Source organism: Paenibacillus ehimensis NBRC 15659, assembly GCF_004000785.1.
Classification (GTDB): domain Bacteria; phylum Bacillota; class Bacilli; order Paenibacillales; family NBRC-103111; genus Paenibacillus_G; species Paenibacillus_G ehimensis.
Genome location: NZ_BILX01000044.1, coordinates 1 through 52458, shown reverse-complemented (window position 1 = coordinate 52458; position 52458 = coordinate 1). Strand labels below are relative to the sequence as shown.

Here is a 52458-nt window from a genome sequence, read left to right as displayed (position 1 = left end):
AACCGGAACGGGGCTTTTCGCCGATCTCACGCCGCAGCGGGCTCTTCGGGCTCGTTCGCTTTGTTGCGGAACGCCAGGATAATGATCAGACACGGAATCAGGCAGAACAAGCCGCAAAGGAAGAATGCGCCGTTAGCCCCGTAATGATCGGCCGCATAGCCGGCGAACAGGTTGCCGACCGGCGTCGAGCCGGCGAAGACGAGCGAATACACGCTCATGACCCGGGCCCGGTACTCGTCCTTCGAGTGAATTTGCAGGGACGAGTTGCAGTTGGTCGCGAACAGGATGTTGCAGAAGCCCTGCAGCGCCAGCAGCAGCCCGAACATGTACACCGAGCCGGTCATCCCGTTCAACAGCAGGAATACGGAGATAAGGATGCAGCAAGCGATGATCAAGGACAGCCGGGGGCCTTTTTTGCTGCGGAACGACATCGTCAGCGCTCCGATCAGCGACCCGACACCGAGGCAGGACATCATCAGCCCGTATGTTTTCTCCTGCATATGCAGCACGTCTTTCGTGAAGACGGGGATCAGCACGCTGAAGTTATAGGCCATCGTCCCGACGACGGTAACGAGCAGCAGTGTGCGCGCCAGCAGCCGGTCCTTGGAGATGTATACGATGCCGTCCTTAATCTCCTTGAGCAGCCCGATGTCTTTTTTCTTCTCGCGGACGTAAGGCGTCGTACGGATTTGCAGCAGCCCGTAGATGACGGCCACGAAGCTGAGCCCGTTCAGCAGAAAGCACCACCCGGCCCCGAGGTAAGCCATCATGCCGGCGCCGATCGCCGGTCCCACAATACGGGCCAGATTGAAGGTCGTCGAATTGAGCGCAATCGCGTTCATTAAGTCTTCCTTGCCGACGATCTCGATATTGAACGCCTGCCGAGTCGGCATGTCGAACGTGTTCGTTAGCCCGAGCAGGAAGGCGAGGACCAGAATGTAGCCGTACTTGACGGTGCCCGTAAAAACGAGCGCGGACAGGATCAGGGCCAGCAGCATCGACACCGTCTGGGTTACAATCAGTATATTCCGTTTCGGAAACTTGTCGATGAGCGCTCCCGCGAATAACGAAAAGCAGGTTATCGGCAAAAATTGGATTGTCCCTACCAGCCCCAGCAGAAGGGGCGAGCCTGTCAGCGTCAGCACCAGCCAGGATTGGCCGATGTTTTGCATCCAGGTGCCGATCAGGGAAACGCATTGTCCAAACCAAAAGTAACGGTAGTTTTTATGGGTCAGGGCATGAAAGTTATTATTGACGACCCTCATCCCCGCATGCCTTAGATTCACAAGCGTTCACCTGCCTTCAAAATGAATTTTTGCTGCCTAAGCTTTCGGCGTCCTGTCGTTTTCCCCGATAAACCGGGCCGCATTGCCGCCCATCTTCTCCAGCAGCTCCAGGGCGAGCCGCTGCTCCTCCTCCGTCAAGCCGTCGGACAGAATGTGCCTCCAGTCGGTGAGCACCCCGCGCACCTCGTCCTTGATCCGCCAAGCCTTTTCCGTCAAAAAGACGCGGTAAGAACGCTTGTCCTCCTCCCGCACCTGCCGCAGCACATAGCCTTGCGCTTCCAGCTTTTTCAGCGCTTTGGCCGTCGTTCCTTTATCGATTTTCAAATAGCTCGACAGCTCCTCTTGGCTGAGGCCGTCTTCTTTATACAGCGCGTTCAGGAAAATATGCTGGCCTTTGCCGATGCCATGCGCTTTGAGCCGCTCGCCGATGTACATTTGTCCGTAGCGGTACAGGAGCGATACCCACCTTGTAATCGTATTGCGCTGATCGATCATTCGGCTTCCTCCCGCTCTCAAAATAGTTGCATATGCCACTAATTACAGTATAGGAATATCTCGCCGGATTGACAAACCGGACAAACGCCGGATTTTACCCTTTTGAGCGAACAGGCCCCGATTTATCGAAGGATTTAGCCGTCTCCCTTAGACCCGTCCGGTTGGATAAAATATTTCCAGCCAGGGAAGAAGTCGCTCGAAAGCCGCATCCGGGCCGGCGCAGCTTGCCGTCTTCTTTTCCGGCCCCATCGGTAAGCTGCTGGTGTTCGGTGATCATAAAGGAATAGACCGGGACTCCTTGTCTATAGGCCGTCCTGGTCTATTGCTAATCTATCGTAATTGATTTGGGTAAAGGGATCATACATTTCGCGATGTACTAGAGTGTGTTAATATGCGGTCTAATACTTTTTCAGTTAATGGCATAAAGTAATTAAGTAGTAATCCCCCTAAACAAACGGTTAATAAAGTTCCAATGCCAATGGGTCCATTTAAAATCATTGCCATGATCAAGAATACGAGGTAAATGAACGTTCTCGAAACAAATAGATTTGTTCTGGTTAATTCCTGTAGGATTAATGTTAACCGGTCAACTGGAATCGGTGCAAAATTTGTGTGCAAATAGGTTGCAGTTCCTAACCCTATAACAACTAGGCCGATTCCAAAACAAACAGCTTTGCTGTACCATTGTTCGGGCGTTATCAAATTGTGCAACAAAAAAAGCCACATATCAATCCCAATGCCCGTTATAAATGCCGTTAACAACCCCAAAACTTCCGGTCTTTGTCTTTTTAAAAATGAATTGCAGCAGATCAATAGTAAAGCTATTATGATTTCCCAGCTTCCCACAGTAAGCCCCACATTTATGGACAGTCCTACCAAAAGTGCATCAAAAGGGGAAGTTCCAAGGTCTGATTGGATCGTGAAAGAAATACCAAGGGTTAATATTAAAATTCCTAATACATAAAAAACATATTTCACTTTAATCGGCCTCTTTATCGTTTTTTTATTGCAAATACAACAAAATTAGGTTACATTTAATGTATACCGTTTTTGTCGCATTTGCAACAAAAAGATGTGCTAAGGAGTTCATTATGAAGGAAATTCTTCGTGAAATCGGAATGATCGCAAGGGCATTAGATTCGATAAGTAATATCGAATTTAAAGAATATGACCTTACCAAAGGGCAGTATTTGTACCTTGTGCGAATATGTGAAAACCCGGGAATCATCCAAGAAAAGTTAGCCGAGATGATAAAAGTGGATCGAACAACAGCAGCTCGTGCTATACAAAAACTTGAAATGAACGGCTTTATTGAAAAGAAAGAAGATAAACATAACAAAAAAATTAAAAAACTGTTTCCAACAGAGAAAGGGGAAAAGGTTTATCCATTTATAAAAAGAGAACATGATTATTCCAATATCGTTGCACTAGAGGGATTTTCCGAAAGAGAAGCAGAAACCATGTTCAATCTTCTTCAAAGAGTAAGAAAAAATATAGAAAAAGACTGGGAATTTGTAAAAAAGGGAAACAAGAGAAATTATTGATTATCTAAAGGAGCGGCATATGACTATAAATATAAAAAAGTGTACCCTTGAAGATTTACGCCAACTTCAAGAAATTAGTTATGAAACGTTTAACGAGACATTTAAGCATCAGAATTCGCCCGAAAATATGAATGCCTACTTGGAAAGGGCATTTAACTTAGAACAATTAGAAAAAGAATTATCCAATATTTCTTCGCAATTCTTTTTTGTTTATTTTCATCATGAAGTCGCCGGATATTTAAAGCTTAATACCAATGATGCCCAGTCCGAAGAAATGGGGGATGAATCCCTGGAAATCGAGAGGATTTATATAAAGAACAAATTTCAAAAACATGGGTTAGGTAAATATTTGCTAAATAAAGCTATGGAAATTGCGATGGAACAGAATAAAACGAAAATCTGGCTAGGCGTGTGGGAAAAAAATGAAAATGCGATTGCTTTTTATAAGAAAATGGGGTTTGTTCAAACTGGAGCCCACTCTTTTTATATGGGGGATGAAGAGCAATTGGACTTTATTATGACCAAAATAGTCAGCTGATGAAGAACGATAGCGCGGCGGCGGAAACGATCCATGAAAAGCGTCAAGCTATAGAGAGTTAGAATACGAAAGCTCAAGCCGATGCAGGCGTGGGCTTTTTTCTTCTGGCCGTATCGGTGGCCCAACTTACAAGCATTTCGCTTTTCTATCGCATAAGGTGTAATCATGAAAGGAGTGGGTGGATTGACGAAAATCACAATCGCCGCAGTCGGGGATTTGTTGATGAAAAAGAAGATGATCGCCTCGGCCGCACGGGAAGGCGGATTCGCCCCTATTTTCGCCAAAGTGAAACCTTATCTGCGGAAATCCGATTTAACGATAGGCAATCTGGAGACGACCTTCTCCGGCAATAAATTTCGCGGAGAGCCCGGAAAACTGTTGTTCAACTCCCCGGACGAATTCGCTGCCGCGCTCCGGAACTTGGGCTTCGATGTATTAGGCACAGCCAATAACCATTGCATGGACGGAAAACTATCCGGTTTGAAGCGAACATTAAACGTCCTCGATCGACACGGTCTGCGGCATACGGGCACATATCGCTCCGCCCGGGAAGCCCGCCGGAAACTGATTGTTAACGTAAAGGGAATAAAAATCGGAATATTGGCTTATACGAAAGGAACGAACGGGATCCCGGTGCCGAAGCCGTGGTACGTCAACAGGCTCAACCGGAAAAAAATAATAGCGGACGTGCGCAGCTTGAAGGGCAGAACAGATTTTATCATTGCTTGCCTGCATTTCGGGAAAGAATTTCGAACGTATCCCGACCGCAACCAAATCCGGCTCATGCAGCTGCTGTTTAAACAGGGTGTGAATGTAGTGCTGGGAGCGCATCCTCATGTGCTGCATCCGATAAGGATGTTTAAGGCGAAGGACATCGACGGGCACATTAGAAATCGGGTAGCGGCGTCTTCTCTAGGAAATTTCGTATCCACCGAACTTCCCCGGCATACCGCCAGACTGCGAGGAGCCATCTTGATGTTAACCTTAACGAAAAATGCAAAAGGGATAACGGATGTGTTGAAAATGTCATGTGTGCCAACCCGCATTTTGCAAAATATAGGGAAGAAAAAGGTTTATCGGGTTGTGCCGGATAGATAGGACGGATATCGAGAGAACAGTTGCTTAGCCGGAAGGTCTCCGACAAGGAGATCTTTTTTTGTATATTGAGTAGGGATATATTTATAATAATTAACAAAAAAACTAAAAAAGTAATATTTTATTCAAAAAGTAATTTACAACCATGTCCACATGGTGTATATTATGTTTCAAGAACTCCACAATCGAAAATCTTAATTAAGAGACTCGACAACAGGCAGACGAATTTATAGGAACTCCCCTCGTCGCTTTTTTTAAATTCCCAAATGGAAGCGATTACATTTTCGTTCGCAACGACGCGCCGAATTGATTTGGATTGTACCAAGGAGGGGGATCTATGAAGCTGCTGATCGGAGCAAGCGCCTCTTCGGCGATTATCGAATTGCCGTATTATATACGGATTTTTCAGGAAAAGCTGCAAGCCGAAATAAGGGTCGTCGTTTCGGAAAATGTTTCCAACTTCATCAACCCGCAATTCTTGGGCGCACATATCGAAGGGAAAGTCTATCAAAAAATGCTCGACCCTGCGTATGACGTCGCCGTGCCTCACTCTTTTCTAGCCTCTTGGGCGGACATGTTCGTCGTGCTGCCCTGCACCGCCAACACGTTAGCCAAAGCTGCCAACGGAATCACCGATAATCTCCTTACGATGCTCATCCTTTGTTTTCCAAGACCCGTCTTGTTTTTCCCTACGATGAATATGAACATGTACAACACGGCGGTCGTACAAGCCAATGTGCAAAAGCTGCTCGATCTGGGCCACCGCGTCGCCATTCCGGATGGAAATGTAACCGTTACCGCGACGGGAGAAAAAATGTCGGGGGGCCATCCGCCCAATCCTTATACCTGCGCGAAATACATACACAACATGTATGAACTTTATTGTATGACCACATGATGCTCCATCTTTTTCTTCAATGAAAGGAGGTGATATCATATGAAAATGGAAAATGCCGTAATTTTTCATGGCGTAGACGTATTGGACGAGGCTGTGGATTTGGCGGAATTGTCTTCGATTATTGATGACAAAGAAAGCGATGCAAATGACAACTGTAACGGTTGCTAGTAACGACGGAGCTGGAAACATTCGTTTCCAGCTCTTCTAACTCGTAAAATAGGGCGGTGAATGAATTGGAGCCATTTACAGTACTTCCGAAGCGTGAAAATTCCACCAAAAGTACTCGTTATCGCGCCTCTCGTTATAACATCAAGGCGGTGGAGCCGGATGGAAGCATGTACATCACGAATACGATGTCGGGCGCTTTTATGCATATCTCGGACGAGCAGGTTCCCTATGTCGATCAACTGCTCAAGCATGGAGCGGATGAACCGTTGGATGGGCTGGCTGCCGTCCTCAAGAAGCAAGGCTTTATCGTCCGCGAGGACATCAACGAGTTTTTTCGCGCCCGCATGCTGCATGAAATGGTCGGAAGAAGCGAGCAGAAGCTCAGACTCATCTTTTTGACGACCGAGCAGTGCAACTTCCGATGCAAATATTGTTATGAAAAATTTGAAAAAGGCAAGCTGCAGCCGGAGGTCATTCAAGGAGTCAAAACATTTCTCCAGCACAAGGTTCGTTTTCTCAACCGGTTGCACATGAGCTGGTTTGGAGGCGAGCCCCTCCTTGCGCTTGACGCTATAGAAGAAATATCGCAGTACGTTATCCCCCTGTGCGAACAAAATGGAGTTCAATACCGGTCAAACATGACCACAAATGCATACCTGTTGACGAAGAAAAATATCGAGCGGCTGTTTGCCTGTCGCGTATTTGCTTTCCAAATTACGTTGGACGGCGATGCCGAGCAGCATAACGCCAACCGGTATTTGCAGAACGGCGCTCCCACGTTCGAAACGATTTTTCAAAACCTGCTGCACCTCAAGGAACGCCCCGAACCGTTCCGCTGTAAAATACGCATTAACTTTGACCAGACGAATGTGCATCAGATTCCGAGCTTTATCCAAAAGCTCCGTGCGCATTTCGGAGAGGACCCACGGTTCCGCATCGATTATTTCCCCATCGGCAAATGGGGGGGAGACAACGATGAGAATCTGGAAGTGCTGTCGCTCAAGGAATCGGTGAAGCATCAATTGGATTTGTGCACGATGGGATTGGAAGAAGGGCTTAACAATGACCTGGAAGACATTTTGAAACCGGGTGGCTACGTTTGCTATGCGGCCAAATCCAACTCCTTTGTGATTGGCTCGGACGGCATCGTCTACAAATGCACCGTCGCTTTGTACAACGAAAACAATCAAATCGGGCGCATTACGCCGGACGGACAAATGCGGCTCGACGCCGATAAGCACGCGCTGTGGATTATGAACGACGAGTCGGAGGATTCGGGCTGTAAATCCTGCTTCCTGCGTCCCTCCTGTCAAGGCGCGTCCTGTCCGCTCGTGCGGATCGAGAAGGGGGTAGCCCCCTGTCCCCCGTTAAAGTCCAAAATTAAAGACGTGATCCGCATCGTCGGCAAGGAAAAACGCAAAATGGCGGTGCAGAAGCAGGCCACTTCCGCAAACGCTTAGGATGCATGAGAAAGGGAAGCAACCCATGCTCAACAAAAATTTCTTTGCTTTTGTCGCATGTGGAATGGTAAGCAGCATCGGGGACTTGCTTTACTTTTTTGTTTTTTCCTGGTATATCGCATCGGCGACACAGTCCGTTCAATATATGGGGACGATTATGCTGGTCAGCGGGATCACCCAATTTGCCGCCAGCATATTTTGCGGGGCCTGGGTCGATGTGTGGGGAGCCAAAAAAATCATCGCCGGCTCCAATGTCATACGCGCGCTCCTGATGATCGGATTGATGCTTGTGAGCATGACCCAGGCCCCGTCCTTGTATGTGCTTCTGCTGATCGCTATCGCTTTTGCCATCACGGATGCCAGCTTTTATCCCGCGGTGGAGACGATTAAGCCCCAGCTTGTGTCCGAGGACCACTTAAGCCGAATGAACGGCGTATGGTACACCCTTGCCCGCATCTTGTCCCTGATTGCCCCTTCCATTAGCGCATTATGCATGAATCTGCTCGGCATTCAAGCTTCCTTCCTTTGTATGGCCGGATGCTATACGGCATCGGCATTACTTCTCTTATTCGTTCGTATCCAAAAGACGCAAACCGAACCTAAAGCGGAATCAGGCAAATGGAAGCATTACAAGCAAAGCCTTACGGAGGGCTGGATCTTTATTCGGAACAGCCGACTGATGATGACGCTCCTGTGGCTTATTTTTTGTGTAAATATCGGGGCGAACAGCAACGGCTTATTGCTTCCGTTTTTAATGAAAAGCATGAACTGGGATGCGCAGCATATGTCGTATATTTATACTTGGCAGGCCGCCGCCGGGATCGTCTGCGGCAGTTTATTGTCGGTAAAAAGCGTAAAGCAGCCGTCCTTTCTTTATGTGCTTCTCGGATTTTTGGGGCAGGGAGTGGCGATTTTAACGGTCTGCTTTTCTTCGACTCTTGTATTTTTATGTCTAAACTTCGCTTGGCTGAGCGTCTGTACGGCGTTGGTCAACATTTTTATCCGCACGATGATGCAAAAAGAAGTGCCTAACCGCTACATGGCGCGGGTCGGCAGTCTGTTTGCGGCGATTAGCATGACTTCTACACCGTTGTCCCGCTTTTTTACCGGCTTTCTGACCGACCGTCTCGGGGTCCGGCAGATGTACTTTTGGGCAGGCGCGTTCGAGGTTGTCGTGGTCGTTATTTTTTTCATGCTCTATAAGCAAATTACGGTGCAGCCCGGCGTTAAATCGCAAACGGAGGTTAGCGGGTAATGCCGAAAGGCCGAACGCTTACGGCACTTTGACCGAAGAGGGACACTCCGGCCAGGGTGTTGAGAAAGTGGTCGTTTACAAAAATAGAGATGCATGCGGAGGTGGGGGATCCACTGGAGAAGCGATAGCGGCCGCCTTGGTCTTCGGGAAATGTCCGCCATTCAGCGGCTTTACCCGAGGACCCGGGGGCCCCGCAAAGTACTCGGACTAAGCTTCCCTGATTCAACTTCACTTTGCGGGGTGGAGTAGCGGTCGAAAGTGGATACCCCCCCATCGTAACCCTCTATTATCTCATCTGACCACTTTCTCAACATTACCCGGAGAGGACTTCTCCGGCTTTTTTTTGCGCCGTTAATGATGTACAGAATCAACGGTAAGAGGCGTTAAAGAATGGAATATGCGGAAAGCCCGCCAAACCTGTTATACTATAACTTAGCGATGTCAGACGAAAAGAAGAGGAACAACATGATCGGAGCATACTGCAGCTTGTACAAATCGTGCAAACGCTGCGGACAAAGCAAATATTACCGCCAGTTCCCGCCCCGGGGCGGCCGGAAAGCAAGCGGAGCATCCCGCAAAAGCGTATGCCGCAAATGCGAGCGGCGCAAGCCGGCCGTGCAAGCCCCGCAAGCACCCCCGGTGCCGCGTGCGGCGAAGCTGCTGAGACAAGACAGACAGGGCATGATTCGCATGAAGGGGAAGAGCAACAACGGCAGGCCATGGATGCAAGAGATCGAATGGAGCCTTGCGGTGCTGTTAGTGGAGGAACAAGCGGCCGTCGTTGTTACGCCATACATGATTCGCCGGCTGTACAGCAACGACGATTTCCGGAATATGATTATGACCCGGGACCGTTATACGTGCCGCTATTGCGGCGGATACGGCGATACGATCGACCATATCGTCCCGAAATCCAAGGGAGGCCATACGACGCCGGTGAACTGCGTATGCTCCTGTTATGCATGCAATCAGAGCAAGGCCGACCAAGATGCCGCCGGGTTTATGGAAAAGCAGCGTTCTCCCATCTGATTCCCGCAAAGCGCCGGGCGTGGTGCGGGAGACAAGCCGGGGTCCGGTTCCGCCGCCCTTGATTCATCCAGAGTCCTTTACGGTTAAGTAACTATCCAAGCATAACTTTCCAAGCTACATCTTGACGGGCAGCAGAAGGAGGAAGGAGTTATGGCGAGAACCGTAGAGCCTGGGGATCGAAAGGGCGCTTCGTTCCGCGGGACGCGAATCGACAACGCTTCGCAGCCGTCCTTCGGCCCGAGATACGCGAAGCGGCGGATGGGCCTCGCGGCCTTTTTGCAGCAGCTGTACTGCCGCTTTCAAGACGACGAGGTGCCCGCATTGGGGGCGCAGCTTACTTACTATTTGATTTTAGCTTTCTTTCCGTTTCTTATTTTCGTCATTTCGCTTCTTAGCTTCACCGACATTTCGGCATCCGAGGTCATCGACAGCATGGCCCGAATGATGCCGGATTTGTCGAGCCGGGCGGTGGCGGATGCGTTCGGGGAAATTCAAAGGTCGCGCAGCGGCTCCGTGCTTTCCATCGGATTGCTTGCCGCTTTGTGGTCGGCCTCCAACGGCATCAGTGCCGTAATGAAGGCGCTGAATAAGGCGTATGACGTGGAAGAGAGCCGTCCGCTCTGGAAGGCTAAAGGAATCTCCGTTCTGTTTACCCTTGTTCTGGCGATTGTCGTTTTGTTTACGTTCGTATTGCTAATCTTCGGCAAGATCGTCGGGGCCTCGGTTTACAAATTTGTGCATTTCCCGGGAAATTTCGATTTGCTATGGGGGCTCATCCAATATGCGATACCGCTCGTGACTATCGCTGTCGTATTTGTCCTCCTATACCGCTATACGCCGAATTTGCGGCTAACGTTCAGCGAAGTGCTGCCCGGCGGATTGTTCGCCACGGCCGGATGGGTCGCCGCTTCGCTGTTGTTCTCCTATTATGTCAATCATTTCGGCAGCTACACGAAAACGTATGGCAGTATCGGCGGCATTATCGTGCTTTTGACGTGGCTGTATTTGTCGAGCATCGTGATGATTTTGGGTGGTGAAATCAACGCCACGCTTCATTTTAACCGTCACGGCAAACGAAAGCCGTCCTGCAAGCCGTTCGGCTTTACGCTGCCTTTGCGGAATCATCGTCAGAAAACGGCCCGGGAAGCCGGCCGGGAAAGCGGGGCGCCTGCGGATTCCCCTCAGCGCGGGAAAGCGGGGCAGTAGTCTTTATTCAAATAAACCAGCATGCGCTGCAATTGGCGGTTGACCTGTTCCATCCGGCCCGCCTTTAGGTCGCCGAGCACGTCGTCCACCTGATAGCACGCGAAAGCCCTGCGCACAACAATCAAGTCGTTCAGCACGCTCCGTTCCCGCGTGTTCAGAGGACGGCTCCGCTCGTAGCCTGACAGCAGCGCATTCAGATACCGGTCTCCCAGCTCTTCCGGAGTCTCCGCTCCTTCCTCCTTATCCGCCGCGTAAGCCAAAAACGACGCTTCTCCCGCCAAATGACCGACAAAAACGTCGGTTCCCGCCAGATGAAAGTCAATCACGCCGCACAGACGTCCGTTTTCATCCACAAGCAGATTGTTTAAAGAAAAATCTCCCTGCACCGGACCGCCCGGTAGCTCGGGCCAACATGCCCGGAGCTTGGAGCGTTTTTGACGGTACAGGGCGAAAACCTCGCCTACCAGCAAGGGCTCTGCGGCGCTAGCCCGAAGCGCGTTTTCCAAGGCTTGGGCATCCTGATCCAGCTCGTCCTCCGGGCCGAACAGGCTCCACGGACTCCCGGAGGTAAAAGGGACCGGCGTCGGTGCCTGACCGGCAAGCCGGTGCATGGCTCCAAGCCATTCTCCGGCTTGTTCCGCGAGCGCGATCGTCAAGCTTTCCGGTTCTTTTCCCGGCAGCCAGGTTTCCACGGTCGCCCAAACCTCGCGCCCGTTCCACGACAAAGTCAGATAAGGGCGTCCGTCGCTTCCGTACAAGCGTGAAGGGACGTTCAGTCCGCCGCCGGAAAGCAGTCCGCAGAGGGAGGCTTGCCCGGCAAGGTCCTCCAAGGTCGAATAGGGGTTGGACATCATCCGCACGGCATAGCTCCGTCCGTCGGCTGTCGTTGCTTTATAGACGATGCGCAGGTCGTCCGGGTCCTCTTCGTGCTGCACCCGGTTCAACCCGGCGAACACCGGCAATTGAAAATGGTCCCGAATTTTCTTCAATAAAGCATCATCATCGAACACGGCTCTTCAAACCTCGATCCTCAATAGATATACTCCTCTTACGGAAAAGCCCGGCCATTTGTTGCAGTGTCGAACGAAAAAAGGAAGACCCCGCTTCCGATGGCGGAAAGTCTTCCCTTTTCATGCGGGATATCGGCTTACGCTTCTTCGTCCTGCACAAGCGACGATACTTGTACGACGTAAGCTTTCACCGTCTTGCCTCCTTGCTTCAGATCCTCGGTGGAAGTATACGTACCCGTGACGACCGCCGGACCGGTGCTGAACCTGAATTTGCCGGTCAGCACGATGTAAAGATCGTCGAACTTGACGATGGCCCGGTTGTCCGCAACCGATTGGATGTCGCATTGGAACACGACCTTCGCGTTTTTGTTCTTCGGCAGCTCATTGGCCGTAATGCTTTTGACTTCCTTCGCATCCTTCGCGCCTTCTTTGGCATCCCTAGCCGTCCCGTCCTTCGGATCTTTTTTATCCGCTTCCTGCTTCACGTCGCCATTCACGTCCCTGCCGGCGTTGTCCCCGTTTTCGGTGAAATCCTTGTCGGACTTGACGAAGACATACCGCCCGCTGCGGTATTCGTAGACCGCTTTCGCTCCGGCTTGGGATCCCGGGGCTTCCGTCCCGTTCTTGTCCTGACTGTTCTTGTCCGCACCGTTCTTTTCCGTCCGCTCGGGTACCGGATTATCGGCGCTTACGACGCCGGAACGTACCGATTCCAGCTTATCGGCTTCCAGATCGAGAATCGGCTTAAGCTCGGACCCGTGCGCTTCGAAAGCGACATAACGGGCCTTCCGCTTTTTGGAAGCCGCTTCGAGCAGCAGCACGGGCTGTCCTTCCGGGCTGAGCTCGTCGGCAGGACGAATCGCTTTGACGGCGGTCAGGTCGCTTGGCACGGCACCTTCTGCGACCTCGATGCGCTGGTCCGCGAACAGGCGGGCGAGCACGAGCTTTTTCTTGTCCGTAATGGCGGCCGCCGCCGTTTGCGCGCCGTTCGTCCCTTTCAGACTCGTGGCGGCGGAAAGGGCGCCCTCGATGCCGGCCTTTTGAAGCAGCACAGCCGGGTCGCTTTCCAATCGGCGCTGATCGAGCGCCTGCAGCTCCTTGGACGTGTCGCGGTACGCGCCGAGCGTTTTGTACAGCTCGTCCGCTTCCGCATACTTTTTCGCGGCAATCAGCTGCTCCGCCCGGGCCAGACGGCCGTTCACCACCGATTGGATATACCCGTTCAGCTTGCTGCTGTTGCCGAAGAGCTCCTTGTAGGACTGCACGGTTTTGGCAGCGGCCAGAAAGCCGCCCAGATCGTTTTTCTCCAGCTTGGCCAGCGTGTCCTGAGCCGCCTTCTCAAGTTTTGCTGCGACCCAGGGTGCCTCCCAGCCCCGATCCTTATAAAATTTTTGCAGCCCTTCGCCTTCCTTCAGCACTTCATCCAACGATTTGGATTTGACGAGTGCGTCCAAGCGGCCTTGGTCGTATTTTTGCAGCAGCGGGTTCAACGCTTTCCGCTTCGCCGCTTCGTCCTTATAGTAGGCGGCGGGAATCTGCAGCAGGAAGCCGACAGCGGTGTCGGCGTCGAATTTTTTCTTGGCGATGGCGCCTTCAACGCTTTGAATCAGCGTCGTCTTGACCGAGCCGAACGCTTCCGCGAAGCGCTCGTCGATATTGTAGGACGCCGCGGTTTCCGCGAACCGCTTCTGCGAGCCTTCGTCCAGCTTGGAAACCTGCGACTTTGCGGATTGGTACGACTCGTACGCTTTCACCAAGCTTCCGGCATCGTTTACGGCAACGGCCGAAGCAATCTGGTCGGTCAGGGACGAGAACAGCCGTTTCGCTTGCGTAACGGGCTGAAGAGCGCTGAGCGCCTGCGCCGTTTCCGCCTCTTTATAATCGACGAAGCCGATGTTCTGCGCCTTGAGGAACAGCTCTTCGGCTTCCACGGCATTGCCTGCGGCAAGCTGCGCCGCCGCCTGCTGGTAAAGCTCCGCTTTTTGCCACCAGGCGTAGACTTTGAAGCCCGCCGCCAAAAGCAGGAGGACAAGGACGGCAATCGCGGTGTTTCTGTAACGGATGGACCGTTTATACGTAGAGATAGACATAGGCAGCCTCCTTTCGTTTCTACAGGATGCCTTGGAATTCCGGGTCGAAGTCGTATTTCAGCTTCACGGCATCGCGCGCTTTCTGGGTCAGCTCGGGGTCGGCGTCCGGCTGCTCGGCAAGCAGCCGGCACAGCCGCAGCAGCCGGTCCTTCGGCAGCTCCTGGGCGTGGTCCAGCAGCAGGCTGCGGTACGCGTGCAGATTGGACTTCACGCGCAGCGCGGCTCCGGCCGCCGCCGTCAGAACGTCTCTTCCCTCGGGAAGCCTTTCGATCATGCCCCGGTATTTCATGACGTAGTCGAGCGCTTCGCGGTTGATCAGCTGCGGACGCACCTTGCCGATTTCATGCATGTATTCGATGACGTCTTTGTCGAAACGGTTCGGCAGAAGGGAGCTGAGCTCGAGGTCCATATCGCTGCGCAAAATAAATTTGTTCAGGCAGTATACCTTTAAGATTTTGATCGAGTCGTCTTGAATGAAATAACCGATCTCGCGGAACTTTTCATAAGCGGTTTTAAAGTCTTCCGCCCGAAGATCCGCTTCCGCATCGTCGATGTCGAGCAGCAGGCCTTCGCGAATTTTTTGCTGATCGCGAAGGAGTAAACGGCTTAACGTACGTCTATATAAAATAGGCTCGTAGCGCTTATGCAAAAAAACGAACAGCGCGAGCAGCAGAGCGGCGCCGACGAAAGACAAAATCATCTGCTCCGCGTTGCGGGCGAGCAGGAAGGCGAGGGCGCCGATCGCGCCGACGGCCAGCATCCCGGTCTGCTTGCGGTGCTTCAGAACCGCCCCGGCCTGCTCGGGAACGGCGCTGCGGCTTTGCTCGGCTTCGCACGAGAGGCAGCGGTCGTCCCACAGGCAGGAATACCGGCTGCAGCGCCGGCACTGCTTCAAGCGGTCGAACAAATGCGAGGTGGCCTGCGTTTTGCGGAATTGAACGGCGTTTTTAGTTGTCATGGCCGTCACCCTGTTCACCTTGATTTAACCTTGCGGCGAATGCGGTATCGATGTCCGCAAGCGGGACGTCTTGCTTCCGGCAATAAGAGCAATACATAAAAAATGCTAGAAGAAACAGGGCTCCAAGAGCCAACACAGCTACGGTCAGCATAATTCTCTCCCCGGTATTTTCGAATTTAACAGGCAATAACTTAAGAATTCCGTAAGGTTTCGTTAGTGGAATTTTACTTTGTGACCAGTTAATATGTAGATTAGTAGACGACATGCAGTTCCATTGTACTACCCTCTACGGCAATTTACTACACTATACCATATTGGTTCGGGATGGTTCGACATCGGGCCGTCCATAGGTTTGGAGGAATGAACCCCGTGAAAATCATCAAAGTGCTGCTCCGACCCGTCGCCGCTCTGCTGCTCGCCGTCCTGATGCCGCTTCAGGCCGCGGCAGCCCCGGCGGGCGCCGTCGATATGAAGATGGATGCCGTTCTGTCGGTGGACGTCAGCACGTCCATGAACGAGAGCGACGTCAACAAAGTCAGCAACGAAGCGATGAAAATGTTCGTCGACATGGCCTCCGTGCAGGGCGACAAAATCGGCATCGTCGCCTATACCGATCAAGTGATGCGCGAGAAGGCGCTGCTCACCATCAACTCCGCCGCGGATAAGCAGGACTTGAAATCGTTCATCGACAAGCTGTCGAAGGGGCCTTACACCGACATCGCCGTCGGCGTAAGCGAAGCGGTGAAGGTGCTCGAATCCGGCACGGAGCAGGGACACGTTCCGCTCATCGTGCTGATGACCGACGGCAACAACTCGCTGAACGCCGGCCGCACGCAGCAGCAGTCGGATCAAGAGCTCGCCGATGCGATCAAGAAAGCGCAGGACAAAGGCATCCCGATCTACACGATCGGGCTCAATGCCGACGGAAAGCTGAACAAGGCGGTGCTGGAGCGCATCTCCCACGAAACGAAGGGCAAATCGTTCATCACGAGCACGGCGGACAATCTGCCGCAAATTTTGAGCGAAATTTACGCGAACCATTTCAAGCTGAAGGTTGTGCCGCTCACCGGCTTCGTGGCGAACGGGCAGTTTCAGGATGTGACCGTCTCGATCCCGAACGCCAGCGTGCAGGAAGCCAACATCTCAATCATGTCTTCGAAGCCGGTGGAGGTCAAGCTGTTCGATCCGTCCGGCAAAGAGCAGAAAGTTCCGTCGGACCGCGTCGTCTATACGGCTTCGAGCGCCTACTCTTTATTGAAAGTATTGACCCCGGCGCAAGGCGACTGGAAGCTGCAGGTCAAAGGCGTGCAGAAGGAAAAAATTAACATTAATCTCGTTTACAATTACGATCTCCAGCTCGTGATGGAGCCCTTGGCATCGACGACGCTGAAGCCGGGCGACGAAGTACAGGTCAAAGCGTATTTGCAGACCGCCGGACAAAAGACGGCCGATGCGGATTTGTACAAGGGCTTGAAGGCGTCGGCGGTCTTGACGGACCTGGATACGAAGAAGACCGAGGAGAAGCCGCTGACGATCGGCGCACAGGGCATCGCGGGCAGCTTCAAGGTCGCGGACGCGCACGACTACGAGCTTAAGATCAAGGCGGAAGGCGCGAACTTCCTGCGCGAGACGCCGCCCGTGAAGCTCACGGCCAAATCTGGCGGAGCGGCATCCAAGCCTGCGCCCGAGCCGGCGAAGGAGACTGCGGAAGGCTCGCTCAGCCCGACTGTATGGGCGGCGATCATCGCCGGCGTGCTTGTGCTTGCGGGAGCCGTCCTGTACGCGCTGTCGGCTTACCGCAAGGCGAACAAAGGGTTCGTCGGGCAGCTCGTGATCGAGGTCAAGGACGAGGACACGGGCGAGCGGACGAATCCGCAGTACCGCAAGCTGAACGCGTTCAAGGGCAAGGTGACGCTGCATCAGCTGCTCCAGCTTGCGCCGGAGTTTGCGGAAACGAAGGATATCGTTTTCCGGCCCGGTCCGAACGATACGGTGCTGCTGCACAATGCGACGCCCTGCGTCGTCGAAAAAGGCGGACGGGTGTTCGATGCCGCCAAAGGAAAAGAAATTCGTGCAAACGACCGCATCAAAATCGCGCTTCAAAACGTCAATAAGTCGATAAGCGTCGAATACTTGAAATAAATATCCCATTTGGCCTTGGTAACAGGAGGAGTCCGGACATGAAAGCAGTAGTCAGAGAGCATATACAGCAGTTGGACGTATCCTTGGGCGGCGGCATCGTCAGCGAGAAAATCCGCGTCGACACGATCGACAACCCGATGCTGGTCATCGGTCTCGGCGGAACCGGCATCGATGCGCTGCTGCGGCTCAAGTATCAGGTGAACCGGCGGTTCAAGCTGCCGGAGGACCCGTTCACGAAGAAAAAGCGCGAGAAGCCCGACAACATCGAGTTTCTCGCGTTCGAGACGAACGAGCACGATCGCAACAAGCGGTACAAGGGCATCGGCCTCGATCCGATGACCGAATTCGTGCTGCTGTCGAACGCGGAGATCGGCAGCGTGCTGCAAAACCGCAGCATTTTGGAGCCGTACATTAAAGAATGGCTGTCGCCGGAGCTGACGATTACGGACGGCATCAACGGCGCTTCGGGCGTCCGGCAGGCCGGCCGGCTGCTGCTGTTCACGAAGATCGTGCAGGTCGTCCAGACGATCGAGCGCAAAATCAAGACGCTGTCGGTCGGCACGAACAAGAAGCTGATGGTGTTCCTGCTGACGGGCATCTCCGGCGGCACGGGCAGCGGCTGCTTCCTCGATATCGCGTATATCGTGCGCGGCATTCTGGAGCGGGACTACGGCTCGGCCGGCGTCGACAAAGTCGGCATTCTCGGCTATCTGTTCACGCCGGACGTCAATCTGGCGAACAAGGCATTGACCGAGCATTCGCGCGAATATATCAAGAAGAACGGCTATGCGGCGCTCAAGGAGCTAGACTACTGGATGAACGTGGACGAACGCGGCGACCGGTTCAAGCAGCAGTACGCGAACATTCTGACGGTCAACTCTCCGATGCCGCCGTTCAACCTGGCGCATCTTATATCGGCGACGAACCTCGAAGGCAAGCTGCTCGAAAATGCGTACGACTACTGCATGAACGTGACGGCGGAGAACATCACGAACTTCATGGCGAGCGAGCAAAAGCAGTCCGGCGAGGAATTCGCCATTCACGACTATATCAGCAACATCCGTACGAACATCAATCAGATGCCGAAGACGTATGCGGCGAACTATCAATACAATATTTTGGGCGCGTCGTCCGCGGTTTTGCCGATCGAGGAAATGACGACGTTTTTGGCGTACAAAGTGTTCCAGCGCATGTCGACGATGTTCGAGGCGGGCCCGAGCCAGGAGGACGTCGAGAAGCTGGCGCATAAGCTGGGCCTCGACCCTGATTCGATCCACCGCGAATTCGACAAAAACGTGCCGGAGCCGCTGCCCGGCTACCAGAACAGCGAGCGGCTCAGCTACAACAACGTCGTGAAGCAGCAGGTCGTCCATATCGACACGGAGCTGGAGCAGAGCTACCTGTCGCGGGCCCGGGAGGAGTACATCAAGGCCCGCAAGCAGCTGCCGGGCCAAATCCGGGAGATCTTCGCCGAGCAGATGGGCAAAATGTTCCGCCATCCCGAGCAGGGGCCGTTCTACGTGTCGCGGGTCATTTTGCAGGACAAAGGCTTCTGCCTGCTGAAGCTGATCTCGTCGTACATCGAATCGCTGAAGGAAAGCCTGTACCGCATACCGCGGGATATCGAGGCGGCGGGCGATACCGCCATGCAGAAGCTGACCGAAGCGAAGAGCGCGTTCATCTCCAAGGATAAGAAGAAGGATGCGTACATCGAAGCGAAAATTCAGGAGTACCTGCTGCACGCCGACCGCGAGCGGATGGAACAGATGATCGAGTTTTACGAGGATCTTTACACGCTCATCAACAACGACAACTCGCGCATTTATCAGGTGTTTACTGAAATATTAAATGAATTAAATAAAATTTTCCAGAAAAACGGCGATATTCTCACCAAAGGGCAGGAGGAAGTCGATCACAAGGGCAATCGCACATACTATTGGAACATCGTCAGCGTGCCGGATATGGCGAAGCTGATCGGCGACGTGACCGACGAGAAGAACGTCACCGAGCTGATCCGCGACTTTACGCAGGAGCTGCTGGAGAAGTCGAACCAGTGGATCAAGGAGCAGGAAGTGGACGTCGTTTCCTCGATTTCCGAGTTTTTGACCGAGCAGTTCAGCGACTTGATCACGAAGTCGATGGAGGATTTCCTGATCATCAAATACGGCCATGAGGATTCGCTGGAGAAGCTGGTGGAGCAGAAGATCGCCGGAAGGCTGTACGAGGAAGCGAAGCCGGTGTTCCATCTGACCAACAGCTCGGGCCATTTCAATTTCCCGTCGTGGGGCTTCGTGTCCGTGCCGGTGAAGGCGCCGAATATTTTCAAGGGCATCCGCAATTTCCAGGACAACGCCATCGCGAACTCGCGCTTCACGATCAAGGAGAGCGAAGTGAAAAACCGCGTTTTCTGGCTGAACACCCAGAACGGCATTCCGCTGTTCCTGTACACGCCGCTGAAAGTGTACGAGGAAAGCTACGAGCGCTCGATTCTGGAGCCGGAAGGCGTCGGACGCCATCTGGTCCAGACGGAGAAGACGAACTGGACGTACCTGCCGTCGCCGATCCCGGAAAAATCGTGGGGCGACACCTACGAAAACGCGCGTGTGAAAAGCTACAATGCCGAAGTCCGCAGCGTGTTCGACCAATCGCTGGCCCTGCGCATTATCCGCGAGAAGTCGGCGGATCAAGGCACGACGGGCCGGTACGAGTGCGTATTCACCAAGCCGTTCGATCTGGAGCAGAAGCTGGCGGCGTATCCGATGCAGCTTAACGCGGCGAAGCCGAACCTCGGCGAAATCAAGCGCTGCGTCGCCGACTTGAAGGCGCTTGTGGCAAGCGGTCTGGAGCAGGACGGTCTCAAGGACATCTTCGGCAGCGTGAACGAGGAGATGGCGAAGGAGAACCTGATCCGCTCGCCGGAGCTGCTGCGCCGCGTCCGCGAGGAGCTGGCCAAGTACCGCCGGATCGAGGCGAAAATCGCCGAGCTGGAGCAGGTGCTGGCTGTCCACCAGGACGAGGAGAAATTCATCCAGCAGTTTATCGAAGCGATGTACACCGGCGCGATCGTCAAAAAAGGCGCGCTCTACGTGTACGACCACGACGCGGACGAGGACCCGTGGGAGCCGTTCGTCAACCTGATGCAGGCCGGCAAATTCCCGGAATACGAAATTTACCGCAAAATCCGCGCCCTCGACGCGAAGCGCCTCGGTCTGCTCCAGCGCAAATCGTCGAAGCTCAGCCAGCAGCTCACCGCCCAAGAAGACATCAGCGGCCTGCTGACGAAGCTGCAGGACATGGCCGCCGCCTACCAGGACGCCAAGTCCGCGCTCGACTACGACCGCGGCGAATATGTCGACGGCGAAGACATGTACCAATTCTACAAGCAAATCGCCAGCAAGGTGAGCGACATCCTTCGCAGCTTGAAATAGGAGCTACGCAAGGGATACCGACAAGCTCTGCTCATATACGCAGCCGATCCATTGCGGCGGTGTTTTAGTTATATTTCGTGAAATTTAGCGAGATTAGGTAAGATGTGCCCTGGAAGAAGCGCTTGCGCTGTCCGCCTTTGAAACCCATGAATATTCCTTAAAATATAATCGGTATTCATGGGAATCCGGGGTCCCCGAAAAGTAATAGGATTTAGCTACGAAGCGTTGCTTCACTTTTTGGGGTGGGGGCGCGGCTGGAGGGGGATATCTTGCCGTTCTCCCCGCTTAATTTCACGCTCCGATTGGAGGTCAGGATCATGCGGGAGACATTGATGCAATTCGCGAGCGCATACGCCGCGGAAACGGACAGCATGGGAACGGGCGGGGATGAGCTTCGCAGCATCAACCATCCCCTCGTGTTCCTGTTCGTCGGCGACCGGGCGGCGGAGGCACTGGAACAGGTGTACGACCTGAACCAGAAGAAGTGGAACAACAGCGCCGGCGTCGTTTATTTACATATCGGCACGGAGACCGGCTCGCAGGAAGCCGCCGTGCGGGACAACGTCTACAGCTGGCGCCTTGGCGGCGGCAGCGGAGACAAGAAAACGCAGCGTGCCGAGTGGTATAGGCAGTTTTACCAGGACGAAACGAAGCTGCTTGAGTTGAACGTCCTCCTGCGGCAGATGAACAGCCGCATCTCCGAGTTCGGGCGGCTGTACGCCTCGCTGCAGCGGGTCAATATCGCCGTGGTCACGCGGGTGGACGATCCGCTCAACGCGCTCGTGCCCGAGCTGACGGTGCTGATGAAATCGATCTTCAGCGAGAGCTTCCGCTCCGTCGTCGTCGACTTGTACGGACTGCTGCAGGAGCAGCAGCCGGGCGACGATTTTGCGTACGCGGCTTCCCTCGGGGTGAGCTTCATGCGCGAGCTGGACGAGGTCCAGCGGCGGGAGTTCCGTTTGAGCGCGGAGCTTCAGGTGACGGGCGACGGCATCCGGCTGCCGGTCGAGCACCGGGACGCGGCTTTGTTCGACACGGTGTATATGATCGGAGACAAAGACGAGCGCGGACTGTTCGCCGCAGGCGGGATGCAGCGGTGCTACGAAATTGTGTGCCATCTGAACCTGCTCAAGAACCGCAAAGCCGCGGACGAGGTCGATCCGAGGCACGGCGCATATAACCATCAGCAGTTCAAGCAAAATATGATGCCGCCGGGCGAAGCGGGCGGCATTTACGCCTCCGCCGGGTTCGCCAAAGTTACGCGGCCCAATCAGGCGATCGCCCTGACGGTGCTGTATCATCTGTACCGGGGGATGCTGCAGCGGATGAGAGATAACGCGGTGATCCATCCGACGGAGCTGCTGGAGCTCGCCGAATTGGACCCGAGGAAGGCGGAGGCGAGCGTCCGGGCCGTGGCGGGCGAACGGGCGAATCCGGTCGACGCGATGTATGGCCTGCTCTATGAGAACGTGCCGCACCACGAGCTGCGGTCGATGTCTCTGCGGCAGGCGGAGACGGCTTTATTCGGGACGAACGCGCGGACTTTCTTCGAGGCGAATGCCGTGCGGGTCATGGAATCGGCGCTCGCGGCGCGGGACGGGGCCGGAAGCCTTGAACAAACGCTGCAGCGCAAAGCAATCGATCATCCGTCGTACGGGTGTTACTGCGTGTACCTGTGGACCTCGGAGCAGGAGCGCGGAGCGGAGACGCCCAGTCTCGTCGCCATGGTCCGGGAGTGGCGCAAGGAGGCCGAGCGGCAGCTCGAAGACGGCAAGCTGGACCTCGAAGCGCTGTACGAGGAGCGGGTGGAAGATCAGCGGTATGCCAAAGGCTCGCTGCTGGGGTTTCTTTCGCCCAAGAGCCAGGTAAAGCCGCTGGCCCGCGGAATGCTCGAGCAAATCTACGGCTTGAAATACGAGCTGCTGCTGCTGGAGCTGACGATCCGCGAGCTGCGGAGCTACGAGCGGAAGCTGGAAGAGATCCACGACCGGATGAAGCGGTATGTCCAGCGGCTCCACGACATTGAAGCGGCGCTGCTCGATGCGAGCCGCCGCAGCATCTCGGAGACGAACGACGAGCTCGGGCGCAACATTAACGAATACTACGGGCATGTCGTCGAAGTCATCGCCGCCGAAACGGAAAACCGCCGGGGGCCGCAGTTTTATTTTGACGAACGGTGGCTCGGGAACGTGACCGCGCTGCTTGCGCAAAGCGACGAAGCGCTGATCGACAGGTTGATCGCGGCGGCGAAGCGGGAATGGTTCGTCCACCCGCTGTTCCATCAGCCGTTCGAGCAGGAACTGCTGGCGCGGGCGAACGTGACGGTCAGCTACGACAACCGCGAGGTATTGACGAAGGAAGAGCTGTACCGCGATTTGTATGTAACGCTCGAAAGCGAGGCGGCGATCCGGCTGGATGTCTACAACTATACGCACAAGCACCGGTACGAGGAAAAATATTTTTTCGGCGATTTCCAAAGTGAATTGATCCAGTATGCGTACAGCGTCGATCACGGCAGCCGCACCTACAAGCTCGGCTGCATTCACGAGAAGAAGCAAAGCGGCGTCGAGAAGCTGAATCTGATGGGCGGGTTCCGCATGGCCGATCTGATGTACTACCGGAACGGCAGGCGGTACTACGATACGTATGTGCGCAGCGGATACGAGTTTCACGGACGCGCGATGCCGGAGGAACCGGAGGCGGAAAGGAGAGATGACGGCCATGAACGATAAGAGCTCGCCCGTTTATATCCGCTTTTTCGAACCTGCGGATGCGGAGGCGCTGCTTGCCCTGCATGTGCGCAACCGGGAGTTTTTTCAAACGTATAACCCCGCTCGCGACGAAGCCTTTTATACGCTGGAAACCCAGCTCGCGAACATCGGCAATGGAAAAGATGAGCGGAGCCAGGACAAACGATACCCTTTCGGTATTTTCCTGAGGGAGACGGATGAACTGGTCGGGGAAATCTCGTTGTTCGAAGTGAAGCGCGGTCCGCTGCAAAAATGTATGCTGGGCTACTCTTTGGACCAAGCGCATAACGGGAAAGGGTATGCGTCCGAGGCGGTACGGCTGGTCGTGGAGTTTGCATTTAAAGAAGCCGGCCTGCACCGGATCGAAGCGGGCGCGATGCCGCGGAACAAGGGCTCGCTGCGCGTTCTGGAGAAGGCGGGCTTCCGCCCGGAAGGCTTGGCGCGCAAAAACGTGAAAATCAACGGGGTTTGGGAAGATCATCAAATGTTTTCGCTTTTGGACGAGGACGTTTGAAGTAGAAAGTGAGGAAGGCCGATGAAACGTCGGAAATGGAATCCGCTGCTGACCGGGCTCAGCCTCGTGGGTGGCTTTCTAGGATTTATTGCAGGGGAAATGATGCTCAGCCGATGGGAAGGCACGCTGCACGAAACGGTGCTGATGGGGCTATATTTCGGGGTGTTCGCCCTGATCGTCGGGCTGTGCTGTCTGCTGGCGGAGATCGTATCGCCGCAATTGAACGGAAAAAATTGGCGTCTTCGCTATGCCTCCGACGGATGGAAGCTGCTCGTTCCCGGCACGCTTCTTCTTCTGTTTGCGGCGGGGGCGCTGTTTCAATGGGCCTACGGGCTGTATTTCGATTCGGCGAAATCGGGCCGGCCGCAAGATTACGTGCTTATTTTGGATACCTCCGAGAGCATGAAGCAGAACGACCCGGGCAAGCAGAGCTTGCAGGCGGTCAAGTCGCTGATCGGGCAGATGGACGGCAACAAGCGGGTCGGCGTGCTGACGTTCAACGATTCGGTGACATGGGTGCAGAGGCTGACGCAGCTCAGCAGCGAAACCGTCAAAAGCCAGGTGCTGGCGCAAATTGACGCGACTCCCGCTCCGACCGGAGGAACCGACATCGCGCAGGCGCTTACCCAAGCGATCGATCATATGCAGAAGGAATCGCAGCGCAAAGGTGCCGTCATTCTTATCTCGGACGGCTATAGCGATGTGGATGTCGACCGGGTGGTACAGCCTTACAATCTGGAAAATATCGCCATTCACACGATCGGGATGAAGCAGCCGAACGAGGAAGGAAGCCGGCTGCTGCAGCGGATCGCCGAAGCGACGGGCGGAACGTTCCAAGAGGTGAAGCAGGCCGAGCTGGTGACGGATGCGTTCCGCAATATCTATGTGAAAGACCATCATTTCCATCTCGTGAACGAACGGCAGGGACAGATGCACGGCAGCGGTTGGCACGCGGCGCTGCGCGTCGTGCTGATTCTGTTCATCGGCGCGCTGCTGGGGCTGTCGCTCGGCATCGTGTTCGACAACCGCTTCCTGGCGCGCAGCTTCGCGCTGGGCGGTACGGTGGCCGGCCTGCTCGCAGGTCTGACGCTGGAATATGGCCTGCCTTCGGATTATCCGAGCGCCGTTCGCGCCATGGCGGACCTGATTTTGGCGGTCGTGCTGTCGCTTTCGACCTTGCTGTTCGCCGTTCATGAAAGCACCGGTACGAACGCCGGTCTTCGCCGCGGCAGACCGCGTGAGCTGTATGCCGGTCCGGAGGGCGAAAGCAGCCGCTACGGCGGAAGAGACGGCAGCCGGACCGGCAAGCGGTTCCGGTAACGACGGGAGGCTGGCAGATGATGCAATGGAACGAACCTGACGAGCGGTACCGGATTACGAAGGCGGCCTCCGAGGTCAGGGAAGGCGAATGTCTTCTGACCTGGCATTGGCCGAAGGAAGTCAATTACGTCTATATCGACAGCTTCGAAGACGGGGGCGAGCAGCCCCCGGACGAATTGGACCCGAAGCGGCTCAAGCTGTTTACGCGCGAGGAATACAAGGCGAAAGCCGGCTACCGTGCCCGTGTCGACTTTACGGGGCCGCATTTTTACCGGATTTATCCGTGCGTGATGCTGGAAGGCCGGCTGGCCCCGCTGCTCCAGCGGGACGGAGACAATCTGACCCGCGTCAGCGGAGGCCGGGCGAAAATCCGCTACGGCATCAAATACGGCGGCGGCTGGTTCAGCAAATATAAAACCGTGCAGATCCGGCTGTTCTGCGAAATTCCGGTCCCCCGGGAAGCCCTGTGCTACGTGAAAAAAGAAGGAGCGGCCCCGCGAAATAAGGAAGACGGGACCTTTTATCCGTTCATGAACGATTTTCCGCCGGGGCGCACGGAGCTGCCGCCCATCGAGGTCGGCAAAAACGACTATATCCGGTTGTTTTTTACCGACGGACCGGTTTATGGCGAGCGCTTCGAACTCATTCCGGACTAAAGGAGGGACCTGGGCATGTTGGGGTTTTTCAAGCAATTTTTCGAAAAAAAGCCTGTGGAAAAAGAACGTCCGCCTTATTACAGCATCGTGTGTCCGTACTGCTTCGATAAATTCGAGCCGGACGAGGTCGTGTTCCGCGCCGCGCATACGAAGGAGAACGACGACGAATTCACGCTGCAGGAGGACGAGCGGCTGAACGCCTGGCGGCGCAAGTTCAATCTGTCGCAGCAGGACATGGAGGCGGTGATCGAGCCGCACACGATCCCGGAAGAGAACCGCGTCTATTCGGAAAACGTGCTGGTGGCGGTCATCGACCGTTACGGCGTGGCGACGCGGCGGCGGCTCTGTCCGAGCTGCCACAACGAGCTGCCGATTTCGGCAGGCAAAATGCCGAGCAACATCATTTCCATCGTCGGGGCGTCGCAGGTTGGCAAATCCGTCTATATGACGTCGCTCATCCATACGCTGCAGTCGACGACGGCTTCGAACTTCGGGGCGGCCTGCATGCCGCTCAGCGCCGAAATCAGCCGGAAGTTCCGGCAAAATTATTTGGAGCCGATCTTCGACCGCGGCATGATGCTGGAGTCGACGAACCCGAACGAGCAGCAGGAGCCGTTTATTTTCCAGTTCGTGTTCAAGGACGACCGGCGCGCGCCGCTCACGCTCGTCTTCTTCGATGTCGCAGGCGAGGGCATGGTGGAGCGCGATTATCTGGAAATTTACGCGGCGCATATTAAAAATTCTTCGGGCATTTTATTTCTTGTCGATCCGCTGCAAATCCGCACGATCCGGGACAAAATCCGCTTGAACGTCGGTCAGGAGGAAGGCGAGTTCGCGAGCCGCTACGACGAGCCGCGCGAGGTCGTCATCAGCTTGTTCGAGAACTTCATTGCCCACCAGCAGGGCAGCAAGACGAACATTCCGACGGCGATCGTGCTGACGAAGAGCGATATGCTGCAATATTTGAAAGAGGAAGACAGCGAATATATTCAGCCGAACAGCAACGTGTTCCGCAACGTGATTCATCATGGCTATTTGGATCAGACCGAGTTTGAGAACATTAACGGCGAAATCCGCCGTTTTATCGAGAAGGTGGACCGGCCGTTCAAGGATGCGGTCGACGTGTATTTCCAGAATACCGCCTACTTCGCCGTATCCGCGCTCGGCTCGAACCCGGTGAACCGGCAGGTGACCGGCGTCATTACCCCGACCCGGGTGGACGAGCCGTTCATTTGGCTGCTTCACCAGCTCGACTATATCGACAGGAGAGATGCGCCGTGAGCCGGGACCGAAACATTCAGCAGCACTATTTTACCCGGGACCGGGAAGGGATTTTCCGCACGAACGAAGGGTTCGATACGGTAGCGAAATCCGCCGGGCTCGACAACGGTTTTATCAAAGCGGCGCTGCATCCGTACTGCGTGTACAAGGCGCCGCAGGAGCTGCTCGCTCGCGGGGAAGCGGACGAGAGCCGGTACCCGGAAGCGTTCGGCGTCTTCCATGCCGACAACGGTGACCTTGTGATCGGGCGAACCGTTTACGTCAGCGCCGACTTTACCGGACAGCGGAGCGCTTTTTTCACGCACCATTACGTCGTGCCCAAGGAGCGTCAAGAGGCCTTCGTGCGGGAACCGGAACGTTTATTTGCGCTGCGGAGCTTCCGAAGCAGCTACGATATTCAGGACGGAAAGACGATTCCGGAGCTGGACGAGCTGGATTACGACGCCGCGGCCAAACCGGAAGACCCGGACCGGCTGCTTGGCAGACTGAGGCTGGACCGAACGGGGTTTCTGCAGCTGCTCTACGCCGTGATGGCGTCGCTCACGAACAAGAAGAAAGTGTACGTCGCGTTGGACGCGGACGTGTCTGCCGCGAGCGCGGAAGCGAAACGGCTCATGGAGCTGGTGTACCGCTGCCTGCCGTATGCGATGCGCCGGCAGCTCGGATTCGTCACGTACCAAAACGAACCGGAAGGCAAGCAGCATTATCATGTTATGTTCGTGGAAAAAGGCAGCATCCGCCTGCCCGACCGTCAGCTGGAAAAAGATTATTTGTTCGATCTGCCGAACGAGCGGATTCATGGCGTGGACGCGTCCGGCACCGAGCATTCGTATCTGGACTACGTCTGGGAGCACCGGGGGGACCCGGCAGGCTTGGAGCGGTTCTACGACTTTTGCGAGGAAGCGCTGCAGGACGCCGGTCCCGCTGCACTGGCCTTGCCGGCGTATTCCCAGCTGTGCGGATTGTTCCGGATCGAGCAGGGCCAGGACAGCTTCTACGAGCAGAATCGGGCGGGTACCGTGAAGGGCATTCTGCAGTATCTGACTGCGGAAACGATGGGACGCAAAAAACGGCTGAACGAGCTGCTCGGCAAGCTGATCCGCAAGGAATTGATGGATGGGGACAGCGTGCCTACCGCGGAATTCGTTACGCCGCTGCTGGAGTATTACGCCTTTGCCGACGAGGGGACCAAGACGCTGCTGATTGCCAGCTTTGCGCTGTACATCAGGCGTGCGGCATCTGCGGCTTCCGGCGATATCCGCGCCGCGGTTCCGCTGATCGACCCGCTGCGGAAGCAGAATGCGGTCTTTCTGGCCGTTCTGAAGCAGCTGTATGAGCAGCATCCCCAGACGGCCGAGCAGTATGCGGCTTATCGCATCACGGCGAGCGGATCGGTCAAGGAGTTCTTGGACGAAATCAAGTTTTGGCTGGTGTCCGCGGACGATCTGCTGCTGCAGCACTTTTTCCGCAATGAAGTATTGAAAAAATTGAAGCAGCTGCTCAAGGCGGAGAAGTCAAGACGGATGGAAGTGGCCAAAAATACATACATCTACTTCGACCGCCTGCCGGAGCGCGAAGGAAAGCCGCAGTTCGAAGACTTCTGCATGCAGCTCAAGCTGGAAATCCAGCTCGAATTGCTGGAGGACCTGACCCCGACCGGACTGAGCTACGAGGACCTGCTGCAGCTTGAGTTTATGCTGGACCCGCCGCAGCCTGAGCTTGTGCACAACCTGAACAGCGGCGGACGCATGACGCTGGACCTGCTGACCGCCGTGTACCGGGTGCTGACGCTGGAGCGGCGCAAGCCGTCCGATGTCGTAGCGGCCATCGAGAAGCTCGGTCCGCTGGATTTGGACCGGGCGCAGGAGCTGTTGAAGAAGACGCTCGGCGATAAGGTAGGACCGGAGACGTTCGGCAAAATCGCCTACGCCTTCAGCCGTCCGGATGCCGGAATCCGGGGCGGAGGCGGATACGAAGCCGGGTATGACTTTGACCGGATGCTCGAATACGTAGCCGCTCAGACCCGGGGGACCGATACGATCTACGAATTTATGATCTGGAGCGCGGGAGATTCCCGGTTTTCCGGCGGCTCGGGAATTGACGTTCACTACCGCGCGGCGCTGACGCGGTATTTTGACCGTCACGATGCCAAGGCGTTCAAGAACAAGCCGGTCAAGGAACTGCTGCTTGGCGTGCCGAACGAAGCGTTCGCCGCCGTGTTTAAAGAAATCAAGCTGAAGCAGGACCCGGGCATCATCCAGTTTGTACTGCGGTATAAGAGAAGACTTTTTCGGCTAACCCTTCTCGGGCTTCCGCTGCTGCTCATCATCATTCTGCTGTCCACGCTCTGGACGCCGATGATGGGAGCGATTCTTCGCCCGGCGCCTACGCTCACGGTCGAGACGCTGCCGGAAAAAACATCCCAGCCGGTTGTCACCGTGAAGGCAAGCGCGACGGACGGCGGTTACGATCCGAACCCGAAAATATTCGTAAACGGGCAGCCCGTCGGCACGGGTCAGATATCGGAACCCGTCGTGCTGATGATCGGCGAGAATACGATCGAGATCAAGGCGGAGAACAAATACGGCAAAGCCAGCGAGCCGGTCGTCAAAAAAGTGCAGCTGGACCTTCCGATGCAAGGTCCGCCGCTTCCGGCAAGCAGTGCATCCAAAGCCGGCGGGGGGACACCAAGCGGCGGCGCTTCCGGCGCTCAGAACTCCTCCGAACCGGTCGCCGGCCCGAAGTTTATCCCTGCAAACACCAAGGGGAAAACGGAGCAGCAAATCAACTCCGGCGCACGTTAAATCAAAGCAGCCTGAATCCTTTCGCGACCGAAAGAGATTCAGGCTGCCGTCGTTTCCGGCGCTGGGGTTCGTTACTTTTGCCGCATTAGCGCGACGATCGCAACATATCCGGCGGAGCACGCGAACGTCAGGAGCATGAGCGTCACCTGCAGAGGCATTCCGGAGAAGCCCGCGGCAGGCAGCAGCCGGCCTCCCCAAAGCGTAACGGCGCAGGTTAGAAGCAGCAGGACGATGGCGTGCAAGACAAGCGTCCTCCAGGAGAAGGACAACTGCAGGTCGCGGCCGAGGACGTTAAGATTCCACAGCACCGGAATCGTTTCAAACAGCAACACGCCTACCGCGATCCCGGTGTAGCCCCATCCGGGAATCCCCGTCAATACGTAAAGCATCGTCATGGAGCAGGCGATGCCGGCGAGAATGCCGCGCATCGGCTCCTTTTTCCGGCCGACGGCCCACAGAACGCTCGTCGTCACTTCCCGCAGTCCCGCAAGCAGCGGACAGAGCGACAGCAAGCGGATCGCCGCCGCAAGCTTGGCTTGGTCGAACAGCAGGTGCGCCAGTTCCTCCGCGAAGGCAAACAGGAAGAGCGCCGCACTGATCCCCCATAGTATCGTCAGGTTCAGAGCTTTGCCGATTCGCCGGAAGGAGCGGTCGAGCCGCCGGGCCTGCCAATCGGCGGCAATTTTGGGAGACAGCGTATGGGTGAGCGAGAACGTGATCAGGGTTGGGATATAAACGATCGTCATCGCCATGCCCGTCATTTCGCCGAATATGGCCAGAGCCTGTCCGGGCGAAAGGCCGGAGGACTGGAGCCGCGCAGGAACGATGGACGCTTCCAGAAAATCCATCAAAGGAATGATGAGCCGGGTGGCCGTCAAGGCAAGCGTCGTATGCGCGAACAAGCGGAGACTGCGGTCCGGCTCTGCTTGTTCCGAGGCGGGGCTTTCGGAAGTCCGCGGCTGGCGAAGCGGCAGCATCACAAGCAGGAAAGCGAAGGCGCACACGGCCCCGGTTGATGCGCCCAGCGCAGCCGTACCCAAGGCTTGCGGCATGCTGAGGCTCGTGCCTATCGAGAGGAGCAGCAAGATGGTCCCGACTCGGACCGATTGCTCGACGATTTCGGATACGGCGATCGCCCCGAACGCTTCCAGGCCTTGAAGATACCCGCGAAGCAAGCTTAGCAGCGGAACGAGCCAGAGCGCCGGCAAGAACATGCGAATCGCGAGCTCCAGCTTCTCGTTGCCAAGCCGAAGCGCAATTTCGTTCGTGAACAGGAAGAAGCCTGTGCACAGCAGAGTACATACCCCGATATAGAGCACGGACATGTCGCGGTAAATGCGCCAGCCGGTCCTGGCGTTTTTGGCGGTGAACAGGGTCAGCGCCGTAGGCATGCCACCGGTGAGCAAGGTCAGGACAAGGCCGTAAAACGAGTAGGCAATCTGATATAAGCCGACTCCTTCCGGGCCCAGATAGCGAAATAACGGAATGCGGAGAAGCAGCCCGAGCAATTTCACCAATACCATTGCGCTTGTCCGAAGCGCCATCTGCTTGAACATCGGGGGCAAAGTCATCCGCATCACCACCTCGGCCGGACGGGAAAGTGTTGTCCACTTTCATCTTATGTCCGGGGCGGCGGCCGTATGATTGTCTAATCTACGATATGAATCAATACATATTGGGTGTAATTTTCCCAGCCCAGATCGAAGGGAACGTGGTAACGGTCTGTCGTGTGGCAGTTGATCAGGGGCAGCCCCCGCTCGTCCTTTCCTACGATCACGGCAAAGTGGTCCACGTCGTTTTTGTACATGTAAGCGATCAGGTCGCCAGGCTGCACCTTGGACCAGATGCCGGGCGCCGAAGGGCCCCGCACGATTTGGTCAAAGGTACCGCTGCCCACGACCTTTCCGTAACCGGAATAAAGAAGAAACGACTTAAAAGCGTCGGTGCTTACCCATGCCCGGCTCCCATTGCCGGAGCTGTACCTCCATGCGTGCGTCATCGGCAGTCCTCCGCCTTCGTCCGGGTCGCCGATAACTTGAGAAGCGAAGTTCGTACAGTCGCCACCGATGCCGGTATAATCGCGGTATTTCGGATTGTACCGGTTATCGTTCCCGGCTCCCCAAGCCGAGCCCGCGTACTTGTCGGCATACGCTACGGCTTTCTGCCGGTTGTACCGCTTCTTGCGCGGTGATTTAGGCACTGGATCGAGCTTAAGACTTTCCGTTCCCGGCTTTGGATTCCATAGGAAAGAAGAGCGGTGAAGCCATACATCGTCCGAATCGATTTCAAGCGGATCAAGATACCATTCTTTAAGCACCCGCAGCTGCCCGTTCTCTCTCTTCAAAGTAAGAACGTGCCGTGTTCCGAGCCCGAATGCGGCCGGCGCTTCGCTGCCTTGGGCATACGAATAAGTTACTTTCAACCTGTGCACAAGCGATACTTTGACCAGCGAACCGGCGGGCTTTATGCGAGAAATCTTTAACGTCCCTTCGGCGGCATGGAAACGGATATCTCTTTTGTCGGCCCAGGCTTGAAAATACGCTTTCCGTTTTTTTTGAAGAACCAAGGCTTGTTGGCTTGTAGGCACCTTGTCGAAATAAAAGGAATCGATCGGCACGTCCCGAATGAGAAATTCCGAACGGGCCCGGTATAATTCCGTAAGAAAATTGCGGATTTCCTCCGTTTCCGGCGAGGGCTCGGCATTGGCTTGAAGCGGGCCCAACATCAGCGATAAGACAATGATCCAAGTGATTCGGCGCATGCCTGCTCCCTCCATCCCATCACACATTCAATCCCGCATTAGTATGAGAAAAATCGGGAAAAACATACTTCCTTTCACTTGGTTTGCCGAATTCCGGGAAGCGGCGGTTCCGAAACGACGGGAGGAACAAGGTGCGAACGGGACTTTAAGAAACGGTTAAGAAACTTGTTGACAAATTGTAATATTATTTTAAGCTTATTTTAATGATCGTAATTTATCCTATTAGTAACTAGTAAAAATATGATACAGGGACGGTGTGAGGATGAAAGTTTTTGTAACCATTCAAAACAAACAGATCCCCGTTTTCGCCGACAACTTGAATAAAAAAACTTTGAAGCTCCTAAAGATGGCGCTGGATAAAAAGGTAGAAAACGGAAGACAGACGCTGAAAAAATGTCTCCAAACATTAATCAGCATTGAAGTGATCGGCTGCGAGGCCATTTTGCATTCGTTTAACGAAAAAGATTCGCTGGCATTGTCTCTCTACTAAACAAGAGAGACTTTTTTTGTGCCCGTTTTTATTCCCGGCGCTCGCCGCTTCGATAGGCGCCCGGCGCAATACCGAACTTGTCCTTGAATACCCGGTGAAAATACGAATATCCTCCGAACCCGCAGCTCTCGGCAATTTGCTCGAGTGTCATGGCGGTATATTTCATCCGTTCGAGGGCTGCGGCCAGCCGGATTTCAAGCGCGTATTCCAGCATCGTCTTGCCATAGCATTCCTTGAACAGATGTACCGCCCGGGATACGCTGAGCCCCGCCTGACGCGCGGCATCCTCTACCTTGAATGTCGACGTGGCATGCTCCTCCACGAACCGTTTCATCCGAAGCGCCGTAAACGACCGTCCATAAGACGGGGCGCTTTCCGTCGCCGCGCGCTCAAGCGACAGGCAAAGGGCCTGGAGCAAGCAGCCGGTGAGCTCGCCGGTCTGTTTGTCGGCCGGACGCTGCTTTTCAATAATCAAGTGCCGCCACAGCGCCAGCAGCTGCTCTCCCGGGTCGATTCGGGAAAGCGTCGGCTTGTCTCCGCGTTTCCACCACTGGTCCATCCAACGCCCGCCGCAGATCAAATAGTAATCCCCGCTGGAAATCGTTCTTCCCTTGGACGCCGTTTCGTATTCGTCGACGAACAGCTCGTACGTTCTTCCGGGATTCAGCAGCAGCAGATCCCCTTGTCCGAGCCTGTGCATTCTGCCGTCGATGACCGCCTCGCTGGCCCCTTCCGTCTGCAGCCGGAACAAATAGAGCGGCAGCCCGGTTTTATAATGGGTATGAAACCGCTGCGCATGATACGAATAACCGCATGTAAACACTTCCGCTTCCATGGACGTCTCTCCGATTCGCAAAAATTAATAGCAAAATTGTTGATGTTATGATTATATCGTTTATGTTCATTTTAGGCTATTCTCGTGTATGATGAGAGCAAATAAGCAAGCTATTCCTAGATCAGGGAGTGTTCACGATGAGAAGAATGGGCATCGGGCTTCAGCTTTACACCTTGCGGGATGAAACCGCCGCCGATTTCCGCGGCACGTTGAAGAAAGTGGCCGAGCTCGGCTACGAAGGCGTCGAATTTGCCGGATACGGCGGGTTGGCGAAGGAAGAGCTGAGAGATTTGCTTCAGGAGCTTGGACTTAAGGCGATTGGGAGCCATGTCGGACTGCAGCAGCTGCGGGACGATCTGCAGGGCCAGATCGATTATTTAAAAACGATCGGCGGACAATATCTGATTTGTCCTTTTGTGGCCGAGGAAGACCGCCGTACCGAAGAGGATTGGAAATCGCTTTTTGCTTTCCTGCAAGAAACGGGAGCGGAAGTGCGCAAGCAGGGGCTTGTTTTCGCCTATCACAATCACGCTTTCGAATTCGAGATGAACGTGGGCAGCTCTTATGTGTTTGATGCGATGTACGAAACGACTTCTCCCGAAGCGGTGCAAGTCGAAATGGATGTCTGCTGGGTACAGTTCGCAGGACAGGACCCGCTTGTCTATATTCCGAAATACGCCGGCCGTCTTCCGCTGCTGCACTTGAAAGATTTCGGCAAAGACGACAACGGGCAGATGAAAACGCTTGAGCTCGGCTTAGGGGTTGTCGACCTGCCTAAGGTCGTCGCCGCCGCATCCGATGCAGGGGTCGAGTGGCTCGTCGTCGAGCAGGACGTATGCCAGAAGCCTCCGCTGCAAAGTGTGTCGAATAGCTTGGAGTGGGTAAAAACGAACTATTTGCAAATGATTTAATAAACCGAAGGAGCATAGAATTCCATGAGCAAATTAAGAGTGGCCGTGATCGGCTGCGGCGCCATTTCCAAACACCGTCATATTCCCGAGTACGCCGCAAATCCTCGTGTAGAGCTGGTCGCTTTTTGCGATCCGGTGAAAGAGAGAGCCGAGCATTATGCCGGTCAATACGGAGCGAAAGCTTACACCGATTATGAAACGCTGCTGCGCGAGGTAAAACCCGATGCGGTGAGCGTGTGCACGCCGAATGCCCTGCATGCTCCGGTATCGATTGCCGCAGCGAAGGCAGGAGCGCACGTACTGGTCGAAAAGCCGATGGCGGCGACGGAAGAAGAAGCGCTGGCGATGATCGAAGCGGCCAAGGCGAACGGCGTTTATTTGATGGTCGGACATAACCAGCGGCTGATGCCCCACCATATGAAAGCCAAGCAAATTTTGAGCACGGGCGTTCTCGGCAAAGTGTTGACGTTCCGTACCTCGTTCGGACACCCGGGACCGGAGGGCTGGAGCGTGGATGGCCGGGAAAGCTGGTTTTTCCGCAAGGATGAAGCGATCATGGGCGCCATGGGCGATCTGGGCGTGCATAAATCCGACCTGATCCGTTGGCTGCTCGATGACGAGGTGGCGGATGTCGCCGGCTTTATCGGCACGCTCGATAAGGCGGGAACGGACGTTGACGATAACGCGGCCTGCGTGCTTCGCATGAAGAGCGGCATCATCGGCACGCTTGTCGCCAGCTGGACCTATTACCAAGGCGGGGACAACAGCACGGTGCTGTGGTGCGAGAACGGCATCATGAAAATCGATACGCATCCGGACGATCAGATTATTGTGGAGCTCCGCAACGGTTCGATCGAGCGGCATAAGGTAGGCGCCATCGCCACCAACGAGAAGCAGACGGTAAGCGGCGTGATCGATGCGTTCGTGGAGTCGATCGTGACGAAAACCCCGCCGAGCATTTCCGGGGAAGAAGGCATGCGTTCGCTGAAGGTGATTTTGGCGGCGTTCGAATCGCAGGCGACAGGCCAGGTCGTCAGGCTGTAAGAACGAAACAAGGCAGTTCTTCGCAAGTGAAGAACTGCCTTTTCTTATGGTTTGTCGCCTGGTTAAGCGGCTGTCCGCCGCAGACTGCGGTACTGAAGCAGCATGGCGGCCCGCCATGGAACGATCATTCCGAAAGCGAGAAGGAAGAAGAGCGCTCCCGTCTGCGGAATCGATATATATAGCTCGATATAGCTGTGCAGCGCCAGGCGCAAGACGAGAAGCCCGAGCAGCACGAACATAAACGATTTGGACCGGTTGACGTACACTTCGCCGCCGCGAAGCTCCAGTTTAGTGCCGCGGATCAGCGGGTAAGAAAACAGTAGCAGTCCCGCAGCCAAAGCGAGCAGCGCCCACAGCGCAGGGAGCCGGAAGGCCGGTACGGCAAACATGAGGAAGCCGGTGCTCATGCCGACTGGCGGCATGACAATTTTGGCCGGGGAAAGCGGTTTGCGGCTTGCCCGCGCACGAACGAATATCGCAAGCAGCGCCATGGCCGCCATGCCGATGCCTGATACCGCCTGCAGATGAAGCGCGCCGAAATGGATCATGAACGCATCCCTCCTGTACTCGTCGCTGCTTTTCATTATATCACTGAGGACCAGCGGCTATCTACAATAGTAGCTTACCTAATGAGAGAATTTTACACAAAGCGCAGAATTTGTAACAAAATCTGCGTTTTTTTTGAAATTTTGTTCAGAAACATATGGACGATGGTTAAATAAACCCTTTATAATGGAGATTGCTACAGAACTTATTTTAACGCTTACATACAGATACATGGAAGGGGCAAACCACAAATGAAAACATGGTTCAAATCGACGGCAGGCCTCATGCTCGCGGCTACGCTCGTCCTGAGCGGATGCGGAACGAAGCCGGCACCGCAAGAAGCGGCTAACGGCGGCTCCAAGCCTGCGGAGACCTCGGCGGGAGCCAGTAAAAAAGGGGAAAAATTTAACATCGGCATGGTTACCGACATCGGCGGCGTCAACGACAAGTCGTTTAACCAAAGCGCGTGGGAAGGCCTGAACGAGGTTAAGAAAGAAACCGGCGCTAACGTGAAATACCAGCAAAGCAAAAGCGACGCGGACTTCATTCCTCATCTCAATTCATACGTTAAAGATAATTACAATCTAACTTGGGGGATCGGCTTCCTGATGGGCGATGCGATCAAAACGGTAGCGACCCAAAACCCGAAATCGAACTTTGCGATTATCGATAACGTCGTGGAAGCGCCGAACGTGGAATCCGTCACGTTCGCGGAGCAAGAGGGAGCATATCTGACAGGCGTCGTCGCCGGTCTGATGACGAAAACGAACAAAGTCGGCTTCGTCGGCGGTCTCGAGATTCCGGTCGTCAAGCGCTTCGAAGTCGGCTTTAAGGCCGGTGTCGCTGCGGTCAACCCGAATGCGAAGGTTACGATCAACTATGCGGCGGCTTTCGACAAGCCGGACCTTGGAAAAGCGGCGGCAGCAACGATCTATAACGACGGCGCGGACATCATTTTCCATGCGGCGGGCGCAACGGGCAACGGCGTGTTCAACGAAGCGAAAGACCGTGTCAAAGCCGGCAAAAAAGTATGGGTCATCGGCGTGGACAAAGACCAGTCGCTCGAATTCGGCGACGAAGTGACGCTGACCTCGATGGTGAAGCGCGTCGACCAAGCGGTAAAACGCGTGACCATGGATGTGATCGACGGCAAATTCCAAGGCGGCAAAAACGTGGTTCTCGGTCTCAAAGACGACGGCGTAGGCTTGCCGGAAACCTCCAAGAAGAACGTGCCGGCCGACGTGCTGAAGAAAGTGGACGAATATAAAGAAAAGATCGTTAAAGGCGAAATCAAAGTTCCGGAAAAATAAATTCCAATTCGACAAGGCTGGTGACCCACCGGCCTTGTCGTTTGATTTGCACCTTGATGCTACTTGTACATTTTGCGGGGAGGGAAGCTCATGAGTTCACCCGACATGATGGTCGAGCTGCGAGGGATTACGAAGCGTTTTCCCGGCATTACGGCCAACGACTCCATCAGCTTGAAGCTGCGCAAAGGAGAGATCCACGCGCTGCTGGGCGAGAACGGAGCAGGTAAATCGACGCTGATGAACATTTTGTTCGGACTGTACCAGCCGGATGAGGGCGAGATCTTGGTTAAAGGCAGCAAAGTTGCCATCGACAGCCCGACGAAAGCCATCGAGCTGGGGATCGGCATGGTGCATCAGCATTTCAAGCTTGTACAGCCGTTCACCGTGACGGAAAACATTATTCTCGGCAGCGAGCCCCGAAAGGGCGCTTCCATCAACTATAAAGAAGCGAACGAGAAGGTTCGAAGGATTTCGGAGCAATACGGCCTCAAAGTCGACCCGAGAGCGAAAATCGAAGATATTTCCGTAGGCATGCAGCAGCGCGCCGAGATTTTGAAAACGCTGTATCGCGGGGCGGACATTCTGATTTTCGACGAACCGACCGCTGTGCTCACGCCGCAAGAAATTCAAGAATTGATGGATATTATGCGGCAGCTCGCCGTCGAAGGGAAATCCATCATTCTGATCACGCATAAGCTGAAGGAAATTATGGCGATTGCCGACACCTGCACGATTATCCGGCGCGGCAAGGTGATTGATTCGGTGAAGGTCGCGGAAACGAATCCGCAGCAGCTTGCCGAGAAGATGGTCGGCCGCAGCGTTACCTTCAAGGTCAATAAGACCACGGCTTCGCCCGGAGCTCCGGTGCTGCAAATCCGCGGTCTGACGGTCAAGGATAACCGGAACCTTCCTGCTTTGAACAGCCTCTCGCTCGAGGTGCGGGCCGGAGAGATACTCGGACTCGCGGGCGTGGACGGCAACGGGCAAAGCGAGCTGATCGAGGCGCTGACGGGGCTGCGTTCCGTGGACGGCGGAGAGATCGTGCTGAAGGACAAGCCGCTGACCAACCGGTCCCCGCGGTTCATCTCCGAGGCCGGCGTATCGCACATTCCGGAAGATAGGCATAAGCACGGACTCGTGCTGGATTTCTCGATGAGCGAGAATATGGTGCTGGAGACGTATTACCAGCCGAAGTACAACCGCGGCGGTTTTTTGAACGGCGAAGCGATCGACACTCAGGCGCAGCGGCTGATCAGCGAGTTCGACGTGCGTACGCCGAGCATCCATACGAAGGCGCGCGCGCTTTCCGGCGGGAACCAGCAGAAGGCGATCATCGCCCGCGAGCTGGACAAAAATCCCGAGCTGCTGATCGCGGCGCAGCCGACCCGGGGATTGGACGTCGGCGCCATCGAATTCGTGCACCGCAAGCTGATCGAAGCCAGGGACCAAGGAAAAGCCGTGCTGCTGATCTCGTTCGAGCTGGATGAGATTCGGAACGTATCCGACCGGATTGCGGTCATTCACAGCGGCCGGATTGTCGGCGAGGTGGACCCCGAGACGACGAATGAGGAAGAATTGGGGCTGCTGATGGCCGGCGGACATGGACAAGGAGGGACCGACCATGGATAAATTCATTAAAATCATGACCAAAGACTCGGCGTTGGTCCCGCTTGTCGCGATCTTGATGGGGCTGCTCTTCGGAGCGCTGGTGATGCTGGCCGGCGGCTACAATCCGCTGACCGCGTATAGCGCGCTGGTGAGCAAGGTGTTCGGGGACCCATACGATTTCGGCGAGACGATCCGCGAGATTACTCCGCTTATTTTGACGGGACTGTCCGTCGCTTTCGCGTTCCGGACCGGGCTGTTCAACATCGGCGGGGAAGGGCAGTTCATGATGGGGATGACTATGGCCTCCGTCATCGGGATCAAGCTGCAGCTGCCTTGGTTTATCCATGCGCCGCTCGCCGTCGTCGCCGGCGCGCTGGTCGGCGGACTGTGGGGCGCAATCGCCGGCTACTTGAAGGCGAAGCGCGGTGTAAACGAAGTTATCACAACGATTATGCTGAACTGGATCGCGTTGTTTTTCTCCAACTATGTGGTCAATCAATTTCTGCTGCAGCCGGGACAGCAGCGTTCGTATCCGACGCAGGATTCGGCCTCGCTGTCGATCGGCTGGCTGTCCGAGTTGATGGGCAACGCCCGGATGCATTGGGGCACGGTGATTGCCTTGGCGGCAGCGACCGTATTCTACGTGCTGCTCTGGAAGACGAAGCAAGGCTATGAGCTGCGCGCCGTCGGACATAATCCGCACGCCGCCCGCTATGCGGGAATGAACGTTAACCGCAATATCGTCAAATCGATGTTCATCAGCGGCATTTTTGCCGGATTGGCCGGCGTAGTGGATGTGCTGGGCGTGTTCCATTATCAAACCGTGGTTGCCTCTTCCCCGGGTTACGGCTTCGACGGGGTCGCGGTGGCGCTGCTGGGCGGCAATAGTCCGCTTGGGGTCGTGCTGGCCGCCGTATTGTTCGGCTCGCTTACGTACGGGTCCGCCGGGATGAGCTTCGCCGCGGACGTTCCGCCGGAAATCATCCGCGTCGTTATCGGCTCGGTCATTTTCTTCGTAGCGACTCACGGTATCGTGCGCTGGGTGCTGCTCCCGATATACGCCAAACGCAAAAAAGAGGAGGCGGCTTAGATGGAAGCATTGAATATTTTCGGCGAGCTGATCAACACCACGCTGGTGTTTTCCACCGCGCTGATCTTTGCTGCCTTGGGCGGTATTTTCTCGGAGCGGTCGGGCATCGTCAATATCGGTCTGGAAGGGCTGATGGTATCCGGGGCATTCGCCGCCGCCATTGCCACGCATTTCGCCGAGAAGTCGGGGATGGATGGAGCGGCGCCGTGGATTGGCTTGGTCACCGCCATTATTTTCGGGATCGCCTTCTCTCTGATTCATGCCGTAGCGACAGTGACCTTTAATGCGAACCAAGTCGTCAGCGGCGTCGTCATCAACTTTCTGGCGGCGGGGCTAACGGTGTATCTGGTCAAAATCCTTTTCGAAGGATCGGGGCAAACGGAGACGCTTAATGCGGTATTTACCAAGGTGGCGATTCCGGGACTGTCTTCCATCCCGCTGATCGGCGAAGCCTTCTTCAAGGCTTATCCGACGACGTATCTGGCGCTCATTCTGGTTGCCGTGACATACTATGTCATCTACAAAACGCCGTTCGGCTTGCGTTTGCGATCGGTTGGGGAGCATCCTAGCGCGGCCGATACGATGGGCATCCGCGTTTCCCGTTACCGGTATATCGGCGTCATGATCAGCGGAGCGCTCGCGGGGCTCGGGGGGGCGACAATTACACTGACGACGACGAGCAGCTTTTCGCACAATACGATTTCCGGTCAAGGCTTTATCGCCCTTGCGGCGATGATCTTTGGCAAATGGCACCCGGTCGGCGCGCTGGGCGCTGCCCTGTTCTTCGGCTTTGCTCAAGCGATCCGCAACTTCGTGCAGCTGTTCGATTTCGCCAAGAGCATTCCGATGGAGTTTCTCTTCATGCTGCCTTACGTGCTGACGATTCTGGTGCTTGCCGGCGCCGTGGGCCGGGCTGTGCCGCCCGCTTCGCTCGGCGAGCCTTACGAACCCGGCAAACGATAATCCTTTTGCGAACAAGGACGCAACGTTCCGAAACGGAGCGTTCGTGCCCTTGTTCTTTTTTTTGTGAAAACGGGAGGAGAAACTACTTTTCCATAGAATGTTAACTAATAGGACATGGCAGCCCGCATTGGTCGGATGCCTCTCGATTATCGAACATTTCTGAGAACTGCAGGCTCGAAACAGGAGGCACGCATGGAATTTGACGTGGATTTGGACCTCACTTCACATGCTCTATTTTACCGAACCTTTCAGTATAGTCCAAATGCGACAGCTCTCGTTTCTGCCGGCGGCCGCTGTCTTGCGGCCAATCCGGCGCTATGCCGGCTCTTGGATGAGACGGAGCCGAATTTGAAAAAGCGAGCGGTAGCCCAGCTTTGCCATCCGGACGATGGCGTCGTTTGGGCCGGGTTTTGGCAGGAATTGACGAATGGTGCCCCGGATGACGGCCCTCGCGAAATATCTCTGCGCTTCCTTCACCGGGAAGGAGACGCTATACCTGTTTGGATCAACGTAACACGTTGCTCGCACGAACAAAATGAAGCGCTTACTTGCTATATTGTACATATCGCGGCTTGCAATTCCGGCCGTTGGCAGCCGCACGAACAGCGCTACCGTTCGTTGTTCGAGTACCATCCTGATCCGATGTTTGTGTTGGATTTGGACGGGTATTACATGGATGTGAATCCGGCGTTCGAGAAGCTCGCGGGCTATGCACGCGAGGAAATCGTGCGGATGCGGCTTCATTACCGCACGATGCTCGACGTCTCGGAGCACGACAAGCTTCGCGACTGCTTGGCGTTGGCAGCTCAAGGGGCGCCTCAGCGTTTTGACATTGTCGGGACCGATCGATGGGGGCAGTGCCTGAACCTTGATGTAACCATCATTCCTTTTATCGAGAACGGTCAGATTACGGCGCTGCAAGGCATCAGCAAAAACGTGACCGAACAAAAAAAGCTTTGGGAGCATTTATGCGAAAGCCAAAGGCAGTACGAGCTGATATCTTCTCACAGTCAAGATATCATTACGCTTTGTGCGCCGAACGGCAGCATCCAGTATATTTCGCCGGCCGTCTATACCCAGCTCGGGTATGATCCGCAGGAATTGGTCGGCGTTTTGGGCCAAACGCTGGTTCATCCCGAAGATTTTAGGCGCGTCTTCGAGTCCTTCGCCTCGGCCCGTTCGGACGAGAGCCGGCATATGCTTCGAAAGCGGCATAAACAGGGACATTACCTTTGGTACGAAAGCTCCATTAAATTTATTCGGGAGCAGAACGGCGAGGTTTGCAACATTGTGGCCGTGGCGCGGGATATATCGGAGCGAATGCAAGCGCAGGAAAAGCTGTCCCATAGCGAAGAAAACTACAGGTCGCTGGTGGAGGAGCTGCCCGTAGCGGTCTTTATCCAGCAAGCAGGCCGGTGGGTGTACGCCAACGATACGGCGGTGAAGCTGCTTGGGGCATCCGCTCCGGAGGAGCTGCTCGGCCGGTCGGTTTACGATTTTCTTCACCCCGACTATCACGAGATCGTACGCAACCGGGTGCGTATGGTGGAGAGCGGCCAATCTCTGGCTCCCATGAAGCAAAAGCTCATGACGGTTGCCGGCCGGTCGATCGATGTGGAGGTATTCTCGTTTCCGACGTGGTTCGAGGGGCGGTTCGCGACCCGGGTGATGGTCAGGGATATTACCGATGCCGAGAAAGCGCGGGAGCTGCTGGAGCATTCCGAAAAGCTGTCGCTTGTCGGCCAACTCGCCGCAGGTATCGCGCACGAGATCCGCAATCCGCTCACGGCGATCAAAGGCTTCATTCAACTGCTCAAATCGAACGTATCGGACAAGCCGTATTATTACGACATCATCTCCTCCGAGATTAACCGGATCGAGCAAATCATCGGCGAGATGCTGGTACTGTCCAAACCGAAAGAGGCGCAAATTCGTCCGCAGGACATCCGGCCTCTGATCGGCCATGTTGCCACGTTAATCGACGCGCAGGCGATTATGAACAATATCCAGATCGTCACCGAATTTGAGGAGGAGCTGCCTCTTCTGGAGTGCGACGAGAACCAGCTCAAGCAAGTGTTTATCAATCTGTTGAAAAATGCGGTCGAAGCGATGCCGAATGGGGGAAAGCTGACCCTGCAAGTGGCTGCGGAAGCCGAGGGAAGGCAGATTGCCGTACGGGTCATCGATCAAGGCTGCGGCATCCCGGCGGAGAAGCTGGCGAGCATCGGCCAGCCTTTCTACACGACCAAGGAGCAGGGAACGGGGCTTGGCATGATGGTGAGCATGAAGATTATTGAGAATCATGACGGTACGCTGTCGATTGCCAGCGAGGAGGGCCAAGGAACGACGATCGAAATCCGCTTGCCGGTCAAGGCTCGTCCCAAGGAGAGCCCGGAGGTTGAAGAGTATCCGCCAAGAACCGGACATTAGCAAAGCACCGTGAAACAAAGTGCTTCCATGGCGCAGGTTATGCGTAAGGAAGCACTTTTTTTGCGTTACGGTCCGGTTTCTTCTTCGTCCGGAAGATCGCCTTCGGCGTACCCTTCAACGAGCAAGCCTCCGAACGGCTCCAGCAGCTTTTGCACAAAAGCGGAAAGGGGCTCCGTGCGATCCAGGCGGTAGTAAGCTTCAAGCGCTTCGTACAGCTCTTCCGCGAGGGCCGGATCCGACTGCTTGAGGCTGCGCTGCAGCCACTTCCCGTCTCCGATCCAGAAGCCGCCGGTCCGCAGTGCGAATTCGGCGAGCATCCCGGCGAGCTTTGCCGTTATGAATAAGCCCTCGGCTCGCGAGGCGCTGCATTCCAGATCCGTCAGCGTCTCGCCGATCTCATATCGCGCCCGGTCCAGCTCCTGAACGGTCCAGGCCGGAGGACCGGCAGCGAGATCGCGCCTGGCTTCCTCGATGATGGCTGCGACGTGCTCGTGACCGCGGAGCACGATGCCTTCCGAGCACATTCGCAGCAGCGAGGGAATGGCCGATTCCACCGCCTGATCGAAAAAGTAGCGGTACGTATCCCTGTTCACTACGAACGCTTCGATGATCCATCCGAAAGCCCGGTACGTTTTGCGGAATGGCCCGGCTTGGGATTCGTCGAATAGAACAAGATCCAGATCCGACCCTGGCGTTGCGCCGCCTTGGACGACACTTCCGGCCAGTATGGCCGCTTCGCTTTGCGGAAACCGCATAGTCACAAACCGCTGTGCGGCTTCGAGGCCCGACAGGCTCATGGTAGGCATCACGCTCGACTTCTCAAGATAGTACAACATATGCTTAAGCCGGCCTGATGTTGCGATCTTTTGCCATGACGCCCTTTTATTTTCGGGCAATGAACAGGGCGTGCTCCAAGTAGTTGCGGTTGGCGGCAATCAGATCGTCGTGCGCCAGCGACGTTTGCCAGACGGATGCATCGAGCAAAGCTCCGGGATCCATGAGCTGGTTCATATCGGGATAGGCAATTTGGTCGTCCGTGACGTGTTCGATAAAGGCCGAGCGGTCGCAAACGGTCGTCTCGGCAAAGCCGGACGCTTGAAGCAGCTCGATCCACTTTTGTTCCGTGAGCAGGGCGTTCAACTGAAAAAAGCCGGTGACCTCCCGGTAAGCCTCCTCCGTGATGGAGGGGGTTGCGATAACCTCCCGGTCGTAAAGTATGCCGCCGGGGCGCAGTACCCGGCCGTATTCGGCCAACGCCCGCCCGATGTCGGCAAAATTGGTCACCGATTCCGCAAACACGACGTCGAACGTCGCGGCTTCGAACGGCAGCGCCGTAATGTCCCCTTCCACAAACCTTACGTCAAGCTGCTCGGTTTCGGCCCGGAGCTTCGCTTTGGCCAGCATATCGGGACGCAGGTCGAGCCCTGTAATGTCAAACCCTTGCTTCGCCAGGTAGCAGGACGTTCTTCCCGTACCGCACCCGACCTCCAGCACCCGGCTTCCCGCGGGCAGCGGGAAGCGGGAAAGCTGGGACAGGGTGGCGGAGAAGCCGCCGGGATGCGCGCTTCCGACACCCAAACGGGACAGCATATCCAAATAGTTCACCGCACTGCTCCTTCCTCTTCCGAAAATACAGATCACTGTATTGTATGGAAAGAGAGGGCATCCGGTTATGGATGGATGTCCGGGGTGCGCAGCTTTTTTACCGGCTTCATTCTGCCGCAGGACAACAGCTCCGATACGGTAACGAAATGGTAACCGCGCTTCTTCAGCTCGGGCAATATTTCTTTGAGCGCATCGACGGTCTGGCTTTTCCCTTCTACGTAATCATGGAACAGCACGATATCCCCGTTGCGTGCATGGCTAAGAACCTTGTTGACGATTTTGTCGACTCCCGGGGTATCCCAGTCCCTCGTATCCTGATGCCAAGACCACATCGCGACCGTGTAACCTTCATTCATGGCCATTTGGATCAGCTTTTCGCTGTAAAACCCCCCGGGAGGCCGAAACAGGCGGCATTTTTGACCGGAGGCCGCGTAGATGACTCCTTCTGCGCGGTGTAGATCTTGCTTCAGCTTGAAGATCGATCCGTTTCGCTTAAAATACGTATGGTTGTACGTATGGTTGGCCAGCTCGTGGCCTTCCGCCGCTTCCCGCTTAACCAGCCCGGGGAATCTCTCCACCTTGTTGCCAACGAGGAAAAATGTCGCCTTGGCCTCGTATCGCTTGAGAAGATCGAGAATCTTCCCGGTATTTTCCGGGTCGGGGCCGTCGTCGAACGTAAGCGCAATGACTTTTTCCTCCGTCGGCACTTCCCAGACGACTCCGCCGCGTTGTTCGTAGTAGGCCCTTCCTCTGCGGGGCGCGTCCTCCGCCTGAACGGAAGACTGGACCATAAGCAGGCCTGCGAGTGCAGCCGTCATGATCTTACGAATGTCCGATCCCTCCTGAACGCAAATGTTAGATTTTAGGATAGCCTGTCCAGAGTGGATTATAACGATGCTCCGTTTCTACCTTTTTCCTTGTGTGAAAATGCCATCAAACAGGCAAGCTAACGCCATATCCTTGAAGGTACGGAGGAAACGTATGAAAAAAGGGGTTCTGATCTTGGCAGCGGCTGCGGTCTGCATCGGACTCGGGTCATTGCCCGTCCGTGCGGGGGCGCCAGCCGCTCCGGCCAAGCTCACCTTCGTCGTACAGGCCTCGCCGGAATCGGCCATGCGCAGCGAGCTGACGGTCCGGTCGCCCAAGCTGCTCAAAAAGCTGCTGCCGGAGAAGGTGCGGCCGGTGCAGCAGGTACCGCTTACGGACGTATATGCGGTGCTGGAGAAGCAAGGAGCAATGGTCCGCTATGCGGTGGACGCCCATGGAAACTGGTATGATACGCTGCATAGGCAATCGCTGGAGCTGCCGCAGGCGATAAAAGATCGGCTTCACGGATATGCCGAAGCGGTCCGTACCGCCCATTACGGCCAATTGGCCTCGTGGGAGGAAGCCCGCCAGACGATTGCCATGAAAGCGGTATGCCGGATCGTCGACGTGGAGTCGGGGCTCGCCTTTCAAGCCCAACGACGCGCCGGCAGCAGCCATGCGGATATGCAGCCGCTGACCAAAGCCGATACGGCGGTCATGAAAGAGATCTATAAAGGCGCTTGGAGCTGGAAACGGCGGGCGGTCCTGGTCGAAAAGGACGGGCGGTCGTTTGCCGCTTCGATGCATGGCATGCCGCATGGCGGCGACGGTATTCCCGGCAACGGGTTTTCGGGGCATTTCTGCGTCCATTTTCTCGGAAGTACCACCCATCGCTCCAAAAGTGTGGACCCCGACCATCAATGGATGGTGTACAAAGCGGCCGGCCGGCTGGAGGAAGGCTTCGGGCTCGCTTCCCCTAATGCGGTGGCCGACAGCTTCCTGATCGCGATCAATCAACAGGACCCGCAGTTGTTAAGATACGCTTTCGGCGATCCGGCGAATCCGCAGCTGGCGCAATATTTAAACGACATGGGCAAGGTCAAGGCTATTCGCCGAATCAATCCCTTCCGCGACCTGGATGCCGACGGCCGGCTCGGACTGGAGCTGCCCGTCGATGTGACGGTTCATGAAGGCGCCCGCCGACCGAAAAAGCAGAAGCTTACCTTTCACTTGAAACGCAGCGACGAGAACGCCAGATGGGTCATCGAGCGTGTCGAACCTCCTTTCTTTTCCCAGGACAAATAAGTCCGCCTCGTCTGTCACGCACTGACCTGCGTGATGCGCGGGGCTTTTTTGTGCATAAAATGCGGCATTTTCAGGAATAATCTGCATACATAGCAGTGGTTCGGATTGAAGAGGGGAGGAGGAACTGCCATGCTACGGTTTTTATTCCGCCAGCGGCTTCGGAAGCAGCAGACTGCCGGCGAGACCTCGCAAGAACCGATCGCCCGTTTAACGGAATCGGTCACGCACAACATATCCATGATCAAAGAAATGTTGGGTTCTCCCAATGACCTGATCATCCGCGAATTCAGGGTCGGGCCGCACAAGCATCTCTGCACGCTGATTTCCATCGACGGCCTGATCAATGCCGATCTGTTGGACGAAGAGGTGCTCCGCGTGCTGCTCTCGGGCACATGGCTGGAAACCCATGCGATCCCAAGCGAAGGCAGCGCCTTGCTTGACCTGCTGCACAAAGAGATTTTATCGGTAAACAGCATCGATCGGGTACATTCTCTGGACCAAATGATGCTCGGCGTGTTATCCGGGATTGCGGCGCTCCTCGTGGACGGTTCGTCGGACGCGCTGCTGATCTGCAGCCAGCGTTGGCAGGAACGCCCGGTGGAAGAGCCCCAAACGGAGGCGCTCATTCGGGGGCCGAGGGACGGCTTCACGGAAAATTTGCGGACCAATACGGCGTTGGTGCGCCGTCGGCTCCGCGATCCCCATCTGCGCTACATCTCCTTCCGCATCGGCCGCAGATCGAGAAAGGAGGTCGTCCTTGCTTATATCGAGGGCATTGCTCATCCCGATCTGGTAGCGGAAGTGAAGAGGCGACTAAGCACCATCGACATGGATGAGGCGGAGGGCTCCGGATATATCGAGCAGTGGATGATGGATAGCTTTCTGACCCCGTTTCCGCTGATCCACAGCACGGAACGGCCGGATAAAACGGCTTCGGCGCTTCTGCAAGGAAAGGTTGCTCTGCTGGTTGACGGGTCGCCATTCACGCTGTTTTTGCCGATCACTATCGGCGCGTTGTTTCAATCGCCGGAGGATTATTATCATCATTGGCTCATTTCTTCGTTAATGCGGCTTCTGAGGACGGTTTCCGCTTTTTTGGCGACCTTTCTTCCTGCGCTGTATATTGCGCTGGTCGAATATCATCAAGGCATGATCCCGTCCAAGCTTGCTTTTTCGATCGCCGGCTCACGCGAAGGCGTGCCGTTTCCGGCCGTTGTCGAGGCGATGCTGATGGAAGTGACGCTGGAAGTGCTCCGCGAAGCGGGCATCCGGCTGCCCAAGCCCATCGGACAAACGATCGGCATCGTCGGCGGGCTTGTAATCGGGGAAGCCGCGGTGGCGGCGGGAATCGTTAGCCCGATCATGGTTATCGTCGTTGCCATTACGGCTATTTCTTCGTTTTCGCTGCCGTCCTATTCGTTTGCGATCTCGCTTCGCATGCTGCGGTTTCTGATCATGCTGGCAGCGTCCATGTTCGGTTTGTACGGCATCGTGCTCGTATATATCATGATCAACATCCATATCGTGAACCTCAAGAGCTTTGGCGTTCCATTTACCGTACCGTTCGCGCCGTTCTTCTGGAACGATTGGAAGGATCTGATCCTGCGCGCGCCGGTTACGGTGCTTGAAAAACGGCCGCAGCTCATGCAGACGCTGGACAAGGTGCGGATGAACAAAAAAGGCGGATCGAAGGGGCAGGAATAACAAAGCTGGAAGACAACTTGGAAGGAACGGGGGGCTTCACGTGAGAAGGTTCGAATACGGTGACGATGAGATTAGCAGTACCGAGCTGCTGTTTTCCGTTGCTTCGATGATTCTCGGCCTCGGCGTATTGACGCTGCCGCGCGGCGTCGCGAAAGTGGTGCCTTCGTCGGACGGCTGGATCGCTATTCTGATTGCGGGATTGCTAGCCATGATGTTTACGTGGGTTTTGTCGAGGCTGGCGATTCGCTTTCCCAGGCAGCCGTTCACCGAGTTTGCGCCACGCATTGTCGGGAGACCGCTCGCCGTCGTCTTATCGGTATTTTTCTTCATCGCGTTTGCCATGTTCTCCAGCTATGAGGTGCGGGGCGCGGCGGAGGTCGCTAAAGAGTATTTATTTACACGTACGCCGGTCGAAGTCATCGGCCTCATTTTTTTTCTGGTGGTCATTTATGCGGCGTCCGGGCCGCGGATAGGGATCGTGCGTTTGAATTTGCTGTTTCTGCCCTTCGTCATCGTCGTTTTTGTGATGGTGCTTGTGATGAACGCCGGTTTTTTCGAATTCGAGCAGCTGAAACCCATAGGAATCAGTGATTGGAAAAAAATGGGGGAAGGCATTCAGGAAAGCTTATTTTCGTTTTTAGGTTTCGAAAGTGTCGTTTTTTATGCCGCTTTAATGAACCGGCCTCAGGAAACGGTAAAGGCTGCCGTCATCGGCATCTCCATACCGCTTATCCTTTATACGGCATTGTTCATCGTGACGATCGGCGTCTTCTCGGCCGAGGCTACCGCGGAGCTGCAGTATCCGGCGGTGGAGCTGGCCAAAGAAATCGAGGTGCCCGGGGCGATTCTCGAACGGTTCGAGTCGATTTTTTTTACGATTTGGCTGATGACGATCTTTAACTCCGCCGCAATGACGCTGGACATTTGCATTTGGATCGCAGGCACGTTTTTTCGTCGGTCAAGCAAACGGACGATAGCCTTTGCTTTGGCTCCGATCATTTATTTAGCCGGTTATTTGCCGAAAGATTTGACGCAGCTCGCCGTCTACGGGCAGTGGTTCAGCTATATCGATTTGTTCGCCGGCATTTTGATCCCTTCGCTTCTGCTGGTGATTGCCAAGCTTCGGGGGGTGTCGGGACATGCTTAAGACGCCGGTCTCCGTTCTGTTCACGCTGGCTCTTCTGCTGCTGACGGCCGGGTGCTGGGATCGTGTGGAAATCGACGAGCGCGGCTTTGTGATCGGTGTTGCGATTGACGTTCCAAAATCATCCCAAAAGCCGGAACAAGGAAAAGCGGGGGCTGAGAAGAACCCCCGGGGCAAGGCCCGATATGCGGTGACTTACCAATTCGTCGTCACCGGCAAGCTGCAGAACGCAGGCGGTTCGAACAATCCGGGCTCGGGTCAGGCTTACTTAAATTTGACTTCGGAAGGAGACGCGCTGTTCGATATCGACAAGCAGCTTGCGGGGCGTACGAGCCGCTTTCCGTACTACGAACATTTGAAAGTGATTGCGATCTCGGAGGAGATTGCCAGGAAAGAGCATGAATTCGCCCGCGTGCTGGATTTTTTTCTGCGCGAGCCCGAGATGCGCCGCAGCGCCAAGGTATTCGTCACGGAAGGCGAGGCCCGGAACCTATTGAACGTCGAGCCCAGCAACGAGAAGCTGCCGGTCATGTATATCAATTCCGTCTCGGAGAATAGTGGCAAGAACGCCAGGATTTTGCCCGAAACCAAGCTTGGGGACATTCATGAATATTTGCTCGGTCAACGAAGCTTTGTCGTGCAGCGGATGATGAGCGCAGAGGACAGGCATGAGGTGAAGCTCGAAGGGGCGGCGGTCATCCGGGGAGAAAACTCGCAGATGGCCGGGGCGCTTGGGCCGGAAGAGACGGAAGGCTTAAACCTGCTCACCGGCAAGTTTCGGACCGGCATTGTGAAAGCCGAAGTGAAAGATGAGCTGGTGGTATGCGATCTCTTCTTAAAGAAACGAACCATAAACGCAGACGTCAGCAACCCGCAGCGCATCCGCTTTAGAATCCGTATCGAAGCGGAAGGCGCCGTAGGCGAAAGCTACCAGCAGTCGCTCGAAGTGTTAAAGCGAAAATCGGTGGATATGATTGAGCAGGCGGCAGAGCGGGAGATTGTCCGGATAACGAAGGCGGTGGTCCGCAAGCTCCAGCACGATTTTCGGGCGGATGCCATGGGGCTCGGCGCCAACCTGCAGCAGAATCATTACAAAGTGTGGAAGCGGATTGGCGACAACTGGGAAAAAGGGAAACGCTATTTTACGCAATGCGAAATCCAAGTGGAGCCCCGTGTCATTATTCGCCGGACCGGAACGGTAAACCGTTCAAACCGATAGGAGACGATTGCATGATTCAAAAGGTAATGGAATATTCGCCGTCAGGCTCGATTTGGCTGTGCGCATTTTTGACTTGGGCCATCCCTTACGCCGTTCACCGGGTTAACCGCAAGCTGCACGAGATAGCCGACCCGCCTTGGAAGAAGGAGGAGCAGGAGGAGAGTAAGGGCTCGCGGCTTGACGGTTAATATGTCAAAAAAGCCCTGTGCACAAGCACGGGCTTTAGAAAGTTTAATATAGCGGGCGCTTCCGATTTGTTTCGCTTTCGCGGACAAGCCCGGCTTTATTGGACGCCGCTGAAGTTTATCGGTAGCAATAAAATTGCTCAACCCGGTCCAAATCAAGACCGAAGTATACCCAATAGCCGAAAGGTCCGTATCCGAACCAGCGGTACCCGGCGATGGAATCGCGGCCGACGAAGGTTAGGAAGATCCAGTACTGCTGGCCGTTCGTTTGCCAGATGTACACGTACTGAAATCGGCACCGCCCGATGCTGCCCGGATCGATAGCGTACGCCTGAGGCAATTGGGGAGGCGTAAAGGACGGTGGCGGGGACAAGGGAGCACCGCCCGGGCCGCTAGGAGCGCCCCCGGGCTCGCCGGGGAAGCCATCCGGTCTACCCGTGTCCACCCCGGGCCAACCTTGATATCCGCCGGCGCCTGCTCCGCCAGTCGGCGCGCCTTGATAGCCCGTGCCGGTAGTGTATTCCGGCCAGGTTTGGTAGCCGCCGGCGCCGGTCCCGCCAGTCGGCGCGCCTTG

At 55.4% G+C, this 52458-nt stretch carries 44 protein-coding genes; 30 read left to right on the top strand and 14 right to left on the bottom strand.

What is annotated here, in order from left to right; all coding sequences use genetic code 11:
* Nucleotides 1-26: 26 nt before the first annotated feature.
* The 3 genes from PEH01S_RS22180 to PEH01S_RS22170 form a co-directional block, all read right to left on the bottom strand.
* The gene (locus PEH01S_RS22180) at nucleotides 27-1286 is read right to left on the bottom strand and encodes an MFS transporter (protein WP_246063031.1); all 1260 of its coding nucleotides are present in this window, start codon (nucleotides 1284-1286) and stop codon (nucleotides 27-29) included.
* A 36-nt stretch (nucleotides 1287-1322) separates the two neighbouring features.
* Nucleotides 1323-1781 (bottom strand): MarR family winged helix-turn-helix transcriptional regulator, encoded by a 459-nt coding sequence (locus tag PEH01S_RS22175; protein ID WP_025849392.1) that lies wholly within the window; start codon nucleotides 1779-1781, stop codon nucleotides 1323-1325.
* Between the two features lie 357 nt (nucleotides 1782-2138).
* A complete protein-coding gene (locus PEH01S_RS22170; RefSeq protein ID WP_127488080.1) occupies nucleotides 2139-2759 on the bottom strand; it encodes a YczE/YyaS/YitT family protein in 621 nt (206 codons plus the stop codon).
* Nucleotides 2760-2872: 113 nt separating this feature from the next.
* Between PEH01S_RS22170 and PEH01S_RS22165 the strand changes: the two genes are divergently transcribed.
* The 9 genes from PEH01S_RS22165 (at nucleotide 2873) to PEH01S_RS22130 (ending at nucleotide 10974) form a co-directional block, all read left to right on the top strand.
* A complete protein-coding gene (locus PEH01S_RS22165; RefSeq protein ID WP_025849393.1) occupies nucleotides 2873-3325 on the top strand; it encodes a MarR family winged helix-turn-helix transcriptional regulator in 453 nt (150 codons plus the stop codon).
* Nucleotides 3326-3344: 19 nt separating this feature from the next.
* Nucleotides 3345-3863 (top strand): GNAT family N-acetyltransferase, encoded by a 519-nt coding sequence (locus PEH01S_RS22160; protein ID WP_127488078.1) that lies wholly within the window; start codon nucleotides 3345-3347, stop codon nucleotides 3861-3863.
* A 174-nt stretch (nucleotides 3864-4037) separates the two neighbouring features.
* The gene (locus PEH01S_RS22155) at nucleotides 4038-4961 is read left to right on the top strand and encodes a CapA family protein (RefSeq protein WP_246063032.1); all 924 of its coding nucleotides are present in this window, start codon (nucleotides 4038-4040) and stop codon (nucleotides 4959-4961) included.
* Between the two features lie 334 nt (nucleotides 4962-5295).
* A complete protein-coding gene (locus tag PEH01S_RS22150; protein ID WP_127488076.1) occupies nucleotides 5296-5856 on the top strand; it encodes a flavoprotein in 561 nt (186 codons plus the stop codon).
* A 39-nt stretch (nucleotides 5857-5895) separates the two neighbouring features.
* The gene (locus tag PEH01S_RS35865) at nucleotides 5896-6024 is read left to right on the top strand and encodes a hypothetical protein (RefSeq protein ID WP_281281511.1); all 129 of its coding nucleotides are present in this window, start codon (nucleotides 5896-5898) and stop codon (nucleotides 6022-6024) included.
* Between the two features lie 167 nt (nucleotides 6025-6191).
* Nucleotides 6192-7484 carry a radical SAM/SPASM domain-containing protein gene (locus tag PEH01S_RS22145; protein ID WP_025849397.1) on the top strand — a complete coding sequence of 431 codons (1293 nt, stop codon included), beginning with the start codon at nucleotides 6192-6194 and terminating at the stop codon, nucleotides 7482-7484.
* 25 nt (nucleotides 7485-7509) lie between these two features.
* Nucleotides 7510-8739, top strand: coding sequence for an MFS transporter (locus tag PEH01S_RS22140; protein WP_164827985.1), 1230 nt, complete (start codon nucleotides 7510-7512; stop codon nucleotides 8737-8739).
* 465 nt (nucleotides 8740-9204) lie between these two features.
* Nucleotides 9205-9768: an HNH endonuclease gene (locus PEH01S_RS22135; protein ID WP_025849399.1), complete on the top strand. Its 564-nt coding sequence runs from the start codon at nucleotides 9205-9207 to the stop codon at nucleotides 9766-9768.
* 150 nt (nucleotides 9769-9918) lie between these two features.
* Nucleotides 9919-10974, top strand: a complete 1056-nt coding sequence (locus PEH01S_RS22130) for a YihY/virulence factor BrkB family protein (protein ID WP_127488072.1) — start codon at nucleotides 9919-9921, stop codon at nucleotides 10972-10974.
* Here PEH01S_RS22130 and PEH01S_RS22125 read toward each other — a convergent pair.
* The 3 genes from PEH01S_RS22125 to PEH01S_RS22115 form a co-directional block, all read right to left on the bottom strand.
* Nucleotides 10950-11984 carry a phosphotransferase enzyme family protein gene (locus PEH01S_RS22125; RefSeq protein WP_127488070.1) on the bottom strand — a complete coding sequence of 345 codons (1035 nt, stop codon included), beginning with the start codon at nucleotides 11982-11984 and terminating at the stop codon, nucleotides 10950-10952. The two genes, PEH01S_RS22130 and PEH01S_RS22125, sit on opposite strands and share 25 nt — an antisense overlap.
* Before the next feature lie 137 nt (nucleotides 11985-12121).
* A complete protein-coding gene (locus PEH01S_RS22120; RefSeq protein WP_127488068.1) occupies nucleotides 12122-14074 on the bottom strand; it encodes a hypothetical protein in 1953 nt (650 codons plus the stop codon).
* A 19-nt stretch (nucleotides 14075-14093) separates the two neighbouring features.
* Nucleotides 14094-15032: a hypothetical protein gene (locus PEH01S_RS22115; protein WP_025849403.1), complete on the bottom strand. Its 939-nt coding sequence runs from the start codon at nucleotides 15030-15032 to the stop codon at nucleotides 14094-14096.
* Nucleotides 15033-15458: 426 nt separating this feature from the next.
* On the opposite strand from PEH01S_RS22115, the gene PEH01S_RS22110 reads away from it, so the two are divergent.
* The 8 genes from PEH01S_RS22110 to PEH01S_RS22075 all read left to right on the top strand — a co-directional run bounded on the left by PEH01S_RS22110 (nucleotide 15459) and on the right by PEH01S_RS22075 (nucleotide 29927).
* A complete protein-coding gene (locus PEH01S_RS22110; RefSeq protein ID WP_407669464.1) occupies nucleotides 15459-17174 on the top strand; it encodes a vWA domain-containing protein in 1716 nt (571 codons plus the stop codon).
* Nucleotides 17175-17212: 38 nt separating this feature from the next.
* Nucleotides 17213-20602, top strand: coding sequence for a tubulin-like doman-containing protein (locus PEH01S_RS22105; protein WP_127488056.1), 3390 nt, complete (start codon nucleotides 17213-17215; stop codon nucleotides 20600-20602).
* 317 nt (nucleotides 20603-20919) lie between these two features.
* A complete protein-coding gene (locus PEH01S_RS22100; RefSeq protein ID WP_127488054.1) occupies nucleotides 20920-23334 on the top strand; it encodes a hypothetical protein in 2415 nt (804 codons plus the stop codon).
* Complete coding sequence (locus PEH01S_RS22095) at nucleotides 23324-23866, top strand: GNAT family N-acetyltransferase (RefSeq protein WP_025849407.1); 543 nt, start codon at nucleotides 23324-23326, stop codon at nucleotides 23864-23866. The genes PEH01S_RS22100 and PEH01S_RS22095 overlap by 11 nt, the downstream gene beginning before the upstream one ends.
* Nucleotides 23867-23887: 21 nt before the next feature.
* On the top strand, nucleotides 23888-25186 hold the full coding sequence (locus PEH01S_RS22090; RefSeq protein ID WP_025849408.1) for a vWA domain-containing protein: 1299 nt from the start codon (nucleotides 23888-23890) through the stop codon (nucleotides 25184-25186).
* A 17-nt stretch (nucleotides 25187-25203) separates the two neighbouring features.
* Entirely contained in the window at nucleotides 25204-25842 is a 639-nt protein-coding gene (locus PEH01S_RS22085; protein ID WP_246063030.1) for a hypothetical protein, read from the top strand.
* A gap of 15 nt (nucleotides 25843-25857) precedes the next feature.
* Nucleotides 25858-27123 carry a TRAFAC clade GTPase domain-containing protein gene (locus PEH01S_RS22080; protein WP_127488052.1) on the top strand — a complete coding sequence of 422 codons (1266 nt, stop codon included), beginning with the start codon at nucleotides 25858-25860 and terminating at the stop codon, nucleotides 27121-27123.
* Nucleotides 27120-29927 (top strand): GAP1-N2 domain-containing protein, encoded by a 2808-nt coding sequence (locus PEH01S_RS22075; protein ID WP_127488050.1) that lies wholly within the window; start codon nucleotides 27120-27122, stop codon nucleotides 29925-29927. The genes PEH01S_RS22080 and PEH01S_RS22075 overlap by 4 nt, the downstream gene beginning before the upstream one ends.
* Nucleotides 29928-29998: 71 nt before the next feature.
* On the opposite strand, the gene PEH01S_RS22070 is transcribed toward PEH01S_RS22075, so the two are convergent.
* Both PEH01S_RS22070 and PEH01S_RS22065 read right to left on the bottom strand, forming a co-directional pair.
* The gene (locus PEH01S_RS22070; protein WP_164827983.1) at nucleotides 29999-31498 is read right to left on the bottom strand and encodes an oligosaccharide flippase family protein; all 1500 of its coding nucleotides are present in this window, start codon (nucleotides 31496-31498) and stop codon (nucleotides 29999-30001) included.
* A gap of 77 nt (nucleotides 31499-31575) precedes the next feature.
* Entirely contained in the window at nucleotides 31576-32688 is a 1113-nt protein-coding gene (locus PEH01S_RS22065) for an amidase domain-containing protein (RefSeq protein ID WP_127488046.1), read from the bottom strand.
* 262 nt (nucleotides 32689-32950) lie between these two features.
* Here PEH01S_RS22065 and PEH01S_RS22060 point away from each other — a divergent pair, with 262 nt between their 5' ends.
* The gene (locus PEH01S_RS22060) at nucleotides 32951-33178 is read left to right on the top strand and encodes a hypothetical protein (RefSeq protein WP_025849414.1); all 228 of its coding nucleotides are present in this window, start codon (nucleotides 32951-32953) and stop codon (nucleotides 33176-33178) included.
* Nucleotides 33179-33206: 28 nt separating this feature from the next.
* On the opposite strand, the gene PEH01S_RS22055 is transcribed toward PEH01S_RS22060, so the two are convergent.
* The gene (locus PEH01S_RS22055; protein ID WP_127488044.1) at nucleotides 33207-34013 is read right to left on the bottom strand and encodes an AraC family transcriptional regulator; all 807 of its coding nucleotides are present in this window, start codon (nucleotides 34011-34013) and stop codon (nucleotides 33207-33209) included.
* A 137-nt stretch (nucleotides 34014-34150) separates the two neighbouring features.
* On the opposite strand from PEH01S_RS22055, the gene PEH01S_RS22050 reads away from it, so the two are divergent.
* Entirely contained in the window at nucleotides 34151-34924 is a 774-nt protein-coding gene (locus PEH01S_RS22050; protein ID WP_025849416.1) for a sugar phosphate isomerase/epimerase family protein, read from the top strand.
* Nucleotides 34925-34948: 24 nt separating this feature from the next.
* On the top strand, nucleotides 34949-35968 hold the full coding sequence (locus tag PEH01S_RS22045; protein WP_127488042.1) for a Gfo/Idh/MocA family protein: 1020 nt from the start codon (nucleotides 34949-34951) through the stop codon (nucleotides 35966-35968).
* A gap of 62 nt (nucleotides 35969-36030) precedes the next feature.
* Here PEH01S_RS22045 and PEH01S_RS22040 read toward each other — a convergent pair whose 3' ends face one another.
* Nucleotides 36031-36516 carry a CcdC family protein gene (locus PEH01S_RS22040; protein WP_127488040.1) on the bottom strand — a complete coding sequence of 162 codons (486 nt, stop codon included), beginning with the start codon at nucleotides 36514-36516 and terminating at the stop codon, nucleotides 36031-36033.
* A 249-nt stretch (nucleotides 36517-36765) separates the two neighbouring features.
* Between PEH01S_RS22040 and PEH01S_RS22035 the strand changes: the two genes are divergently transcribed.
* The 5 genes from PEH01S_RS22035 to PEH01S_RS22015 all read left to right on the top strand — a co-directional run bounded on the left by PEH01S_RS22035 (nucleotide 36766) and on the right by PEH01S_RS22015 (nucleotide 43915).
* Complete coding sequence (locus tag PEH01S_RS22035; RefSeq protein ID WP_025849419.1) at nucleotides 36766-37824, top strand: BMP family lipoprotein; 1059 nt, start codon at nucleotides 36766-36768, stop codon at nucleotides 37822-37824.
* A gap of 90 nt (nucleotides 37825-37914) precedes the next feature.
* Entirely contained in the window at nucleotides 37915-39453 is a 1539-nt protein-coding gene (locus PEH01S_RS22030) for an ABC transporter ATP-binding protein (protein ID WP_127488038.1), read from the top strand.
* Nucleotides 39446-40522: an ABC transporter permease gene (locus PEH01S_RS22025; protein ID WP_025849421.1), complete on the top strand. Its 1077-nt coding sequence runs from the start codon at nucleotides 39446-39448 to the stop codon at nucleotides 40520-40522. Before PEH01S_RS22030 ends, PEH01S_RS22025 begins: the two co-directional genes overlap by 8 nt.
* A complete protein-coding gene (locus PEH01S_RS22020) occupies nucleotides 40523-41485 on the top strand; it encodes an ABC transporter permease (RefSeq protein ID WP_025849422.1) in 963 nt (320 codons plus the stop codon).
* Between the two features lie 192 nt (nucleotides 41486-41677).
* The gene (locus PEH01S_RS22015) at nucleotides 41678-43915 is read left to right on the top strand and encodes a PAS domain-containing sensor histidine kinase (protein WP_164827981.1); all 2238 of its coding nucleotides are present in this window, start codon (nucleotides 41678-41680) and stop codon (nucleotides 43913-43915) included.
* Between the two features lie 65 nt (nucleotides 43916-43980).
* Here PEH01S_RS22015 and PEH01S_RS22010 read toward each other — a convergent pair whose 3' ends face one another.
* From PEH01S_RS22010 to PEH01S_RS22000, 3 genes are all read right to left on the bottom strand, one after another.
* Nucleotides 43981-44721 carry a nucleotidyltransferase domain-containing protein gene (locus tag PEH01S_RS22010; protein ID WP_246063029.1) on the bottom strand — a complete coding sequence of 247 codons (741 nt, stop codon included), beginning with the start codon at nucleotides 44719-44721 and terminating at the stop codon, nucleotides 43981-43983.
* 76 nt (nucleotides 44722-44797) lie between these two features.
* A complete protein-coding gene (locus PEH01S_RS22005; RefSeq protein WP_127488034.1) occupies nucleotides 44798-45520 on the bottom strand; it encodes a class I SAM-dependent methyltransferase in 723 nt (240 codons plus the stop codon).
* A 65-nt stretch (nucleotides 45521-45585) separates the two neighbouring features.
* Nucleotides 45586-46338, bottom strand: coding sequence for a polysaccharide deacetylase family protein (locus tag PEH01S_RS22000; protein ID WP_246063028.1), 753 nt, complete (start codon nucleotides 46336-46338; stop codon nucleotides 45586-45588).
* A 163-nt stretch (nucleotides 46339-46501) separates the two neighbouring features.
* Between PEH01S_RS22000 and PEH01S_RS21995 the strand changes: the two genes are divergently transcribed.
* From PEH01S_RS21995 to PEH01S_RS34715, 5 genes are all read left to right on the top strand, one after another.
* A complete protein-coding gene (locus tag PEH01S_RS21995; protein WP_127488032.1) occupies nucleotides 46502-47632 on the top strand; it encodes a hypothetical protein in 1131 nt (376 codons plus the stop codon).
* 129 nt (nucleotides 47633-47761) lie between these two features.
* A complete protein-coding gene (locus PEH01S_RS21990) occupies nucleotides 47762-49336 on the top strand; it encodes a spore germination protein (protein ID WP_127488030.1) in 1575 nt (524 codons plus the stop codon).
* Between the two features lie 40 nt (nucleotides 49337-49376).
* A complete protein-coding gene (locus PEH01S_RS21985; protein ID WP_127488028.1) occupies nucleotides 49377-50483 on the top strand; it encodes a GerAB/ArcD/ProY family transporter in 1107 nt (368 codons plus the stop codon).
* Complete coding sequence (locus tag PEH01S_RS21980; RefSeq protein WP_127488026.1) at nucleotides 50476-51699, top strand: Ger(x)C family spore germination protein; 1224 nt, start codon at nucleotides 50476-50478, stop codon at nucleotides 51697-51699. The genes PEH01S_RS21985 and PEH01S_RS21980 overlap by 8 nt, the downstream gene beginning before the upstream one ends.
* A gap of 11 nt (nucleotides 51700-51710) precedes the next feature.
* Nucleotides 51711-51887, top strand: a complete 177-nt coding sequence (locus PEH01S_RS34715) for a hypothetical protein (RefSeq protein ID WP_164827979.1) — start codon at nucleotides 51711-51713, stop codon at nucleotides 51885-51887.
* Between the two features lie 115 nt (nucleotides 51888-52002).
* Here the strand turns inward: PEH01S_RS34715 and PEH01S_RS35050 are convergent.
* Nucleotides 52003-52458 (bottom strand): hypothetical protein (locus PEH01S_RS35050; protein WP_174807157.1); only part of this gene is annotated, 456 nt, incomplete at its 5' end.

Coding starts and splice junctions, on each gene's coding strand:
- PEH01S_RS22175 (WP_025849392.1), bottom strand. CDS start 1,781: ATGATCGATCAGCGCAATACGATTACAAGGTGGGTATCGCTCCTGTAC.
- PEH01S_RS22165 (WP_025849393.1), top strand. CDS start 2,873: ATGAAGGAAATTCTTCGTGAAATCGGAATGATCGCAAGGGCATTAGAT.
- PEH01S_RS22160 (WP_127488078.1), top strand. CDS start 3,345: ATGACTATAAATATAAAAAAGTGTACCCTTGAAGATTTACGCCAACTT.
- PEH01S_RS22150 (WP_127488076.1), top strand. CDS start 5,296: ATGAAGCTGCTGATCGGAGCAAGCGCCTCTTCGGCGATTATCGAATTG.
- PEH01S_RS35865 (WP_281281511.1), top strand. CDS start 5,896: ATGAAAATGGAAAATGCCGTAATTTTTCATGGCGTAGACGTATTGGAC.
- PEH01S_RS22145 (WP_025849397.1), top strand. CDS start 6,192: ATGTACATCACGAATACGATGTCGGGCGCTTTTATGCATATCTCGGAC.
- PEH01S_RS22140 (WP_164827985.1), top strand. CDS start 7,510: ATGCTCAACAAAAATTTCTTTGCTTTTGTCGCATGTGGAATGGTAAGC.
- PEH01S_RS22135 (WP_025849399.1), top strand. CDS start 9,205: ATGATCGGAGCATACTGCAGCTTGTACAAATCGTGCAAACGCTGCGGA.
- PEH01S_RS22130 (WP_127488072.1), top strand. CDS start 9,919: ATGGCGAGAACCGTAGAGCCTGGGGATCGAAAGGGCGCTTCGTTCCGC.
- PEH01S_RS22120 (WP_127488068.1), bottom strand. CDS start 14,074: ATGTCTATCTCTACGTATAAACGGTCCATCCGTTACAGAAACACCGCG.
- PEH01S_RS22115 (WP_025849403.1), bottom strand. CDS start 15,032: ATGACAACTAAAAACGCCGTTCAATTCCGCAAAACGCAGGCCACCTCG.
- PEH01S_RS22110 (WP_407669464.1), top strand. CDS start 15,459: ATGCCGCTTCAGGCCGCGGCAGCCCCGGCGGGCGCCGTCGATATGAAG.
- PEH01S_RS22105 (WP_127488056.1), top strand. CDS start 17,213: ATGAAAGCAGTAGTCAGAGAGCATATACAGCAGTTGGACGTATCCTTG.
- PEH01S_RS22100 (WP_127488054.1), top strand. CDS start 20,920: ATGCGGGAGACATTGATGCAATTCGCGAGCGCATACGCCGCGGAAACG.
- PEH01S_RS22095 (WP_025849407.1), top strand. CDS start 23,324: ATGAACGATAAGAGCTCGCCCGTTTATATCCGCTTTTTCGAACCTGCG.
- PEH01S_RS22090 (WP_025849408.1), top strand. CDS start 23,888: ATGAAACGTCGGAAATGGAATCCGCTGCTGACCGGGCTCAGCCTCGTG.
- PEH01S_RS22085 (WP_246063030.1), top strand. CDS start 25,204: ATGATGCAATGGAACGAACCTGACGAGCGGTACCGGATTACGAAGGCG.
- PEH01S_RS22080 (WP_127488052.1), top strand. CDS start 25,858: ATGTTGGGGTTTTTCAAGCAATTTTTCGAAAAAAAGCCTGTGGAAAAA.
- PEH01S_RS22070 (WP_164827983.1), bottom strand. CDS start 31,498: ATGACTTTGCCCCCGATGTTCAAGCAGATGGCGCTTCGGACAAGCGCA.
- PEH01S_RS22065 (WP_127488046.1), bottom strand. CDS start 32,688: ATGCGCCGAATCACTTGGATCATTGTCTTATCGCTGATGTTGGGCCCG.
- PEH01S_RS22060 (WP_025849414.1), top strand. CDS start 32,951: ATGAAAGTTTTTGTAACCATTCAAAACAAACAGATCCCCGTTTTCGCC.
- PEH01S_RS22055 (WP_127488044.1), bottom strand. CDS start 34,013: ATGGAAGCGGAAGTGTTTACATGCGGTTATTCGTATCATGCGCAGCGG.
- PEH01S_RS22050 (WP_025849416.1), top strand. CDS start 34,151: ATGAGAAGAATGGGCATCGGGCTTCAGCTTTACACCTTGCGGGATGAA.
- PEH01S_RS22045 (WP_127488042.1), top strand. CDS start 34,949: ATGAGCAAATTAAGAGTGGCCGTGATCGGCTGCGGCGCCATTTCCAAA.
- PEH01S_RS22040 (WP_127488040.1), bottom strand. CDS start 36,516: ATGATCCATTTCGGCGCGCTTCATCTGCAGGCGGTATCAGGCATCGGC.
- PEH01S_RS22035 (WP_025849419.1), top strand. CDS start 36,766: ATGAAAACATGGTTCAAATCGACGGCAGGCCTCATGCTCGCGGCTACG.
- PEH01S_RS22030 (WP_127488038.1), top strand. CDS start 37,915: ATGAGTTCACCCGACATGATGGTCGAGCTGCGAGGGATTACGAAGCGT.
- PEH01S_RS22025 (WP_025849421.1), top strand. CDS start 39,446: ATGGATAAATTCATTAAAATCATGACCAAAGACTCGGCGTTGGTCCCG.
- PEH01S_RS22020 (WP_025849422.1), top strand. CDS start 40,523: ATGGAAGCATTGAATATTTTCGGCGAGCTGATCAACACCACGCTGGTG.
- PEH01S_RS22015 (WP_164827981.1), top strand. CDS start 41,678: ATGGAATTTGACGTGGATTTGGACCTCACTTCACATGCTCTATTTTAC.
- PEH01S_RS22010 (WP_246063029.1), bottom strand. CDS start 44,721: ATGCCTACCATGAGCCTGTCGGGCCTCGAAGCCGCACAGCGGTTTGTG.
- PEH01S_RS22000 (WP_246063028.1), bottom strand. CDS start 46,338: ATGACGGCTGCACTCGCAGGCCTGCTTATGGTCCAGTCTTCCGTTCAG.
- PEH01S_RS21995 (WP_127488032.1), top strand. CDS start 46,502: ATGAAAAAAGGGGTTCTGATCTTGGCAGCGGCTGCGGTCTGCATCGGA.
- PEH01S_RS21990 (WP_127488030.1), top strand. CDS start 47,762: ATGCTACGGTTTTTATTCCGCCAGCGGCTTCGGAAGCAGCAGACTGCC.
- PEH01S_RS21980 (WP_127488026.1), top strand. CDS start 50,476: ATGCTTAAGACGCCGGTCTCCGTTCTGTTCACGCTGGCTCTTCTGCTG.
- PEH01S_RS34715 (WP_164827979.1), top strand. CDS start 51,711: ATGATTCAAAAGGTAATGGAATATTCGCCGTCAGGCTCGATTTGGCTG.